The following is a 56981-nucleotide window of genomic DNA, read 5'->3' on the forward strand; positions in this document are numbered from 1 at the left end:
GCAGGCCGCGAGCGTTCTTCTCCTCGACCAGATAGCGGGCGGCAAGCGGCTTGACCACCGCCGCGAGGCGCTCGCTGTGAGCCGGGTCGAGATGCCAGTCGGGGGCGTCCAGCTCGTGCAGCAGCTGGCGCAGCTCGTCGGGCAAGATCTCGTCATCGCGGCGCTCATTGAGCCAGGCGGCAAAGCCCGGCACCGGCGAGAGCGTGACGAAGTGCTTGAGCTGGGGCAGCTCCAGTTTCAGCTCCTGGACCACCTGTTTGATCAGAAAGTTGCCGAAGGAGATGCCGCGCAGGCCGGTCTGGCAGTTGCTGATGCCGAAGAAGGCGGCAGCATCGGCGGCCTCGGGGTCGTCGATGTCGCGCTCACCGCTGGGTTCTCCCGAGAGGATGGGCTGGATGCGGTCGGGCAGGCCCCGGCATAGCGCCACTTCGACGAAGATCAGCGGCTCGTCGCCGATGGCGGGGTGGAAGAAGGCGAAGCAGCGGCGGTCGCGGGCGTCGAGGCGGCGGCGCAGGTCGTCCCAGTCGCGAATCTCGTGCACCGCCTCGTAGCGAATGATCTTCTCCAGAATAGAGGCCGGCGTGTTCCAGTCGATGCGCTTGAGCACCAGGAAACCGCGGTTGAACCAGGAGCCGAACAGGTGGGCGAAGTCGGCATCGATGGCGGCGAGCTCCTGCTTGTCGCCGCTCCACTCGTGCAGCAAAGCCAGCAAGCCCTCGCGCATGCGTACCAGCTCGTAGGTGCCGTTGGTGGCCAGGTTGAGGCGCCGGAACAGCTCCTGGCGGCGCGGTTCGCAGGCATCGAACAGGGCCTGCAGGCGGGAGTTGTCGCGCTGCTCGCGGTAGGCCTCGTAGGCTTGGTCGATGCGCGCCGGGTCGGCGGCGAACTCGCTGGAAAGCCCCTCGAAGAAGCGGGTGCGCTCCTCCCGCGTCAGGCGGTTGTACATGGAGAGCGCGCGACTGGCCAGGCTGATGCTCGAGGCCTCGCCGTCGCTCTCCAGCAGCGCCCGGCAGGCGGCGAGCACCTGGCCGTGGTCGGGAATACCGGCCTCGCCCTGGCGCCGCCACAGCCGCGCGTCGCGCTGGGTGATGCTGTTGAACAGCTCCTGCAGGAAGGTCATGTTCATGTCGGCTCTCCGTCAGCCCATGATCAGGTTGGGCAGCCACAGGGCGATGCCCGGGAAGAAGCACAGCAGGACGATGCCGAGCACCATGCACAGGGCGTACGGCAGACTGCCCAGCAGAATGTTGCGCAGCGAGATGTCTGGTGCGATGCCCTTGATGATGAACAGGTTCAGGCCCACCGGTGGGGTGATCAGGCCGATCTCCAGGTTGATGGTCAGGATCACCGCGAACCAGTAGGGATCGAAATCGGCGGCCAGGATGATCGGCAGCAGGATCGGCGCGGTCATCACGATCACCGCCACCGGCGGCAGGAAGAAACCGGCGACGAGCAGGAACAGGTTGATGATGCCCATCAGCACCCAGCGATTCACTTCCATGTTGGCGATGGCGGCGGCCACGGTCTGGGTGATGAACATCGAGGAGAGGGCATAAGCGAACACTTCGGCGGTAGCGATGACCAGCATGATCATCACGCTCTCGCGCAGAGAGTCGCGCATGATCAGCTTGACCGGCTTGACCTGCCACATGCGATAGATCACCACCGCTAGCGCCACGCACAGGAAGGCGCCGACACCGGCCGCCTCGGAGGGCGTGGCCACACCGCCGTAGAGGGCGAACAGGATGCCGGCAATCACCAGCATGAAGGGCACTACACGCACCAGCGCCTTGAGGTTGGTGTCGACGTTGGCCTTGATGTTCTGCTTCACCTGGGCTGCGGCCTTGGCCATGGGGTTGGCGTAACCGCCGGCCAGGCGGCAGGCGATCATGGTCCAGATCATGAACAGACCGGCCAGCATCAGCCCGGGCAGTACCCCCGCCATGAACAGGCGGCCAATGGAGGTCTCGGTGGAGATGCCGTAGATGATCATGGTCACCGAGGGCGGGATCAGTATGCCGAGCGTGCCACCGGCGGCGATGCAGCCCGCGGCCACACCGTCGGGATAGCCGCGGGTGCGCATCTCGGGAATGCCCATCTTGCCGATGGCGGCACAGGTGGCCGGCGACGAGCCGGAGAGCGCCGAGAAGATGGTGCAGGCGCCGATGTTGGAAACGGCGAGCCCACCCGGCAGACGGCCCATCCACAGGTCCAGCGAGCGGTAGAGGTCGCGGCCGGTAGGCGAGGAAGCCACGGCGGCGCCCATCAGGATGAACATGGGGATGGCGACGAAGCCGAATTCGGCGATGCGGTCGAAGAAGGTCTCGCCGAAGTAGATCAGCTCCGGCAGACCGCGGTCGTACATCAGCGCCAGCAGCGACACGCCGCCCAGGGCGAAGGCGATGGGTGTGCCGATGGCCATCAACACGATGAGCGCGATGGCGACGATGATGCCCATGGTGATCGGATCCATGTTCACACCTCCCCGCGCAGGATTTCGGCGACGTACTGCAGCGTGAGCAGGCTGGTGCCCACCGCCATCGGCATCAGTCCCGGCCACAGCCGCGGGTTCCACACGGTGCCGGTGCGCCAGTTGTACTGGTAGGCCTCGATCACGTAGACCCAGGAGGCATAGGCCAGCGCCGCGCAGAAGGCCAGACCGATCAGCGCGGCTACCAGGCGCATGATCTTGCGTGCCGTGCCACCCAGGGCGTCGGGCAGAATGGTGATGGCCACGTGGCCGCCGGTCATCAGCACGTAGGGGCTACCCATCAGCATGGCGCCGGTAACGGAGAACACCGTGAACTCGGTCTGCCAACTGGTGCTCATGCCGAGCACGTAACGAATGAAGACCATCTGACAGATCACCACCACGCCGGCGATGAACAGCACGGCCGCCAGGTAGGCGCTGGCGCGTGACAGGGTGTCCATCAGGCGGATATAGCCGCCGATGACACCGGATCGTTGAGCAAGGGATTGAGAGTGGGCCATGGCCGTGTAGTCCTCCCGGGGTTCGAAACGGGGGCCACCCGTGGCGGGTGGCCCGACTCACTGGGAAGAGCTGGGCCTCAATCGACGGCGAGGGCCGCGTCGATGATGGCCTGGCCATTGGGTACGTTTTCGGCAAAGTTCTTGTAGGAGGTCTCACGGGCGATCTCGATCCAGGCGTTGTAGTCCTCCTCGCTCATGCGCACCACCTCGATGCCGTTCTGCTCGTAGACCTCGACCATCTTGGCGTCGATGGCCGCGGCCTCGGCGGCGAAGAACTCCTCGGCGGCCTTGCCGGCTTCCATCAGCGCGGCTTGCTGCTCCTCGTTGAGGCGCTGCCACACCTGCTCCGAGATGAGAATCGGCTCGTACATGAACCACAGCGCGAAATCGCCCGGTTCGGTCAGGCACTCCACCTGTTCGTAGAGGCGGAAGGAGATGAACGACATCGACGAGGTGTTGGCGGCATCCAGCACGCCGGTCTGCATGGCGGTATAAACCTCGGAAGAGGGCATCGAGGCGATGGAGGCGCCTGCCGCCTGCAGCATCTGCTCGAAGGCCGGGCCGGCGGCGCGGATGTTCTGGCCGCGCACGGTGTCGGGGGCGGTGATGCACTGCTCGCTGGAGGCGAAGCCGCCGGCGAGCCAGCTGTCGGCCAGCACTCGGGCACCGTTGTCCATGATCACCTGTTTGATCATGTCCATGTACTCGGACTCGTTGAGGCGCGCGGCGTGTTCGTGGTTGCGCACCAGGCCCGGCATCAGGGTGGCGGAAAACTCCGGATGGCGGCCGCTGGCGTAATCCAGCGGCAGCAGGGTCAGATCCAGGCGGCCGCGTACCAGCGCGCCCCACTGCTCGTTGGCACGGAACAGCGACTGACCGGGGTAGACCTGAATCTCGAGCCCCACATCGGCTTCTGCCACTTGGCGGGCCATCAGCTGCACCATCTCGTCGCGGACATCACCTTGACCACCGGGGAACTGGTGCGAGGCGCGCAGTACGGTGTTGGCGGCAGCGGCACTGCTGAAGGCGAGGGCCAGGCCGAGCGTCGCGGCCAGGGTAGCTAGGGTGTGGCGTTGCATTGGGCGTCTCCTTGGGATTGTTGTTGTACTGAAGTGTCGTTTTTATATCCATCAGGCGTGCTGATGTATACTTCAATAGACGTTGTATATACTCGTGTCAAATCCGTTACAGTAAAAAGACCCGCTCTTGAATGCCGCGACCGAGGAGGTGGCCATGACCAGCACCAAGCGCTCCAATGCACAGCGCCTGCGCGACTCGCTGGAGAACGACATCATCAACGGTCGCCGGCTGCCCGGCGAAAGGCTGGACCCGGAGGCGTTGGGCCGGGAGTTCAATGTTTCCCGTACCCCGATACGTGAAGCGATCCAGCAACTCGTCGCCAGCGGGCTGGTGACGGTCTCGCCCAAGAAGGGCACCTTCGTGGCCAAGGTGGGCATCGATCAGCTGATCGAGATGTTCGAGGTGATGGCGGAGCTGGAGGCCATGTGCGGGCGCCTGGCGGCGCGGCGCATCAGCGATGCCGAGCTCGCCGAGCTGCGTGATGCACTTGAGCGCTGCGAGGCGGCCGCTCGGGCCGGAGACACCGACGAGTACTACTACGAGAACGAGGCCTTCCACGACTGCATCTACCGGGCCAGCCACAACACCTTTCTGCTCGGTGAGGCGCGCCAGCTAAAGCAGCGGCTCAAGCCTTATCGTCGCTTGCAGTTGAAGGTTCGCCAGCGCATGCACAGCTCGCTGCGCGAGCATCGGGACGTGGTGGCAGCCATCGAAGCGGGCGACCCGGCGGCAGCGGAACATGCCCTGCGCGATCACGTGCTGATCCAGGGCGAGCGCTTCAGCGACTTCGTGGCCAGCATTCGCGAGTTCGAGCGACCGGTTTCCGCTACCGGCTAGCCGCTCGTAACGAGTCGCTCGTGACCAGTCCCTTATAAGGGGGGGCAACGGCGCTCGATTTTCGCCGCCCCCGCGCCTACAGTGAGCGGCATGAAGACTGCTGGAGTTACCATGTTTCCCCCGTTCACTCTGCGTTATGCCCGCCTGCCGGAACGCTTCTACGCCCACTTCGAGCCGGTGCCCGTGCGTGAGCCGCACCTGGTGGCCTTCAATCGGCCGCTGGCCGAGGCGCTGGGCTTCGACCTCGCTGCCTTCGATGCCGAAGAGGCGGCGGTATGGTTCTCCGGCAACGTGGTGCCCCACGGCGCCGAGCCGCTGGCCCAGGCCTATGCTGGGCATCAGTTCGGCGGCTTCGTGCCGCAGCTGGGCGATGGCCGTGCGGTGCTGCTGGGCGAGGTGACCGACCGCGACGGTCGGCTGCGCGACATCCAGCTCAAGGGAGCGGGGCGCACCCCGTTCTCCCGCGGCGGCGATGGCCGGGCGCCTCTGGGGCCGGTGTTGCGCGAGTATCTGGTCAGCGAGGCGATGCACGCCATGGGCATCCCCACTACCCGGGCGCTGGCCGCGGTGACCACCGGCGAGCGGGTCATGCGCGGCATTCCGGAGCCCGGGGCCATTCTCACCCGGGTCGCCTCCAGTCATATCCGCGTCGGCACCTTCCAGTACTTCGCCGCCCGCGGCGATATCGACGGCGTACGCGAGCTGGCCGGGCACGTCATCGAGCGTCACTATCCGGCGCTTGAGTCACGCCAGGACGGCGAGCGCTATCTGGGCCTGCTGGAAGCGGTACAGGCGCGCCAGGCGGCGCTGATCGCCAAGTGGATGGGCGTGGGCTTCATTCATGGCGTGATGAACACCGACAACACCTCGATTTCCGGCGAGACCATCGACTTCGGCCCCTGCGCCTTCATGGAGCAGTACGACCCGAAGATGGTGTTCAGCTCCATCGACGAGGGCGGGCGCTACGCCTACTCCAACCAGCCGTGGATCGCCCAGTGGAACCTGGCGCGGCTGGCCGAGACCTTGCTGCCGCTGATCGATGACGACAGCGAGCGCGCGGTGGAGCGGGCCACCGAGCTGTTGCAGCGCTTCCCGGAGCAGTACGAACGGGAGTGGCTGGCGGTCATGCGTGCCAAGCTCGGCCTGACCAGCGAGAAGCCCGGCGACAAGGCGCTGATCGAGTCGCTGTTGGCGGCCATGCACCGTGGCCGTGCCGACTTCACCCTGACTTTCCGTCGGCTGGCGGACGTTGCCGAGAGCGCTGCGGCGGAAGCCTCGCTGGTCGAGCTGTTCGAACGCCCCGAGGAGATTGCCGGCTGGCTGGAGGAGTGGCGCGAGCGTCTTGCTCAGGAAGAGCCGGGCGAGAGCGAACGGGCGCAGCGCATGCGTTTGGCCAACCCGGCCTTCATCCCGCGCAACCACCGCGTGCAGCAGGCGTTGACCGCGGCCATGGACGAAAACGACTACGGCCCCTTCGAGACCCTGCTCGATATCATCACCCACCCGTTCGACGACCAGCCCGGGCGCGAGGAGTACATGCGGCCGGCCGAGCCCACCGAGCGGGTATTCCGTACCTTCTGCGGGACTTGAGTCGGCACCTTATTCGACCTCTCGGCGGTCTGTGATGACGGTATGTAGCGTATGCGCCAGGGCCCCTGCCGCCGAGCCCTCGGCTTCGCCCTGGCGCATGACTAGATACCAGTTCAGGTAGAGCCCCTGTTCGGTCAGTGGCTGTGGTTGTAACTTCGTAAACTGACGGAAAGACGACGAAGGAGGGCGACCATGGCCAAGCGGAAGGAAGGGCAGGCACGCAGCGCCAGCGTGGACCTCTCGCAGGAGGGGGTGCACTGGGACCAGCCGATGAGCTATGGCGATTACCTGCAGCTGGGGCCGCTGCTGTCGGCCCAGCGGCCGGGTACCGCGGAGCATGACGAGATGCTGTTCATCGTCATCCATCAGGTCTCGGAGCTGTGGCTCAAGCAGTGCCTGCACGAGGCCCACGCCGCCGCGGCACACATCGCATCCGACCGCTTGCGCCCGGCGTTCAAGATGCTCACCCGGGTGGCGCGAATCCAGGCGCAGATGATCAATGCCTGGGAGGTGCTGGTGACCATGACTCCCGCCGACTACGCGCGCTTTCGTGACAGCCTCGGCCAGAGTTCGGGCTTCCAGTCGTTCCAGTATCGCGAGCTGGAGTTCCTGCTCGGCAACAAGAATGCGGCGATGATCGAAGTGCACCGTCGCCATCCCGAGCGCTACCGGCGCCTCAGCAAGGTACTCCACGCTCCGAGCCTTTACGACATCAGCCTGCAGCTGCTGGCCCGGCGCGGCTTCGCACTTCCCGAGTCGGTCATCGCGCGGGACTGGTCGGAGCCCTATCGGCCCTGTGACGAGGTGGAGCAGGCCTGGGCGGATATCTACCGCGATACCGGCCGCTACTGGGAGCTCTACGAACTGGCCGAAAAGCTCGTCGATACCGAGTACCACTTCCACCAGTGGCGCTTCAGCCACCTCAAGACGGTGGAGCGCATCATCGGACAGAAGCCCGGCACCGGTGGCACCGGCGGGGCCTCCTATCTCGCCAAGGCGCTGGACCTGCAGTTCTTCCCCGAGCTGTGGTCGGTGCGCACCACGCTGGAGGAGGGCGCCTCATGAGCCGACTCTATGACATCTCCCAGCCGCTGCGTGCCGACATGCCGGTATGGCCCGGCGATACCCCTTTTGCCCATGAGCCGACCTGGGTGCTCGACGGACAGTGCCCGGTCAACGTCTCGCGCCTGACGCTCTCCACCCACACCGGCACCCATGCCGACGCGCCCAGCCACTACGCCGCCGATGGCAGGGCCATCGACGAGGTGGAACTCACCACCTACCTTGGCCTATGCGTGGTGCTGGACATGCGCCATGCCGCGCCGAGGGTCGAGCCCGAGCATCTGCTGCCCGTGCTGCCGCCGCGCGTCGAGCGGGTGTTGCTGCGCACCTGGGAGCATTTTCCCCATGAGCGCTGGCGCAGTGACTTCACCACCATCGCGCCGGAGAGCATCGACCTGCTGGCCGAGCGCGGCGCGCGGTTGATCGGCGTGGATAGTCCTTCGCTCGACCCCGAGGTGGACAGCAAGCTGCTGGCGCATTGGCGGGTGCACCAGCACGGTATGGCGATTCTCGAAGGGCTGGTGCTGGATGCGGTGCCGCCGGGCCATTATGAGCTGATCGCCCTGCCGCTGAAGCTGGCCGGGGCCGATGCCTCGCCGGTGCGGGCCCTTCTGCGCGAGCTGGCTTGATAGCGGCGCGAGCTGGCTTGATAGCTACGCGAGCTGACAAGCGCTTTCCCGATTCCGTTTTCTCCTTGTGCTGGAGCCGACCATGCCCCTGACTCTCGATGACGTTCGCGAGCTGGACCGCCAGGACCCGCTGGCCACCTTCAGAAGCCGCTTCACCCTGCCGCAAGGCACGATCTATCTCGACGGCAACTCCCTGGGCGCCCAGCCCAGCGCTGCCGTGGCCGCCGTCGACGGCCTGATGAGCCAATGGCGCGACTCGCTGATCCAGGGTTGGAACCAGGGCTGGTTCGATGCGCCGGAGCGGCTTGGCGACCGGCTGGCGCCGCTGCTGGGAGCCGGGCCGGGCGAGGTGCTGGTGACCGACACCATCACCCACAACATCTTCAAGCTGCTGGGCTATATCACCGAAGGGCAAAGAGGCACTGAAGGGCAAAGAGGCACTGAAGGACAGAGCCGGGCGCGGCCGGTGATCCTCAGCGAAGGCGGCAACTTCCCCACCGACGGCTACATCGCACAGGGCTTCTGTCGCTTCGGCGGCTTCGAGCATCGGGTGGTGCCGGAGGGCGAGGCGCTGGATGCCTATCTCGACGAGCGGGTGGCGGCGGTGGTGCTCAGCCATGTGCACTATCGCACCGGGCGTCTGCGCGACATGGCGGCGATCACCCGCCAGGTGCATGCCAGCGGCGGCGAGGTGGTCTGGGACCTGGCCCACTCGGCCGGCGCTCTGCAGGTGAATCTCGCCGCCTGTGGCGTGCGCTACGCGGTGGGCTGCACCTACAAGTACCTCAATGGCGGCCCCGGTGCGCCGGCCTTTCTCTATGTGCGGCGCGATTGCCAGGACCGGGCCTGGCAGCCGTTGTCGGGCTGGCTGGGCCACGCCTCGCCGTTCGCTTTCGAGGTCGACTATGCCCCTGCGCCGGGTATCTCGCGCTTTCGTACCGGCACCCACTCGCCGCTGGCCTTTGCTGCCTTGGAAGCGTCGCTGGCGCTGTGGCAGGAGGTGGACCTCGCTCAGCTGCGGCGCAAGAGCCAGCGCTTGATCGAGCTGTTTCGCGAGTCGCTGGGTGACTGCCTGGCGGAGCACAGCATTGCCGACATCACCCCGGACGAGGCGCAGCGCGGCAGCCAGGTAGGGTTGGTGGAAAGAGAACACGGCTATGCCATCGTCCAGGCGCTGATCGAGCGCGGCGTGATCGGCGACTACCGCGAGCCGGGGCTGATGCGCTTCGGCTTCGCGCCGCTCTACCTGAGCCATGAGGACGTCTGGCAGGCGGCGCAGCATCTGCGCGAAGTGCTGAGCGAAGGCGAGTATCTGGCCCCGTGCTTTCAGCAGCGCGGGGCGGTGACCTGAGTCGGATTGCCCAGGTCATCGACGGATTCCGTAGGCTTTCATGCACGGTATCGGCGCTTGGGGGTACACTGGTCGTAACTGACGTTTCGAGGTCGTGACATGCCTTCCACGCATCGTCGTGATGACACTGAGCTTCACCAGTCGATCCTACGGGCGCTTGCGCCGTTCGAAGAGATCGAGCAGGTCGTGCTGTTCGGCTCGCTTGCCAAGGGGCGCGCCAGGCCCGACAGCGACCTCGACCTTGCGGTGGAGGCTCGCCACCCGCTGACCAGCGACAAGAAGATCGCCCTCATCGAGGCGTTGGCCCTGGCGTGCTCCCGCCCTGTGGATCTGGTCGATCTCAAGACGGCCGGCCAGCCGCTGCTGACGCAGATCGTCACCTCGGGAGTACGCCTGCAAGGCAGCGATTCGGCATGGGCCCGCCTGGTCTACCGCAACATCATCGACAACGAGGATTTCGTGCCATTGCAGCAGAGAATCCTCAAGGCGAGGCAGGCGGCATGGATCAACTCCTGATCAACCAGAAGCTGGAGTCGCTGCGGCGTTGCGTCATGCGGCTCGAAAGCCGCTGCCCGAGCAGCGTCGAGGCCTTGGAAGCGGATCTCGATGCTCAGGATATCCTGGCGCTGAACCTGACCCGTGCCGTTCAGCTCTGCGTGGACATAGCGGCACACTGGATCGCGGAGCACCACGAGCTGACGTCTCCTATCACCATGGGGCAAAGCTTCGATGTACTTGCCGAGCGAGATGTGATCAGCCGTGCGCTGGCCGATGACATGAGAAAATCGGTCGGCTTCCGCAACATCGTGGTTCACAACTACGAAGCCGTTAACTGGCAGGTGGTTTTCGCCATCTGTCGCGATCATCTCGACCAGTTCAGGCAGTTTGCCCGGGTCTTCATGGATCCGTCGCTTCGCTGAGCCGCGTTTTGTCCTGATATGGCCGAACGGGCTCAGCAAGTGGCGGAATCTGCTTTCCGCTAGTTGATCATCCCAGGCAGCCAGGTGGCGATGCCGGGGAACACGATCAGCAGCGCGACCAGCAGCATCGAGCAAAGGATGTAGGGAATCGCTGCGGAATAGATTTCGCGCATGGTGGTGCCCTTGGGTGCCACGCCCTTCATCACGAACAGCAGCAGCCCCAGCGGCGGCGTGGAGAAGCTGATCTCCAGCGCCAGCAGCATGATGATGCCGAACCAGATCGGGTCGAAGCCGAGTACCTGGGCCAGCGGGAAGAAGAACGGCACCGTGAGCATCATGATCGAGATCTGCTCCATGAAGGTGCCGAGCACCAGCAGCACGGCAAACATCGCCAGCAGCATCAGGATCGGCGCCAGGTCGAAGCTGGTGGCCCACTGGATCAGCCCGCTGGAGGCGCCGGAGAAGGCCAGCAGTTGGCTGAAGGTGGCCGAGCCGAACACGATCAGGTAGGCCATCAGGGTGACCTTCAGAGCGCCGATCACCGAGAGCTTGAATGCCTCCCAGGTCATGCAGCGAAAGATCACCGCCAGCACGATGGCACCCAGGGCGCCGAAGGCCGCCGCCTCGGAGGGCGTGGCGAAGCCCAGCAGCATCAGCGCGACGATGAAGATCATCACGCTGATCATCGGCAGGATGTCGGTGAGCACCAGCTTGAGCTTCTGGCCCAGCGGCACCGGCTCCAGCTCGTAATTGGGGGCCGCGTCCGGATCGAGCCGGGTCTGGATCCAGATGGTGGCAATATAGAACCCGGCCAGCACCAGGCCGGGCATGATGCCGGCGATTAGCAGGGCACCGATGTCGACCTTGGCCAGGGTGGCCAGCAGTACGGCAAGCGCCGAGGGTGGAATGATGATCGCAAGCCCCCCGGTACCCAGGATCGGGCCGATGGCCATGCGCTTCTGGTAGCCGCGACGCTCCATCTCCGGCACCAGCAGCGAGCCCATCAGCGCGGTGGAGCCCATCGAAGAGCCGCTAAGGGTCGAGAAGCCGGTACCGCCCACCACGGTGACGTAGGAGAGCCGGCCGGGCACCTTGCCCATCAGTTGGTCGATGGCGTTGAACATGCGCATGCCCAGGCCGGTGCGGAAGAACAGCTCACCCATCAGCAGGAACAGCGGGATCGGCACCAGGTTGAAGCTGGAGAGGGCGCCGAAGCCGTTGTTGAGCAATTGGATGAGACCGTTCTGGCCGCCCATGAAGTGCCAGGCACCGATGACGTTGGCGGCAAGAAAGGCCAGGGCGATCGGCGTACCGATGGCCATGAAGCCGAGAATCAGGGCCAGCAGAAAGGCCAGGGCCAGATACCATTCCATTATTCCTTGATCCCCGCTTCGCCGCTGTGAAGGATGTCGCGCCCGACCACGAAGCGGGCGAATTCGATGGCCATCATGGAAAAGCACACCGGGTAAGCGATGGTGAGGATCCACTTGGGCACGAAGAAGGCGCGCACGTCGTAGTCGTTGCGCGCAATGTTCATCGACACCAGGTCATAGCCCTTCCAGGCCAGCACCACGCACACCGCCACGCACAGCAGGGCCACCAGGCGGCTAACCACCTGCAGGGCCATGGGCGTCAGGATCGAGGTGAGCAGTTCGATGTGCACGTGGCCCTTGTGTCGCACCAGCCAGGGGGCGCCCAGCAGGGTCAGATAGAACATGGCGTATTCGGTGGAGAGGAAGAGCCACGCCGAGGGCTGCAGCCCCAGGTTGCGGATCACTACCGAGAGCACGATGGCGACCATCAGCCATACCAGCATGATGGCGGCAGCGAGGGCCATGCCGTTGAGCAGCAGCAGGTAAGCACGACTGGCGTAACGCATAAGCCTCCCCGGGCGCGATGAAAAGGGCCGAACGAACCGACGACGAGCAGCAGTGGGCCGGCCGCTGGCGACCGGCCCCCGCGCTTACAGGTCGTTGAACTTCTCGATCAGCTCGTCGTAGTGCTCGAGCCCCATGGGATGACGCTCCATCTGGCGGCGCATACGCTCCCAGGTGGCTTCGCGGGCGGCCTCGGAGAAGCGCTCGCCAGCCTCGCCTTCCAGACGGAAGACCTGCATGCCGTCGGCCTCCAGCTCGGCCTGCTGCTCCTCGGCCAGCACCTCGAAGCGTTCGGTACTGGCACGCTCGTGCTCGATGGCCACCTCCTGCAGGATCTCGCGGGCTTCCTCGCTCAGGCCGTTCCAGCTGTCCAGGTTGACGATCACGCCCATGTCGGTGGAGAAGAAATCGGGATCGATGCGGTAGTTGAGGAAACGGTCCCAGTTGAGGTCCTTGAGGCCGATCTGGGTCCAGCCGGTGGCGTTGACCACGTTGCGCTCCAGCGCCGAGTAGACGTCGGTGGTAGGCAGGCTGATCGGCTGGGCACCGAGGTAGTCCTGGAAGAAGGCGTCGTAGACCGGGTTGCTGCGCAGGGTCATGCCGGAGACGCTGAGGTTGCCCTCACTGTCCAGGCGCGGCTCGTTGATGGTGTAGAGGTTGTAGCTCACGCCGCTGTCGAACCAGCCCAGGTAGTAGACCCCCATCTTGTCCTGGTGGATCTGGTTGAGCAGGTCGATGCCGCCGTTCTCACGGGCATAGATGGCGTTGGTGTTGGAGGCCACCATGGCGTCGCGTTCGGGCACGGTGCCGGCATAGAAGCTGGCAGCGGTGTAGGCCATGTCGACCACTCCGTTGCGAACCGCGTCGGGCTGTTCGGAGAGACCGATCACCTCGGGGCCGCCGCGTACATTGATCTGTACCACGCCTTCGCCACGCTCGTTCACCTTGTCGACGAACTCGAGGAAGCTCTGGGTATAAATCAGCGACGGCGGAAAGGCGTGGACGGCAGTGATGCGCTCCACGGCCAGGGTCTGGCCGGAAGCGACCAGGGCAGCGAGGCCCAGGGAAGCGATGAGAGGCTTGTTCATAGTTGTTCTCCTTTCAATCTTCAGCGTTGGTTGTCTTGCGGTCTTGTCTTTGGTCCTGGGGCCGGAGGCCAGTCAGCCCCGTGTGATCAGCGGTGGCGGTGCGGCATCGAGCCAGGGCCGTTGGCTGGCATAGCGGGTGGCGAAGCGTTCGATCTCCTCGGCGTGCTGACGAGTCATGTCGATGTCGTCCCAGCCGTTGAGCAGCTTGGTGCGCCAGGTCGGCGCGATGCTGAAGGCAACGCTCAGCTCGCCGATGGTGATGCGCTGCGCTTCCAAGTCGACGTGCAGCGCTCCAGGGGCTTCTCCCAGCGCGGCAAGCAGTGTCTCGGCGTCCGCCTCGCTGACCGTGGCCGGCAGCAGGCCGTTGTTGACCGCATTGGAGGCGAAGATGTCGCCGAAGCTCGGCGCGATCACGCAGCGAAAGCCGAAGTCCACCAGCGCATAGACGGCGGCCTCGCGTGACGAGCCGGCGCCGAAATTGCGCCTTGCCACCAGGGTTTTCGCCTCACCCGCCTGCGGGTGGTTGAGGATGAAATCCTCGACCGGTCGGCCGCTTTCGTCGTGGCGCAGGTCATGGAGCAGGAAGCGCCCGTAGCCGACGCTACGCGGCTCCTTCATGAAGCGCGCCGGAATCAGCTGGTCGGTATCCACATTGGCCAGCGGCAGCGGACAGGCCGGGGCGTCGATGATCTTGATCGGTTCCATCACTCGGCTCCTGTCACAGCTGGCGTAGGTCGGCAAGGCGGCCGGCCACGGCCGCCGCGGCCACCATGGCCGGCGACATCAGATGGGTTCTGGCGCCCGGCCCCTGGCGGCCCTTGAAGTTGCGGTTGGTGGTGGAGGCGCAGCGCTCGCCGGGCGGCACCAGATCGCCGTTCATGCCCACGCACATGGAGCAGCCGGACTCACGCCACTCCAGGCCCGCCTCGCGGAACACGGCATCCAGCCCCTCGGCTTCGGCCTGGCGCTTCACCTGGGTGGAGCCTGGCGAGACGATGCCCGGCACCCGGCTGCGACGGCCGCGCAATACCGCGGCCGCGGCGCGCAGGTCCTCCAGGCGCGCGTTGGTGCAGGAGCCGATGAAGACCCGATCGATGACGATGTCGGTCAGCTTCTGGCCGGGAGCGAGGCCCATGTAGTCGAGGCTGTCGCGCAGCTGGCGCGCCTTGCCGGCATCGTGCTGGTCGGCCGGATCGGGTATGCAGGCATCGATGGGCAGGGCCTCTTCCGGCGAGACACCCCAGGTCACGGTGGGGGCGATCTCGGCGGCGGCGAGCGTTTCTTCGCGGTCGAAATGGGCGCCATCGTCGCTCTTCAGCGTCTGCCAGTAGGCCAGCGCCTGCTCCCATTGCTCCCCCCGCGGGGCGAAGGGGCGACCGCGCAGATAATCGAAGGTGGTCGCGTCGGGGGCGATCATGCCGCAGCGGGCGCCGCCCTCGATGGAGAGGTTACACAGCGTCAGGCGCGCTTCCATCGACAGACTGCGAATGGCGCTGCCGGCGTATTCGATGGCGTAACCCCGGGCGCCGTCGGCCCCCAGGCGGGCGATCCAGGTGAGCGCGATGTCCTTGGCGGTGATGCCCGGTGCCAGCTCGCCCTCGACGGTCAGGCGCATCTTCTTGGGGCGGCTCTGCCACAGAGTCTGGGTCGCCAGCACGTGGGCCACTTCCGAAGCGCCGATACCGAAGGCGATGCTGCCGAAGGCGCCGTGTGTGGAGGTGTGGCTGTCGCCGCACACCATCAGCAGTCCGGGTTGGGTCAGGCCCTGCTCGGGGCCGAGCACGTGCACGATGCCCTGGCGCGGGTCGTCGAGGCCGAACAGAGTGATGCCGTGCTTGCGGGTGTTGTCGGCCAACTGCTCGATCATGCCGCGCACCTTGACGTCGCCGATGGCATCGAGCCGGCGGGTCAGGGTCGGCACGTAGTGGTCGGCAATGCCGAAGGTCAGGTCGGGGCGTGCCACCGACAGCTCGCGTTCGTGCAGCTTGTTGAAGGCGTGGAAGGAGCCCTCGTGCACGAAATGGCGGTCGATCCACAACAGGCTCTGGCCGCTTTCGCCGCGCAGAATCTCGTGGGCATCCCACACCTTGTCGAACAGTGTCGTTGGCATTGTCATGTCGGTCGCTTCAACGGGGTTGCGTCATTCTTGTCCAAATACATCTATCCCAGACCGATATCACAGGTCAAATGTATTTTTGATTGTGATTTAAATGTATTAAAAATAGCACATTTGGTTTGCGTTACGCTCATGCCTGCTGCTCCGCTTCCGCCTGCCGGGGTTCCGGTGCCATCGGTTCCCAGTAGCGTGCCGCTTCGTCACCGGTGCGGTTGAGATCGATCTGAATGCGGTAACGGTCGGGGCGGTAGAGCGCGTCGAGATGCTCCACGCCGCGGCCCTCTTCGTCGTACACCACTCGGGTCAGCGAGATCAGCGGCGAGCCCACCGAGACCTCCAGTGCGTCGGCCACCTCGTGGGTGGCCAGGGTGGCCGAGATGGTCTGAGCCGCGTGGTCGACCTTCACGCCGCTGCGCTCGAGCAGGGCGAACAGTGGCGTTTGCGACAGGTCGGCTTCGTTGTAGTGCAGCGCGATGTACTCCGGCACGTGGGTTACCAGGTAGGAGAACGGCTTGCCATCCGCCATGCGCACGCGAATTGAGCGCTGCACCTTGTCGCCCTCGTGCAGCCCCAGACTCTCGCGCACCGGCTCCGGCGGCTTGGCGTAGCAGAACTCCAGCAGCCGTACCCGTGAGGCCTTGCTCATCTTGACCATGTTGGGAAGCAGGTTGGCGACGCTGGCGGTCATCACCGTGGCATCCAGCGGTTGCTCCAGCACCACGGTGCCGAGTCCGGGCTTGCGTGCCACCAGTCCCGCTTCGTTGAGCGCCTGCATGGCGCGCCGGACCGTGACCCGCGACACACCGTACTGCTCGGCCAGTTTCAGCTCGCCGGGCAGCTTGCGCCCCGGCGCCAGCCGGCCGCTTAGAATGGCGTCCTTGAGCAGCAGATAGATGCGATGGGACTTGGTGCCCCCAACGGAATTCGCATGCGTATCGTTCATGGTTCGATCCTTGTGCATTGTTGTCGGTTGCGATGAAGCGCTTGACGGAAGGGTCGGGGTGGACATAGAAATGTATTATGCATAGGACAGCTTTGTGTGCCATGCAACTCGAAGAATAGCGCCAAACAACGACAAAGGCTTCTTCCCTGGAGACCCCTATGCCTGCCAACAAGCCTGCTGCTGCCCCCGAAGAGGTCGTGCGCGACTTCCTGGCGGCAATGGAGGCGCGCGAGCTCGAGCGTGCCGGTGCCCTGCTCGACGAGGAGTTCAGCATGGTCTTTCCGGGCAGTGGCGAGATGCATCGCCTCGAAGAGCTGGTGGCCTGGGCCGCCGACCGCTACCGCTTCGTGCGCAAGCGCATCGCCGCGGTGGAAACCTGTGATGGCAATGGCGTCACAGCGGTGTTCTGCCATGGCGAGCTCGACGGCGAGTGGCCCGACGGCACTCCCTTTGCCGGGGTGCGTTTCATCGACCGCTTCGAGCTGCGCCACGGCCGGATAGTGCGACAGCAGGTCTGGAACGACCTGGCGCTGGCACGTCCCTGAACAGGGGCGACGTACCACTTACCGACTTTCCGAACATGAGGAATTCACCCGTCATGACTGTTGATGCCAGCGACCTCAAGGCCAGACTGCACGCTCCCGAGATCGTCGTAGCACCTGGCGTTTATGACGCCCTGAGCGCTTCGCTCGCCGCCGAGGCGGGCTTCGATACCGTCTACCTCTCGGGGGCCAGCATCGCCTACACCCAGCTCGGCCGCCCCGACATCGGCCTGGTCAGCGTCAGCGAGGTCAATGACGTGATGGCGCACATCCGCGAGCGCACCGAGCTCTCCGTGGTGGTGGATTGCGACACCGGCTTCGGCAACGCCATGAACGTCATGCGCAGCGTGCGCATGCTGGAGCGCGCCGGGGCCAACGCCATCCAACTCGAGGATCAGACCTACCCCAAGCGCTGCGGCCACCTGCGCGGCAAGACCCTGGTGCCGCAAGGCGAGATGGTGGGCAAGCTCAAGGCCGCATTGGACGCTCGGGCGAGCGATGCGACCCTGATCATCGGGCGCACCGATGCAGTGGCGGTGGAGGGTACGGCCCGGGCCATCGAGCGTGCCCATGCCTACCGCGAGGCCGGTGTCGACGTGCTGTTCATCGAAGGCATTCGCAGCGACGACGACATCGCCAGCATCATGGCCGAGTTCCGCGGCAAGATCCCGATCATGGCCAACATGGTGGAGGGGGGCGACACGCCGCTGCAGAACGCCCAGGCGCTGCAAGCGCTGGGCTTCTCGTTGGTGATCTTCCCCGGTGCTCTGGTACGTGCCTTCACCCACATGGCGAGCCAGTTCTTCGGCACCCTGCGCCGCGACGGCACCACCGATGCCTTCCGTGAGCGCATGCTCGACTTCAGTCAGCTCAACGAGGTGCTCGGCACCCGCAAGATGCTCGAGCTGGGCGAGAAGTATGACGCCCGCTGATCACAAGGACAAAGACACAGGAGAGAGCGCATGATCACGACCGATAAAACCGCCAAGGAGATCTTCTTCGAGGTGATGGCCAACCCTCAGCGCGTGCCGTTCGGCTTCGGCAACAAGGCGGTGCTGGTCAACGTCGATCCGCAGAAGGCCTACACCCGCACCGATCTCTACAAGACTGCCTACGAGACCGACCCCAACCAGCTCGACTACGTGAACCAGCTGGCACGCGGCTTCCGTAAGCTCGGTTGGCCGGTGGTATGGACCCATGTCGCCTTTCTCGACTCCGCCGAGGATGCCGGCGTATGGGGCACGCGTACCGACACCCCGGATTCGTTGCAGAACATCAAGTACGGCTCCGACCGCGCCGCCTTCGACGAGCGGGTCGAGATCGAGCAGGGCGATGTGGTCTATACCAAGCGTATGCCCTCGGCCTTCTTCGAGACCCCGCTGCAGTCGCTGCTGGTGTGGCACCAGGTCGACACCGTGATCGTCACCGGCGGTTCCACCTCGGGCTGCATTCGCGCCACTGCGGTGGACAGTCTGTCGCGGGGCTACCGCACCATCGTGCCGATGGAGTGCGTGGCCGACAAGCACGAGAGCTACCACTACGCCAACCTCACCGACCTGCACTTGAAGTACGCCGACGTGATGAACGTGGCCGACGTGCTGGCCTGGCTCGAGGCACGCGCGAGCGACAAGGCCTGAGCGGCGGGGAGGCTGACATGCAGGCAGAGCTGAAAGAGAGACTGGGCGCCTACGACTACTGGCCCTACGAGAACCGGCCGAAGATCGCCTGGCCGAACGGGGCTCGGGTGGCCTTCTGGGTGGCACCCAACATCGAATACTATGAACTCGATCCGCCGGCCAATCCCCAGCGCAAGCCGTGGCCCACGCCGCACCCCTCGGTGCCGGGCTTCAGCATTCGCGACTATGGCAATCGGGTCGGCCACCAGCGCCAGATGGCGCTGCTCGACAAGTACGGCATTCGCGGCTCGGTGTCGCTCTCGGTGGCGCTGTGCGAGCACCACCCCGAGATCGTCGCGATGTGCCGCGAGCGCGACTGGGAATTCTTCAGCCACGGTATCTACAACACCCGCTACACCTACGGCATGAGCGAGGCCCAGGAGCGGGAGATGATTCGCGACGGCATCGAGACGATCCAGCGTCATACCGGGCAGAAGTGCGCCGGCTACCTGGCGCCGGCGCTGTCCCACTCCGAGCACACCCTCGACCTGTTCGCCGAGGTGGGTCAGGAGCTGTTCGGCGAGGAAGGCGGCATTTATACCTGCGACCTGTTCCACGACGACCAGCCCACGCCGATCCGCCTGCGCTCGGGGCGGCGCTTCATCTCCATGCCCTATTCGCTCGAGATGAACGACACCATCGTCTACGCGGTGAACAAGGTGGAGCCGCGCCACTACCTGACCATGCTCAAGCGCCACTTTGACCGGCTCTACGCCGAGGGCGCCGAGTCGGGCACGGTGATGTGCATTCCCACCCACAACTATCAGATCAGCTGCCCGCACCGCATCAAGGCCTTCGAGGAGGCGCTGGAGTACATCACCGGTCGCAGCGACGTGTGGGTTACCACTGGGCGCGAGATCGCCCAGCACTATCTCGCTCACCACTACGACGACGCCTTGCGCGACATCGATGCCAAGTCGGGGAGGAACTGAGTCATGGCTCTCGATTCGGACTACCTGCGCTACCCCTGGCGGCGCCACGGCTACGATCACGAGCGCTACGCCTGGTCGATGCTGGGTGAGCGCCAGCCGATCCAGTGGCCTGGCGGCAAGACGCTGGCGGTGTGGATCAACGTCTCGCTGCAGTTCTACCCGCTCAACCAGCGCGGTGTGCCGTTCAAGGTACCCAACGGCATGACCATGCCCTACCCGGACCTGCGCCACTACTCGCTGCGCGACTACGGCAACCGGGTGGGCATCTACCGCATGCTCGCGGCATTCGAGCAGCGCGGCATTCGTCCCACCTGGGCGATCAACGCCCAGCTCGCCGAGCAGCACCCCTACCTGCTGAATCGCCTGAAAGCATACGGCGGCGAGTTCCTGTGCCATGGCTGGAACATGGATCACCTGCACTACGGCGGTCAGGATCGCGACGAGGAGGCCGAGATCGTGCGCCGCTCGGTCGCCACGCTGCGTGAACTGACCGGACAACCCGTTCGCGGCTGGCTGAGCCCGGCCAAGCACCAGAGCTGGAACACCCCGGAGCTGCTCGTCGAGAACGGCATCGAGTACTGCTGCGACTGGGTCAACGACGACATGCCCTACGCCTTCGTCACCGACCAGGGCGAGCTGACCATGCTGCCGCTTTCCACCGAGATCGAAGACCAGTTCGTGATGTGCCAGAACCTGCACTCTGAAGACAGCTGGGTGGCTCAGGTGACGGACGCCTTCGACTTCCTGCTGCAGGAAGGGCGGGAACAGGGCGGACGGCTGCTGGCGCTCAACCTTCATCCCTGGCTGGTGGGTCAGCCCCATCGTATCGGCTGCCTGGAGGCGGTGCTCGATCACATCGCCGGCCATGCCGAGGTGTGGCAGGCGCCGGCGGGAGAGATTCTCGATGCCTACCGGGCTCAGGCCGGCGGCAACCACTGAGGAGAAACGTCATGCCTATCGTGGCCTTTGGCAGCGGAGAAGAGTTCGAAGCGCACGTGCCGCTGGTGATCGTCGGGGCGGGCGCCTGCGGCCTGGTGGCGGCCCTCGCCGCCAAGCAGTTCGGTATGGAGGCGGTGGTGCTGGAGCGCGATGCGCTGCCGCGGGGCAGCACCTCCATGTCTCAGGGGTTCATCCCGGCGGCGGGCACGCGCTTTCAGGAGCGGCGTGGAGTGACGGACAGCCCGGCGCTGATGGCCGAGGACATCCAGCGCAAGAACGGACACCAGGCCGACCCGGCCATCGTGCGTGCGCTGACCGAGGCCTCGGCCGGAGTGGTGGAGTGGTTGGCCGACGACCACGGGGTGCCTTTCGACCTGGTGGAGGGCTTCCTCTACCCGGGCCATAGCCGCATGCGCATGCATGCCACCCCACGGCGCACCGGGGAGGAATTGATGGGCAGCCTGCTCAACGCCGTAGAGGCGGCAGGCGTCGACCTGCTCACCGAGGCGCGAGTGGTCGACCTGCATGTGGACGATGGCGGCCGGGTACATGGCGTGACCCTCGAACGCCCCGACGGCAGCCGGGAGGCCATCGGTTGCGACGCCCTGATCCTTGCCTGCAACGGCTATGGCGGTAATCCCGAACTGGTGGCGCGCCACCTGCCGGCGCTGAAGGATGCACTCTATTTCGGCCACGAAGGCAACCAGGGCGACGCCCTGCTGTGGGGCGAGGCGATGGGCGCGAGCCTCAAGGACCTTGGCGCCTGCCAGGGCCACGGTTCGCTGGCGATGCCGCATCAGACCCTGATCACCTGGGCGGTGATGATGCGCGGCGGGGTGCAGCTCAATCGTGAGGGCCGGCGCTTTTCCAACGAGCACGGCGGCTACTCGGAGCAGGCGGCCAAGGTGCTGGCCCAGCCGGGCGGCATGGCCTGGAACCTGTTCGATCGGCGCATCCATCAGGCTGCGCTGGAGTTCGAGGACTACCGCAACGCCCACATTGCCGGGGCAGTGCGCACCTTCGACAGCCTGGAGGCCATGGCAGCGGGGCTGGAGCTGCCGCTGGAGGCGCTGCGTGAGACCTTCGCCGAGATGCAGGCCCTGGCCGAAAGCGGCGCAGCCGATGCCTTCGGCCGCACCTTCAGCAGCGAGGATCTGCTGACGGCGCCCTATCACGCGATCAAGGTCACCGGTGCGCTGTTCCACACCCAGGGCGGGCTCGAGGTGAATACCCAGGCTCGAGTGCTGCGCCAGGACGGTAGCTTATTCGCCAATCTGTTCGCCGCCGGCGGTGCGGCGCGCGGGGTTTCCGGCTCGGGCGACAGCGGCTATCTCTCCGGCAACGGTCTGCTCAGCGCCGTGGTACTGGGCGCCATTGCCGGGCGCGAGGCCGCCCGTCAGCTCAGCTGCGACTCGGCCGCGTAAACGTTCGCTTTCGTTAACAGCGAGGCGTCAGGCAGCGTCAGCTCCCGCGCCTCGCCATGATATCCTGCGCAACTTCACTGAGCGCTCCTCTCACTCAGCATTTCTCTGACTAGGTACTTCTCTGCCTAAGCACTCTTCATCCCGGGCGGAACTTGGCGCCCACTCGGCGCGTCGATGTGCGATCTTTAAGCGGCGCAACAACTTTTTGTTACCGAATGGCTTGTAAAGTTAACGGTAATGGTTCGTTAACCTGTCACTCTGACGTTACATGAACCACTTGGCCTTCGAGGAGAGGCGGCTTGCCACAAAGTACTCCTGGCGCAGTATGGCGCCGCCTCAATACATTGCAGAGGCGTCTGCTGGGTGGGCTGGTAATGACCTGGCTCGTCATCATCGGGTTGCTGCTGGTCGTTGCGTGGGGCAGCGGTCAGAGACTGATGCATGAGGCCACTCTTTCCCACTTGGGGTATCAGGCAGAAATATTGAGCCGAGAACTGCGGGACCGCCTGAACTTGCGCTTTACCGCGCTGGAAATGCTCTCTGCGCAGCTCACCGATGTGTCGCACGAGGACGCTCGGCTTCTGCTGCAGCAGAATCCCAGCCTGCTGGCTTACTTCGAAGGCATCATCGTCAGCGACGCCGACGGCGAGATCATTGCCGATCTGCCTCAGGTGCCGGGACGCGTTGGTTTTGGCGTTGACGACACCGAGTACTTCGCCATGGTGAGCAACTCCCGCTGGCCGTACGTCAGCCGTCCCTTCTTTGGGCGGACCAGTCACCAGCCTCTGGTAATGATGCTGGTGCCTCGTTATACCCCCCAGGGGGAGTTCGACGGGGTGGTTGGTGGGCTCCTGAACTTCGCTCATGGCCAGTTTTTCAGCAGCATTTCCGCGCTCACCTTCGAGCATAGCGGCCACATCGCCATCTTTACCGCCGCCGGTGTGCCTTTGTTCGTGCCAGGGCCAATCAGCCACCATGTCGGGTCGCTCCAGCACCTCGATCCACTGGATTTCCAGTTGGCCCTCGACGGGTGGCAGGGCGAAACGCTCCACGAGCTGGATGGCGAGGACGTGCTGGTGAGTTACCGCCAGGTGTGGGAGGCCAATTGGGTAGTGGCCATGCTGATGCCACGTCATTCGGTATTGGCGCCGTTTCAGAATTTTCTGGAACGGTTGTGGTGGACCTGGCTGGTGATTGCCTTGGTGCTGTTGGTCCTCATTCGCTGGCTGGTCGGGCATCAGCTCAAGCCGTTGCATCGGCTCGAAAGGCAAATCCTGGAAATCGGCTCCGGAGTGCGCCAGCGCCTGGCGCTGGCGACCGGCCTGAGGGAGTTGACGCAAATCTCCGACGCCTTCAACAGGCTCGAGCAAGAGCGCAAGGATGCCTTGCAGCACCTGAGGCATCGCGAGGCGTTTCTCGATGCCGTACTCGGCTCGACCCCAGCCGGCATGTTCGTGGCCGATCAAGAGGGTGACCTCATTTATCTTAACCCGGCTCTGTCGACCATGCTGGGCCACCTGGCCGGTGCGTCGACCCATGACCTCTGGCAGCTCATCCATGAGGATGATCGCGAAGATGCCCATGACATGTGGCTGCATGCCATGAGCCGGAACAGCGAGTTCCTGCGACAGCTGCGCATGCGGGATGACAAGGGCAACATGCTGTGGGTCGAAATCCATGCCAGCCGGGTCGAGGGCAGCGAGGGGCCGCTTGGGATAGTAGGCACGATCAAGGACATCACCGAGCGGCAGCACCAGGAGGCGTTGCAACGTTGGGAAGCGGAGCATGACCCCTTGACCGGCCTGCTCAATCGTCGCGGTTACCTGCGGCGCCTGGAAGATGCAATGGCCGACTTTGCCAAGCTCGGTACGCCATCGGCCGTGATTCTCTTCGACCTGGATCGCTTCAAGCCGGTAAACGATGAGGGTGGGCATGCGTTAGGTGACGAGCTGCTGCGCCGAGTAGCCCAGGTGCTGGTGTGGGAGGTGAGACGCAGCGACCATGTTGCCAGGCAGGGCGGAGATGAGTTCGGCCTGCTGCTGCCGAGTTGTACACTCAGCCAGGCCGCGACAATCGCCGAGTCGCTGCGCGTCGCCATCGGCCAGGTCAGTGTCGCCCATGAGGGCAAGGAATACGCCGTGACGGCGAGCATTGGCCTGACCGCTTTCCATGAAGGTGACGAGAGTCTCGAGGAGATTCTGGTGCGGGCCGACGCCGCGAGCTACGAAGCCAAGAGGCAAGGGCGAAACAGCGTGGTCGTGCATGGCAGCGCGGTCACTTCAAGCCGCTCCTCGGACACCGGCGGTAGTCATGCCTGAGCTCAACCGGAAGGGACGCGGAGCGTTGAGCCATCCGCCTCGCCCATCAGTAGCGCCCGGTTGGCCTCCAGCGCCTCGCGCAGGAAGTCCCACAGTAGCCTGACCCGCGCCAGGCGCCGCTGCTCCTGGCGCGCGGTGATCCAGAACTGACGCACGATCTCCACCTCATCGTTCAGTACGCTCTCGAGCCGGCTGCCGGTTTCGGCCATGAAGCAGGGCAGCACGGCGAGTCCCGCCCCCTGCAGGGCCGCTGCGTGCTGGGTGGTGACGCTGGTACTGCGGATCGGGAAGTGCGGTGCCACGCCCACCACCGCGGGATCGAGCAACGGGTCGAGATAGTTGAGCTGTTCGCTGAAGATCAGGTCGTCGACGTAGCCGATCAGTCGGTGCTGGCCCAGCTCGTCGAGCCGCGTGGGGCGGCCGTGGCGATGGAAGTAGCTCTCGCTGCCGTAAAGCCGCAGGCGATAGTCGCACAGCCGCGAGATCACCAGTCCCTGGCTTGCCGGGCGCTCCACGGTGATGGCCAGATCCGCCTCGTGGCGACTCAGGTTGACCACCCGCGGTAGCGCCAGCAGATCCAGGGTGATTCCCGGGTGGCGTTCGCAGAAGGCCGAGAGCAGCGGGGCGACGACCCAGGTACCGAAGCCTTCGGTCACGCCCAGGCGAATCTGACCGCCGAGCTGGCGGTTCTTGTCGGCCAGGCTCTCGCCCGCCTCGAAGGCGTGGCGGGCCATCTCCTCGGCGTGGGCCAGCAGCTGCTGTCCGGCCTCGGTCAGGTGGTAGCCATGAGTGCTACGCTCGAAGAGTTGGGTATTGAGTTTCTGCTCGAAGCGACGGGTGCGCCGCGACAGCGTGGAGTGGTCCAGGCCCAGGCGCCGGGCGGCATCGGTGAGCCGCTGGCTGCGCGCCACTTCGAGAAAGATCTGGATGTCCTGCCAGTCGAGCACGGCTCGCACCTCATGAAATTCGTTTGTGCATTATTGCACAAGGCATGTGAAGAAGTGCCCGTTGTCACGCCGCTACGCGGCTATATAGACTCGAATTCATCACGCTTCGTGTGTTTCTACACACAAGGTCTACATCTCAGCTTCAGCCGTACAACGACTACAAGCACAACAGGAGTTCGCCATGTCCATTCGTGAAATTCCCATGTACATCGACGGTCAGGCCGTCCCGTCCCAGAGCCAGGAGTGGCGCGACGTGATCAACCCCGCCACCCAGGAAGTGGTGGCGCGGGTACCGTTCTGCACCGCCGAGGAGGTCGACCGCGCCGTGGCCAGCGCCAAGGAGGCGTTCAAGACCTGGCGCAAGACACCGCTGGCCAAGCGCATGCGCATCATGCTCACGCTGCAGGCGCTGATTCGCGAGCACACCGACGAGCTCGCCGCGCTGATCACCGAGGAGCACGGCAAGACCCTGCCCGACGCCGCCGGCGAGGTGGGTCGCGGCCTGGAGGTGGTCGAGCACGCCTGTTCGATCACCTCGCTGCAGCTGGGCGAGCTGGCCGAGAACGCGGCCAGCGAGGTCGACGTCTACACCCTCAATCAGCCGCTGGGGGTTGGCGCGGGCATCACCGCCTTCAACTTCCCGATCATGCTGCCCTGCTTCATGTTCCCGCTGGCCATCGCCACCGGCAACACCTTCGTGCTCAAGCCCTCCGAGCAGGACCCGAGCTCCACCATGCGCCTGGTCGAGCTGGCCCATGAGGCGGGCGTGCCGGCCGGCGTGCTCAACGTGGTGCACGGCGGCCCCGACGTGGCCAACCAGATCTGCGACCATCCGGACATCAAGGCGCTGTCGTTCATCGGCTCCACCAACGTGGGCACTCATATCTACCGCCGCGCTTCCGAGGCGGGCAAGCGGGTGCAGTCGATGATGGGCGCCAAGAACCATTGTGTCGTGATGCCCGACGCCAACCGCAGTCAGGCGATCAACAACCTGCTGGGCTCGGCCTTCGGCGCCGCCGGCCAGCGCTGCATGGCCAACTCGGTGGTGGTGCTGGTGGGCGAGGCCAACCAGTGGCTCGACGACATCGTCGAGGGCGCGCGCAACATGAAGGTGGGGCCGGGCACCCAGCGCGATGCCGACCTCGGCCCGCTGGTCTCCAAGGCGGCTCGCGACCGCGTGGTGCGCCTGATCGATGCCGGCGAGAAGGAGGGCGCCCGACTGCTGGTCGACGGACGCGGCTATCAGGTAGAGGGCTATCCCGACGGCAACTTCGTCGGTGCCACCGTGTTCGCCGACGTCAAGCCGGAGATGACCATCTACCGCGAGGAGATCTTCGGCCCGGTGCTGTGCGTGGTCAGCGTGGATACGCTGGACGAGGCGATCGCCTTCATCAATGCCAACCCCAACGGTAACGGTACCTCGATCTTCACCAACTCCGGCTGGGTGGCGCGCCGCTTCGAGACCGACATCGACGTCGGTCAGGTGGGCATCAACGTGCCGATCCCGGTGCCGGTGGCCTACTTCAGCTTCACCGGCTCGCGGGCCTCGAAGCTCGGCGACCTGGGCCCCAACGGCAAGCAGGCGATCCAGTTCTGGACCCAGACCAAGACCGTCACCGCACGCTGGTTCGAGCCCGAGAACGTCTCCAGCGGCATCAACAGCACCATTTCGCTGAGCTGACACCGCCGACTGGCAATGTGCCGCCCCACCCGATCGGGTGGGGCGCTTTGCGTAAGTTAAGAGTTTCCCAGGCCAGACCTGCTAGAGTGGAGGGATCGTAAGGACACGATAGGAGGCAGTGTACCGATGCGCTGCGCGCTCGCCGGTGCCCAAACCGGCATGGCCAAATGGACGGCCGCCCTGATCTGGTCACTCTCGTGGCTGCTTGCGTGGCAGGCCCAGGCCGCTGTCGACATCGCCACGCCTTCCACCGTCATCAATCCTGCCCCCCAGGTGGCGGTGCTCGAGGATGAAACCGCTCAGCTCGGCATCGAGCAGATCCTGGAGCAGGCCGAGGCACTGCCCTGGCAGATGCTGGAGCAGGAGGTGCCCAACTTCGGTTTCACCCATTCGGCCTGGTGGCTGAAGCTGGAACTCGCCAACGCCTCCCATGCCCCCCTGCGACGCTTGCTCGAGCTGGCCTCGCCGCTGCCCGATTTCATCGATGCCTATGCCGTCGACGCCGAGGGCAGGGTGCTGCAACAGTGGAGCACCGGCAGCCGACGCCCATTCGCTTCCCGCCCCGTGCGGCATCACTCCTTCGTGCTGCCGGTGCACATCGGTGCGAACGAGACGCGTCATGTCTATCTGCGTCTGGCCAGTCACGACGGCCTGGTGCCTGCTCTGCCCATGCTGCTGATGGACGATGCCAGCTTCCTTCAGCGGACCCAGAGCGAGCTGATGGCCTACAGCGTGCTGTATGGCGGGCTGCTGGCGCTGCTGCTCTACAACCTGCTGACCTTTGTCGCCACCCGCGAGAAGGCCTTCCTTCATTCCGTGTTCTATCTGGGGGCGTTCCTGCTGTTCAACCTTTCGCTACGAGGGTTCGGCTACCAGTTCCTGTGGCCGGAGTGGCCGCGCTTCAACCAGCAGGTGTTATTGCTCAGCGCGGGGCTGCTGTACGTCGCTCTCACCCTGTTCAGCCTCGATTATCTGAGCCTCAAGCGGCAGGCGCCGCGTCTGGCCAAGGGCCTCGTGGCGCTCACGGGGCTGTTGGTGCTGAGCGTACTGCCGAGCCTGGCCGACCGCTTTGCCTGGGCGCTGCGTGCGCTGGTGCCGCTGAGCATCGGCTATGCGCTGCTGCTGCTCGGCGCCAGCGCCTGGCTCAGCTTCAAGGGCGATCGGCTGGCGCGGATCTTCCTGCTGGGCTGGAGCGGCCTGCTGGCGGGTAGCGTGCTCTATGCACTGCGTCTGGGCGGCTTCGTGCCCTATGGGCTGGCCACCGAGTACGCCCTGGAGTTGGGTGCAGGGTTCGGTTTCCTGCTGCTGGCCTTCGGGCTGGCCTGCAAGATCAACTACCTGAAGCGTGCCAAGCTGGAAGCGGAGCGCGAGACCTACGAGCTGCAGCGTACCCTCAACCATCAGCTCGAGACCAAGGTGCATCAGCGCACCCAGGAACTGGAGCAGGCCAATCACAAGCTGGCGGCCATGGTGCGCACCGACCCGCTGACGGGGCTGCTCAACCGGCGTCAGTTCGAAACCCTGATCAACGAAGAGATTCAGCGCCGTCAGCGTGATGGCAAGCCGCTGCTGTTCGCCATGATGGATATCGACGACTTCAAGCTCTTCAACGACACCTATGGGCACCAGGCCGGCGACCAAGTGCTGATCGAGGTGGCCGATCTGCTCAAGGCTCACTTCCGCCGTGCCGGCGACAGGTTGTTCCGGCTGGGCGGCGAGGAGTTCGGCATCCTGCTCGAGGCCGACTCGCTGGAGGCGGGGCGTTACGCCCTGGAGCGCTTTCGCCATGCCCTGCAGCAGCTCCAGATTCCCCATGAAGCCTCGCGCCATGGCGTGGTGACAGGTTCCTTCGGGCTGGTGTGCTGCAGCGACTACGACCAGGTGCCGGCGGCCATGGCCATCTACCGCCAGGCTGATCAGGCCATGTACGAGGCCAAGCAGATCAGCCGCAACCGGGTGGTGACACGCTCGCTGATGGAAGAGGTGTGAGCGGATGTCGCATGGACAACATGTTTACGTTGACGTTAACTGGTGATGACCGGTAACCACAACGACACAAGAGGTCCTTGCCATGCCAGCCCCGCTCAGCCGCTTTCCCGTGCCCGAATCGATCCAGGACCTGCCTGAAGACATTCGCGGCAGCATCCTCGCAGTGCAGGAGAAGGCCGGTTTCGTGCCCAACGTGTTCCTGATGCTGGCACACCGGCCCGATGAGTTTCGTGCCTTCTTCGCTTACCACGACGCCTTGATGGAGCGCGAGTCCGACACGCTGACCAAGGCGGAGAAGGAGATGATCGTGGTGGCCACCAGCGCCCGCAACCGCTGCCTGTACTGCGTGGTGGCCCATGGCGCGCTGGTGCGCATCTACAGCAAGGACCCGCTGCTGGCCGACCAGGTCGCCATCAACCACCGTACCGCGCCGATCAGCGAGCGGCATCGGGTGATGCTCGACTTTGCCCTGCACTGCGGCCTGGACGTGGGGGAGCTCACCGATGAGTGGCAGGCGCGTCTGATCGAGGCGGGCTTCACCCACGACGACATCTGGGACATCGGCGCCATCGCCGCCTTCTTCGGTCTCTCCAACCGCCTGGTCACGCTCACCGGCACGCCGCCCAACCCGGAGTTCTACCTGATGGGCCGGGTGCCGCGGGAGAAACCCGCCGCCGGTTGAGGCAGCGGGGGCCGGCTCAGGTGCGGCACGCCTCCAGCAGCATCAACACCGGTTCGAGCTGGCTGTCGTGCAGCACCAGGACGCTGTTGCCGGTTGCATCCTCGACGGGGCGAATCACGGCGAACTCGCCCTCTTCGAGGTGGAATTCGTGAATCTCGTGGGGGCCCTGCGGTGTCTGGCAGCGGATCGAGCGGTAGCTGTCGTCCTCGCCGTAGGTAAGACGGTGATAGACCTTGAAGAAGGTGTAGAGGGACAGGCCCTGGTCGAAGGTGGGCCAGCGCGCGGGGATGGTGCGGGTCTCCTCGTCGAGTGCCTGCCCCTTGGCCTCGGCGGCGGCGATGGCGGCGGCCAACGGTGCGGCCAGCAGGGAGGCGTCGTCGCGCGGCAGCGGGGCGGCGCTCTCCATGGCCTGCTGATAGCTGGTGCGTATCTGCTCCAGGGCGTCGAGCGTGGCGATGGGATGGTCGCTGTGGGCGAGGTCGCCGGGTTCGAAGCCGCCGTTTTCCCAGCCGTGAATGACCCGCAGCGTCAGCGTTCCGCTGGCCATCGGCTCGCACACCAGCGCCTGCAGGGCGACCCGCAGATGCAGTTGGCGCTCGACGCTCAGGTTGTCGAAGGCGGAGTAGGGGTCGGCAAAGATATGGTGCAGATGCCCGGGGGCGTGTTCCTTGGCTTCACTGAAAGGCATGGCGGTTCCCTGCGGGGGAGAAGTCGTACTGGCTTTTTCGCTGTTATACCATTCCAGCGGGTTGAGGTCACACTGGCTCGTGGCTGGATTCTGTTGCCTTACCAGAGAGGTACGGTATTTTACCCATCAGGGGCTAGCCTGCGGTACAGCTGCTGCCATCCCACGGCGCTGAATTTGGTCTACATGGGGCGCGGTATGACGAAACGTAAACCCCCTCCTTCCCAGGAGTGGATGCTGGATGAGCTTGAGTTGTTAGAACGGCACTATAGGGTCCTTACAGCCCAAGAGCTCCAAGAGCGCTATCTGCCCAACCGCTCACTCAAAGCCATCTACAAAATGGCTGGCCGGTTAAAATTAAAGAAACTCCTCACTTCGGATCCAAGTCCGGGGCTCTACCGGTCTTGGCCGAAGGAAGAGCTTGAAATATTGCGGCAGCATTACTTGTCTCTCAGTGCTCCTGAGATCAAGCGCCGCTACTTGCCTCACCGCACGGTAATTGCCATTCGTAGAATGGCTAAGCAGGCTGGGCTTTCCAAGTGGAAGCCTCACGTCTGGACCAAGGGTGAGTTGAGGATGCTTCGTGAGTTATTTCCTAAAGGAGGTGCTGCAGCAGTGCATGCGGCCTTACCTCAACGAGCGCTCGGTACTATCCGTGCCAAAGCACGTTCCCTCGATCTCCTTTACCAGGATCGGCGCAATCCCACGCGTTGGTCGGCGGATGAAGTACAGCGCCTGAAGCAACTTGACCACCTATCGCTTGAGCAGCTGCAGAAACACTTTCCAAAACGCACGCGAAGTTCCCTTAACAAAATGCGTTTTCGGTTGCGCCACAAGCAATTAAACGCCACGTAACCGAGCATGTAAGCATCCCGACAATGCTAGGGGAGTGGGAGAGGGCATTGCCGGGACAGGCTTTGGTAGTGCTGGTGTGAGATATGGCTTACAAATAATCGGGGAGTCGGCTTACACGCGTTGCGTTGAGTTGCCGATTGGGCTTCGCTATCGTTGGGATCTCTTTTTATAAGAACGACGCTCTGCTGCAGGGAGGCTGACGTATGGCGGATGCCACGGGGTTGCAGTTCACCCTTCATTTGTTGGGGGGCGACGAGCTGGACTTGGCCGTCACTTCCTTCAAGCACCACGAACACCTCTCAAGGCCCTTTTGCCTGGAGGTCAAGTTCGCCAGCCGGCAGGGCAACCTGTCGCCCCTCGACTGGCTGGATCGCGAAGCCAGCCTGCGCATTTATCAGGACGGTCAGGAACTGCGCCGTATCAACGGTATCGTGGCGGCTTTCCACCGCGGTGACCGAGGCCATCGGCGAACCTACTATGAAGTCATGATCCGCCCTGCGCTATGGCGGCTGTCCCTGCAACAGAACTGTCGCATCTTCCAGCATGTCACGCCCCACCAAATCATCGAGACGCTGTGTGAGGAGAGCGGCATTCAAGAGGTCGCCTTTGCTTTGACTCGCGACTGGCAGGAGCGAGAGTTCTGCGTGCAATATCGCGAGGACTCGCTGAGCTTCATCGAGCGTCTGGCCGCCGAGGAAGGTGCCGTTTACTTCCACGAGATGGAGGGCGACAGCCATCGACTGGTTTTCAGCGACGATCCCCAACTGCTGGCCCACTTGGGGGAGCGTACCTACCATGCGCGTGTGGCGGGGAGTGCTCCTCAGCGACATCTGCACAAACTGATTCAGGCGTCTCAAATCAAACCTTCGAGTGCGACCCTGGAAGACCTGACCTTCAAGCAGCCCGGCTATGAGCAGATTCATCGTTACGACGAGCCGAAGCTGTCTGCCCACGGCCAACGGGATGGCTACGACTATTACGACTATCCCGGGCGCTTCAAGCGAGATGCCTCGGGAGTGCCCTATACCCGAATTCGTCTGGAGCACTTGCGCAACGAAGCCTACCTGGCCAGGGCAGAGAGCGACCTGCCAGAGCTTTGCCCAGGAACGCGCTTCAAGCTCGATGCCCATGACATCGATGAGTTCAACAACGATTGGCAAGTGGTGGGTGTGGTGCACACGGGTACCCAGCCTCAGGCCGTGGCGGAAGAGGCGGTAGGCATCACCCCTGCTGATCGCTCCGGCATGGCCGACGCTACCCATTACGAGAACGACCTGGTCCTGATCCCCGGCGACCGGGCTTGGCGGCCCACCCCAAATCCCAAACCGCGCGTCGAAGGGCCACAGATTGCCACGGTGGTGGGACCCGCGTCGGAAGAAATCTACACGGACGAATATGGTCGGGTGAAACTGCGCTTCCACTGGGATCGTGACGGTACGCCGGATGAGCGAGCCAGTGCCTGGGTGCGCGTTTCTCAGGGCTGGGCGGGCGGTAGCTACGGCATGCTGGCCTTGCCACGTATCGGACATACGGTGGTCGTCGACTGGCTGGAGGCCGATCCCGACCAGCCCTTGATCACTGGGCGCGTCTACGACGCTCGCAACCTCACTCCCTATCCGTTACCTCAGCACAAGACCCGTACCACGATCCGCACCCAGACTCATAAAGGTGTTGGATTCAATGAACTTAGGTTTGAAGACGAAAAAGACCACGAAGAAATCTACCTGCATGCTCAGCGTGACCACAATACCGTCATCCAGCACGACGAAACACACAGCATCGGCAATAACCGTAGCAAGTCGGTGGCGGTGGACCAGTCCGAGAGCATTGGCCAAGACAAGAGTTCACGCGTAGGCCGCGACCATACCGAGAGTATCGCCCAAGACGTCAAGAAAGACGTTGGGCGAGATGTCTATTACAGCGTTGGTCAGAGCCAGAAAGAGCGCTATGGCAAGGATGTGCTGCAACAGATTGGCAACACCCTGAAGCAGGACATTCATGCCGATCACTTGGTGAACGTCGGCCGTAACGTCAACGAACGGGTGCAGGGTCAATACGTGTTGGAAGTCACCGACTCCATCACCAACAACACGCGCCATCACAAGCTCATGGCCTTCGAACGCTTCGAGATCCGGGGACCAGGGGGCAAGATCACTCTGGATGCCTCGGGTATTACCCTCGAAGCGCCTAATGTCCGCATCAAAGGCAATCTCACCACCGGTGGCTCCGGCTCCTCCAGTGTGCCGACTCTCTCGGGGGCGGCCAACGAAGCGCTACCGCTCTGTGAAGAGTGCGAGAAGCTCAAGACATAGGCGGATCAGGAGAGCCAGGATGGCACAGCCCATTGCTCGTCTCGGTGACAAGGTGGTCTGCCCTCAACATGGGCAGGGGGAGATCGTACAAGGTGGGCAAAGCCGTATCGACGGCCGCCCGGTCGCTCGGCTGGGCGATCAATGCTCCTGCGGTGGGAGCATCGTGCAAGGCTCTTCTCAGGCCACTGACAACGGTCGTCCGATTGCCTATCTCGGCTGCAAGATCAGCTGTGGTGGTAGCATCGTCAGCGGCTCGCCCACGGCCAAGGTGATGCCATGAGCGAGTACGGCCCCTGGATAGGGCGCTGCTACTTCCGCAAGTGGCTGGAGCGGCCAAAGAACGACCCTTTCATCGAATCTCGCTTTAAGGATTACGCCTGCTTTGCCGCCGTGTGGACGGACTCCCAGGCCGATTTTCTCGATACCGTCACACGCCAGCTCGAAGCCCAAGGCTACGCCTTTACCTGGGCCGAGGACGTACTGCCAATCCTCTCGTGGATGACGCGATACGGCTACCATGCGGAGGTCGAGTCGCTATCGCCGCGTGTGAATGGAGAGCATCGCATCGAGCTAGGGGCCATGATCCGTACGGGCGAAGACGGCCGGCCGCTGCCCGAGGTCGATCCAGTGCTCATTACCCGTCTCCAGGTACCCGAGCTGCCTGACCAGGCGGAACTGCCATTCTGGGAGCGGACGTGGATCGCGCCGGAACTCGAGTCGCTGCTGTTCGGCCAGCCCCAAGGTCAGGAAACGGTGCTCAACACCTACTTCCTGGTCGACGCGGCGCTGCGCAAGAACATCGTCGGCACCTTCGACCTGGAAGCCGTCGACGTGCCGGTCAAGTGTCTGTTCGAAGGTGAAGGCAGCGAGGCGCAGAAGGCCTCCGCCCCCTACCTGGTCGATCTGGCTCTACCGCAGGGCGCCGATCAGGATGCTGACCTCGTGCCCCGTTTCCACAAGGACCTGTTTGCCCGCCATTGGGCGCAGGAGACAGGTATCGTGATCCGCACCGCGGCCACCTTCGACGCGACCTGGCGGCACTGCCAAGCGCACCTGAAGGTGCCGGTGGAAGGGGAGTCGCGCCAGCTGTTCCTGCGCTACTGGCACCCCGAAACCCTGGATACCCTGCTGCCGGTTCTGGAGCGGGGCGATGCCTATCAGCTACTCCGAGACACGCAACTGATCTACCCCAGGGAAGGGGAGGTCGTGCATGCCCAGCTCAATCCCGAGCTGGGGCTCGGTGCTTCCATTGAGGAACAGCCTTTTACCTTGAAGGAGGCTTACTATAACGCTTTTGGTCAATGCCACCGTGAGCGTTTTCGTCAAGCTCTTTGTCGGGAAGTGAAGAGTCTAGAGGCAGAGATGAATTGCGGACAGGCTCAGCAGCATGTCGATTATTGCCTGGAATATTGCGAGTCTGTCGGCCTAAGCCAGCCGGATAGTATCAAGGGTTTTGTTTATCTGACTGCTCTTTACGGACGCGATGTGTTGAAACGTGATGCCCAGGCGGTAATGATCGCAGATGCTTCGATCCCCGAAGGGCGGCGTAAAGTGCTTATTCATCATCTAATAACCAGATTTAAAGGATGATATGATGGATCAGAGTTCAAGAGCTTACCGTGCTTCGCAGATGATGCAGCAAACCTTGGCGCCAGGCTTTGGGGTGGTGCAGCCCTGTCAGCAAGGAAATCGATTCTGGCTGGAAAATCTGTCGGAACACGACGTCTCGGTGGCATTCTCTGTGAATAACAAGGCCAGTCCTATCGTTCCGCCAGGGCGAGATGAAGCAACACTGTTGCTCAATACCGTAGAGGAGACGCGCGGCGTTTTAGAGATGTCTGTCAACGGTGAGGCAGCAACGCTTTTGGGAAATATTGACAATGCCTTAATCGAAAAACCAGAAGATCTGATATGTGGCCTTGTTGTTGGGCCAAGAGCAGAACGCCGTCCTGCTCCTCCGGCGACCGCAGAGATGAGGATTCCATTTTTACCTGGAGAAAGCAACGACGCCGAGCTGTCTCGATTTCTACCCGAGGGAATTGATAGGAATTCCACTGAAATCGATATGGTTATGGTATGGCTCGCCCCTCAAGGGAGGCCGCCTCTCCGTCAAGGATATCATCAAGTTGATAATCTTAGCGATTATCAGCTTGATTGGTTGTGGGAGTGTTTACACTTAAACACTACTTCAAGTAGTGAAGATGATATGGCTTTAGGGCAGTCTTTTAGTCTTCGTGATTCTCTTTATGGTAATACTACGTCGACTACAGGTGGTGAAGTTGCTGCTGCTGGTCGCTATCTTACCGAAATGGGGCGTCAGCATAATCGCGGAATGATCGTCCAGGCCCTACGTGAACTAATAGCTGGTGGACGATTTTATGTTCGACAAATTCCCAGTTGGGGAGGTCGATACGCTGTCATTTTTCGAGGGTCGACAGGAAGTCGATCATTCTTAACGGCAGCCATGTATGGCATTGACAATGCTAGAATGACTTATATAAGTAGCTATGCCCAGGTAGCAAGTGATGTTCTTGATGGACGTCCTGGTGGAGCTGCCAGCTCTGCTCTGAGAGGATCTGCTCCTGCCCTCACTAGGGCGGCTCCCTTTGTAAGCGGAAACTTTATAGGTTTTGTTATCAGTGCTGCATTTGATGTTAATGAATTTGTAAGAAGTGAAAACCCAGAAGAGAATTGGGGTGAGCTGTTGGGCGCTCTAGGTGTTAGCTTCGTAAAAGTTTGGGCTGCTGGATTCGTTGGTGTTCTTGCTGCGGGCATTTTGGCTGCGACTGTGCTTGCAGGCGCTCCCGTATACGTGATCGTTGGGGTTGGTGCTTTGGTGGCTATTGGAGTTGGAATAGGTCTGGATTATCTCGATAACGAAATTGGTGCAAAAGATTGGGTAAAAGAAAAAGTAAGAAAGATTGGGAATGAGATGAGTTCAATGGTAGGGGCTGCATTTGCTGCAAGTGTTGAATTTCTAGATGCTGTGCAGAGTAGTGTGCGCCAGAGTGTTGCGGGATGGATTGATGACGCCCGCTTTAGGCTGCGTCAAGCAGGAGATGCCGTTTGGGGCTTGATCTTTTGTAGCAGCGATCCTGACGGGATCAATGACGATTACGAGTGGTGCCTTATTGGCAGGTAGCTACTTGCATATCACTTTTTATACGTAACTGTTTCTGAGAAAGGCTATGCAATCTAGAAATCTATCGTTGCTAGGAATGTTTACTCTCTTTCTCATTGCATATCTTTTTTATGCCTTGGGAATGATTAATGATTCGCCTTTTTCAGGAGCAATTGCCTTGATGGGTTTGGTTCCTGTGGTGCTTCATGTGGTCATCTGGGTATTTTTTTCATATGTCCCGGAGGCTCATCGCCCCTATTATGCTTGGGGGGAGTGTTTGTTTATATTTGGCTACTTGATAGTTGGGGTTTTTCTGTTTAGCTTGACGTTGGGGGGGGCGGAAAAATTTGTTTTCCTTCTGCTTCCTCAGGTGTTGAGCTTTTCTTTTTTTTATATGTTGGGGGTGGCTAAGTTTGATGCCTGCGAGGAGGCTTCAAAAATAAAAAAAGGCATAAGAGAGTCGAGTTCAGTTGTATATATTTTGGGTAATGGGCTTGTTGCAAACTATTCGTATTCCAAGAGAATGAAACAAGGCTGGCTTGAGCGGGTGTATAGCATGGGAAGAAGCTTTTTCATTTTTTTTGTTGTGCTTGTGTCAATGGTTGGGGGTGCTGCGGGGTTGATAGTGTCTGGTATAATTAGTGAGCTTGGGGTTGGGGGGGGGCATTTTTCTGCTCATGGCTTGTCGATTTATATGTTATCCTATTTTTGTATTGCATTGATTGCCTTTGGTATGCCTATGATATGGTTTAATTTTAAATGGTGGAAAGATTTCGATAGCCGGATAAGAAGAAGTTGTGGAGGTGTTGTCTATATATGGCCATTGGAGAGTCAGCGTCCACGTTGAGAAGAATTGTACAGTGATGGTATTCGCCTGACGCATGCCACCTTTCTGAAGACGACACAGGGTGTCTTTGGGGCCTTTGACCAGCGCAAGGAGGCTGGGCTGGCGACGTGCTACTTTTCACGATTCATTCACTGTCGCTAGGGGGAGTCTCGCCGTGGCGAGGCTGAGAGAGCATATACGCTGACCCTGGGACCTGATCCGGTCCGGCGACCGCCAGGCTGGAATTTGCCAGGAAGCCTTTGGCCAACCACCCTTCGTAGATCGGCAAGCGAAACGAAGGAGCCACTTCCATGAGCGATTCCCCGGACCCGCGTCGTCGCCACTCCTCCCCGGTGGTGGACGGTGTCGGCAAATCGGCCAGCCGTGCCATGCTGCGTGCGGTGGGTTTTACCGACGAGGATTTCACCAAGCCCCAGGTGGGCATTGCCTCCACCTGGAGCATGGTCACCCCATGCAACAGCCATATCCACGAGCTGGCCGAGCGCGCCCGCGACGGAGCCGATTCGGCTGGCGGCAAGGGCGTGATCTTCAACACCGTGACCATCTCCGACGGCATCGCCAACGGTACCGAGGGCATGAAGTATTCGCTGGTCTCGCGGGAGGTGATCGCCGACTCCATCGAGACCGTGGCCGGCTGCGAGGGCTTCGATGGCCTGGTGACCATCGGTGGCTGCGACAAGAACATGCCGGGCTGCGTGATGGGCATGGCGCGCCTGAACCGGCCCAGCGTGTTCGTCTATGGCGGCACCATCCAGCCCGGCAAGAACCACACCGATATCGTCTCGGTATTCGAGGCCATGGGCGCCCACAGTCGCGGTGACCTGGAGCTGATCGAACTCAAGCAGATCGAGGAGACCGCCATTCCCGGCCCGGGCTCCTGCGGTGGCATGTATACCGCCAACACCATGGCCTCGGCCATCGAGGCGCTGGGCATGAGCCTGCCGGGTAGCTCGGCGCAAAACGCCGTGTCCCAGGCCAAGCGCGCCGACTGCGAGGCGGCCGGCGCGGCGGTGCTGACGTTGCTCGAGCGCGACATCAAGCCTTCCGATATCATGACCCGCCAGGCCTTCGAGAACGCCATCACCGTGGTGATCGCCCTGGGCGGCTCCACCAACGCGGTGCTGCATCTTATCGCCATGGCCAACACCGTGGGCGTGCCGATGTCGCTGGTCGACTTTACCGAGATCGGCCGGCGTGTGCCGGTGCTGGCCGACCTACGCCCCAGCGGGCGCTACATGATGAGCGAGCTGGTCGAGATCGGCGGCATCCAGCCGCTGATGAAGACCCTGCTCGACGCCGGCATGCTTCACGGCGACTGTCTGACGGTGACGGGGCGGACCCTGGCCGAGAACCTGGCAGGGGTAGCTCCCTACCCGGCAGAGCAGGCCATCATCACGCCGCTGGACGCCCCGCTGAAGAAGGAGAGCCACTTGCGCATCCTCTACGGCAATCTGGCGCCCGAAGGTGCGGTGGCCAAGATCACCGGCAAGGAGGGCACGCGTTTCTCCGGCAGCGCGCGGGTGTTCGGCTCCGAGGAGGAGGCCCAGGCGCGCATCAACGACGGCACGGTGACGGCCGGCGACGTGGTGGTGATCCGCTACGAAGGCCCCAAGGGCGGCCCCGGCATGCGTGAGATGCTGACGCCCACCTCGGCGATCATGGGACGTGGCCTGGGCGACTCCGTGGCCTTGATCACCGACGGCCGCTTCTCCGGCGGCAGTCATGGTTTCGTGGTGGGGCATGTTTCGCCCGAGGCCTTCGATGGCGGCCCGCTGGCGCTGGTCGAGGATGGCGACACCATCACCATCGATGCCGAGGCCGACACCATCGAGCTGCATGTCGATGACGCCGAGCTGACCCGGCGTCGTGCTGCCTGGCGCCAGCCCCCTCCGCGCTATACCCGTGGCGTGCTGGCCAAGTACGCGCGCACGGTCAGCTCGGCTTCCAGCGGGGCGCTGACCGATCTGCCGCCGGAGGCATGAGGGCTTGGCATGAGGGGCTTGGCATAAGGGATTGGCGAGCCGGTTGGCTGCGTTTGGCTTGCCGCCACGGGCTTGGCTAGCTTGATGAGGCATCAGGCTCAACCACTCATGGCAACAGCAAGGAGGCAGCATGCCCAAGAGCGGACCCAAGCAGGCGCGTGTCGAGCCGATTCGCGATGCCGAGGACATCAATCTGCCGGTCACGGGCTGGCACGTCATCGACGAGACGGATCCCAGCAATGAGGTCGTCATCTCCGAGCATGAGACCGAAGCCGAAGCCATTCGCGTAGCCGAGGAGTTCGAGCAGCAAGAGGAGTGACGGCCGGCAATTTGCACGCACGCCAAACCGACGCCTCGTCCTGGGACGAGGCGTCGCTGTATCCGGGGCGATCCCTATCAGGTCGATCGAAACGCGGAACTTCTGGCGCTACGCGGAGCTTCTGGCGCTAATAGTTCAAGGCGCCTTCCGGATCGATGCTGTGATAAACGAGGCGCAGCTCATCGAGCGAGAGGTGTTCGAGGCGGCCGGCCAGCAGATCGCTGATCTTCTGTGCCGGAAGTCCGGCGCGGCGAGCGATCTCGCGGCAACCGAGGTCGGATACGGCGATGAGCCGTGTAACGATGCGCATCAGACGTGTGCGCTTTTCCAAGTCCCTGACGTCGAGGTCAGGGCAGCTTCGCGGGGGGTCGAGGAGTTCCGCGTTGGAAGAATGTCGTGCCGTACTCATGATGCTCCAGTGGGCGATTGCGACAACCACATCATGGGGGCATTTCGCCAAATTTGCCAGTGCCGTTTGACGACTTTTTCGTGACGCCATGATGACTGCTGCCCGGCGGGGCGGGCAGCGGTGTCGAACGGTCAGAAACGTCCGCGCAGTGTCGCCACCGCGCCGCGTCCTGGCGCCAGCAGTTCTCCCCCCTCGGGCTGGTCGATGAGGTGCTCGCGATAGCCGCGGTCGAACAGGTTATTGACCTCGAGCCCCACCTCCAGGCTGGAAAGCCCTGCGGCCGGCCCGAAGCGCCAGCCCAGGCCTAGGTCGGCAGTGGCATAGCCCGGCGTGGTCCGTTCGGTGCCGTTGGAGAAAATGTCGGCGGTGCGGTCCTGGCTGGCTACGCCGCGTACCTGGGCGTGCCAGTGGAAGCCGGCTGGGGGCTGCTGGCCGATGCCCAGGGTCGCTTCATGCGCCGGCACTTGATAGAGCGGCTCGTCGTCCTGCTTGTTGGTGCCGCGCAACCAGGTGAGGCTGCCGTCGAGCTGCCAGTGACCCCCTGCCAGCCGGCCGTCGAGGGGCAGTACGAAGCCTGCCTCCACGCCTTGTATCTCGACCCGGTCGAGATTCTCGGTGCGCTTGATCGGCTGGTTCTGGGCGTTGGTGGCGCCGGTGATGCGGCCGGCGATGTAGTCGTCGATGCGGGTGTGGAAGGCGGCCAGGCGGTATTCGCCACGCTCGCTGCGCCCCTTCACACCGAGTTCCAGGCTGGTGGAGCGCTCCGGGTCGAGCTGAGGGTTGCCGATGTGAAAATAGCCATCCCCGCGGGCGGCATCCTCGAAACGCTCGCGCATGTCCGGGGCGCGGTAGGCGCTGCCCAGACTGACGTAGGGGTTGAGCATCGGTGAGGCGTTGTAGATGGCGCCCACGGACCAGGAAAGCGTGTCGCTCTCGTTGCGCAGTCCTTCGCTGGTGGCATTGGGCCCGCTGCCCTTGACGTCGGCGTCGCCGGTCACGCTGTCGTAGCGGGCGCCGAGCATCAGTGTCCAGCCGTCGAACATGATCTCGTCTTGCAGGAATACGCCACGACTCTCGATCACGCCGTTGCGGAACGGTGAGGTGGCTACGGCGTTGTCGGAGAGCGGTGGGGTGTATTGGAAGCGTTCGGGGTCGCCGGTCATCTCCCAAGCTTCCACCCCGAGGGTGAGCAGATGGCGCTCACCCAGCGGCAGGCGGTACTGGATGCGCCCACCGTCGGTGATGAAGGTGACGTCATTCCACACTTGGTTGCGCTCCAGTCCGCTCGACCAGGCGCGTATCTGGCGGAATACTTCCTGGCGATAGAGGCTGGTTTCCAGCGTACCTGGGCCCACCTCGCCCTCGTAGGCCACCTCGTAGAGCTCGCGCTCCTGGCGCGGAGAGTGAATGGTCAGTGTGCCAAGGGCCGGGTTGGGCCCCGGCTTGGCCGAGCCGGGGTACCAGACGTTGCGGTCCTCCTGGCCCTGCACGTTGAGCTTCAGGCGGTGGCCGTCGGCCAGTCGGAAAGCGTACTTGAGCAGGAAGGCTCCCGATTCGAAGCCGCTATTATCCACCCGGCCTTCAGGCGTGTCGTAGTCGCCTACGTCGCGTCCGGTGGCGCCCAGCACCAGGGCGTGATCGGCATTGGCAAGCTGCAGGATGGCGCCGCCGCCAACGCTGTCGTCGACGCTGCCGGCGCTGGTCGAGAAGCGTCCGCCGATGCTGGGCCGGTCGCTGAATTCGGCTTCCGGCGTGCGCAGGTTCACCGCGCCGCCCAATGCCCCGGAGCCGTGCAGTACCGAGCCGGGTCCCTTCACCACTTCGATGCTGTCGAGCAGGCCGAGGCTGGCGAACGAGGCCAGCGCCCCTTGGGGCTGTGCCGAGTTGAGCCGTACGCCGTCCACCTGCAGCACGATGCTTTCCTTCTTCAGGCCGCGTAGCACGGGATTCTGGCCCCAACTGCCGTCGCCGTGCACGGCGGTACCGGGCTGGCCGCGGAACAGGCTGCCCACGCTCGGGGTAGCCGGGGCTTGAGTGGCGTCGAGGCGCAGGGTGGCGCTGGGGGTGTCGAGCTCGTCGGCTTCGTAGCCCTTGGCGGTGACCGTAACGCTCGGCAGGTCGAAGGCGGCACCGCCGTCGGCCTGGGCCGGCAGGCTCAGCGCCGCGCCGACAGCCAGGGCAAGAGGGGCCAGGGCAAGAGGGGACAGGGCGAAGAGGGACTTGGTGGGCAGAGCGGGGCGTAGCAGGTGCATGGGGGACTCCTCTGGTTAATGTGGTAAATGTAATGCATCTTATAATCGTTCTTGTTTGATCTGGATCATCAAGCGGTGTCGTCGACTCGGGCAGGCTTATGTCATGGGGTAGGAATGGATGAGGAGCCATGAAGCGATCACTGCCGACGCACTGCATCGAAACGCTGTTGGGCTGGGGCGGAAGCCTGACCGGGGTGCTGCTGTTCGTGGCGCTATGGGAGTGGGGCAGCCAGCTCTACGGCAGTTTCCTGCTACCCGGGCCGCGGGATGCACTGGCCGCGCTTGCCCGGCTGTGGCAGGCGGACGCCCTGGCGGCGGTCTGGGCCACCACTTGGCGCGCCATGCTGGGTTTCGCCCTGGCGGCGGTGATCGGCACCGCACTGGGCATTCTGGCCGGGTTGTCGCGCACTTTGGGACGGGCGCTGGAGCCGGTCTCCACGGTGCTGCTGGGGATACCACCGATCGCCTGGATCGTGCTGGCCATTCTCTGGTTCGGCAGCGGCTCGCTGGCCACGGTCTATACGGTGATGGCCACGTCACTGCCGGTCAGCTTCGCCGGCGCTCAAATGGGGGCGCTGACCCGCGACCGGCGTCTGCAGGAGATGGCCGACGTCTTCGCCGTTCCGCCGCTGATGCGGCTGGTCGACTTCCATCTGCCGCACATCGCCTCATATGTGTTTCCAGCGCTGATAACGGCACTGGGGGTGGCCTGGAAGGTGGCGGTGATGGCCGAGCTGTTCGCCACCGAGGATGGCATCGGCGCCGGGCTCGCCATGGCCCGGGTCAACCTTGACACTGCTGCGGCCATGGCCTGGATCGTGCTCGTGGTGGCGCTACTGTTGGCGGCCGAGCACGGCCTGCTGCGTCCGCTGCAGCGGCGCATGGAGCCCTGGCGTCAGACCGGGCGAGGAGCGAGGTAATGCTCAAACTCGAAGCGGTGGGTCACGACTTCGGTCGCGAGCGTACGCTGGCGGGCATCGACCTGGCCATCGTGCCAGGGGAGTCGGTGTGCCTGGTGGGTCCTTCGGGCTGCGGCAAGACCACGCTGCTGCGTATTGCCGCCGGCCTGGTCACGCCCAGCGAGGGACGCGTCAGCGACGCCTTCCATCGCAGCACTGTAGTGTTTCAAGAGCCGCGCCTGCTGCCCTGGCGGCGCCTGCTCGACAATATCGCTCTGGGGCTCAAGGCGCAGGGCGTGCCGCGCCGGGAGCGCCTGGCTCGTGCGCGAGCCCTGGCCGACGAGCTGGGACTGGCCGAGCGTCATCACCACTTTCCCCATGAACTCTCCGGCGGCATGCAGCAGCGGGTGGCGCTGGCTCGAGCCTTGGCCGTGGATGCCGACCTGCTATTGCTCGATGAGCCCTTCAGCGCCCTCGACGTGGGCCTTCGCAGCGAGGCCCAGACGCTGCTGCTCGAACTGCTGGCCCGGCGCGGCATCGCTTCGTTGTTGGTCACCCATGACCTGACCGAGGCCCTGCGTCTGGGGCACCGGGTGCTGGTGATGTCGCCGTCGCCGGGGCGCATCGTGCACGAGGAGCGCATCGCGCGGCCCTTCGTCGAGCGCGACACCGCTTTTCTCTACGAGGCCGCCGGTGCTCTGCTGCGGCAGGCCTCGGTGGCCGAGAGCTTCCTGTTTCGTCAAACCGAGGTAAGTCCATGATCGATTCTCAACGTCGCCGTTTGCTGCAGCTCGCCCTGGCTTCGGCCACCCTGGCTGCCTTTCCCGGCTTGGGCCTGGCGGCGGCCGGTGGGTTGCGGATGGCCGCGCCGCTTGGCCTGCCTCAGGTGATTCTGGCGCGGGCGTTGCAGGATGCGCGGCTGCTCAAATTGATCGGTGAGAGCGAGCTGCGTACCTGGCGCGACCCGGACCAGTTGCGGGCCTGGATCGCCGGCGGCGAGGTTCAGCTCACCGCGACGCCGACCAACGTGGCGGCCAACCTCTACAACCGCGGGGTGCCGGTGGTGCTCCTGAACGTCAACGTGTGGGGTACGCTGGGCATCCTGGCCCACGGCGTGCCGCTGGCAAGCCTGGCGGAGCTTGCCGGGCGCCATGTCGGCGTGCCCTGGCGTGGCGACATGCCCGACCTGGTGCTGCGCTACCTGCTGGCTCGGGAGGGGCTGGAAGTCGGCCGCGACCTGCGTATCACCTATCAGGCCAGCCCCTTCGAGACCGTGCAGACCTTCCTGGCCCAGCGCATCGACGCCGCCGTTTTGCCCGAGCCGGTACGCACCTCGGCACGGCTGCAAACGGCCTCGCTCGGCCTGACCGTCGCCGAGCTCGACCTACAGCAGGAGTGGGCGCGGCTGACGGGGGCAGCCCCGGCGTTGCCTCAGGCGGGCACCATCTGCCGACGTGAGTTGCTCGAGGCGCACCCCGAGTGGGTGGCCGCTATCCAGGTGGCGGTGGCCGAGGCCGTAGCCTGGGTAGCGTCGAACCCGGCCGAGGCCGGTCAGCTCGGTGCCCAGCATTCGCCGCTGCCCGCCCAGGTGATCGAAGGTGCCATCTTACGCACGCGGCTGGAGATGCGCAGCGCCGCTCAAGCGCGCACCGAGCTGGAGGGATTCCTAGGCGCCCTAGCCGAACTCTCCCCGGGCTTCATTGGCGGCGGCCTGCCCGACGAGGGGTTCTACCTCGTCGATGGGCCGGCGGCAGCCGGTTAGGGAGCGTGGCATGACGACCACCGCAGCCCTACGCGCCGGCCAGCCGTGGCCGATCCTGGCCTACGCCTTTCGCCCTTTCTTCCTGCTGGCCGCGCTCTATGCCCCGCTGACGTTACTGCCGTGGGTGGGGCTATTGCTGCATCAGGTATCGCTGCCGCTCGGCATGTCACCGCTGCTCTGGCATGGGCACGAGATGCTGTTCGGCTTCGTCGCGGCGGCCTTGGCCGGCTTTCTGCTCACGGCGGTGCCTTCCTGGGCCAAGGTCGAGCCGCTGATCGGTGCCAGGTTGGCCGGCCTGGTGGCACTGTGGCTGGCCGGACGTCTGGCGTTCTGGTTCGCCGGCTCGCTGCCGGGCTGGCTGGTGGCGACCATCAACCTGGCGTTTTCTCTCTGCGTGCTGGCCTGGGCACTGCCGGCGCTGCTCTCGCCCGAAGGGCGCCGGCACCTCAGCTTGGGCACTCTGGCGCTGCTCTTCGTGCTGGCCCAGGGGGGCTTCTATCTAGCCTGGCTGGGCCTGCTGCCGGGGCGCCTGGGTGCGCTGGACATGCTGCATCTGGCGGCCAACCTGCTATTGGTGATGATCGCTGTGACTGCCACTCGTATCGTGCGGGTGGTTTCGCAGGTGGCGGTAGGGGAGAGCGGGAGTCGGCGGTCGCTGCGCTTCACTCCTGCCCGTGAGCACTTGGCGGTGGCCACACTGTGCCTGTTCGTCTGCGCCGATCTGGTGGCTCGGGGGCATCCCGTCAGCGGCTGGGTCGCACTGGCCGCCGCCGCCGCTCAAGCTGACCGGCTCAGTGAGTGGCCCTGGGGGCGCGCCATGACCAAGCTCTATCTGCTGCTGCTCACGCTGGCCTACGTGTGGCTGATGCTGGGACTGGCCGTGGTGGGCGTAGCGGCGCTGGGGGAAAGCTTACCAGCCTACGCTGGGCGGCATCTGCTGTTCGTGGGAGCGGTAGCCGGCGCCGTGCTGGCGGTGTTTTGCATTGCCGGGCTGCGCCATACCGGTCGGCCCTTGGTGCTGCCACGCACCATCTGGCTCGTTCTCGCCTGTCTATTCCTGGGCACCGTAGCGCGCAGTGCAGTACCGGCGCTCTGGCCGCAGCACTACCTGCTCGGTAGCGTGGTGCTCCCTGCGTTGTGCTGGGGGTTCGCTTTTTGGCTCTATGCGCTGAGCTTCGCCCGCATGCTGCTCAGTGCTCGCCCCGATGGCTTGCCGGGCTAAGCCGACCTTGGTGGAATTGCCGAAAATTCTCAATAACGTAGAAACTGTCGATTAGCCTCTTTACGCAGGGGCGTGCTAGCTTTTGTCAGGTAAGCGGTCGGGCTCGCCCGGTACGCTCCGAAACAACCATAAACGATCCGGTTTCAGGACGGAGGAGATTCATGCGCGCTCTCAAATATGTCGCTGCCGCTTCGCTGATGGCCACGGCTCCGTTGGCTGCCGCTCAGCAGCTTTCCATCGCTACCGGCGGTACCGGCGGCGTGTACTATCCAATCGGCGGCGGCTTCGCCGAGATGATCAACAACCATATCGAAGGGGCCAGCGCCACGGCGGAAGTGACCGGCGCCTCGGTAGAGAACATGGGCCTGATCATGCGCGGCGATGCCGACCTGGCCCTGGCCCTGGCCGATACCGTCTACCAGGCCTACAACGGCACCGGTGACTTCGAAGGCCGTCAGATCGAGAACACCCGTGCGCTGGCGTCCGTCTACCCCAACGCCGTGCAGCTGGTCACCCTGGCCGATTCCGACATCCAGTCGCTGGAAGACCTGCGTGGCAAGCGCGTCTCAGTCGGCGCACCGGGCAGCGGTACCGAGCTCAACGCTCGCGCCCTGCTGGAAGCCAACGGCATCACCTATGACGATTTCCGCCCGCAGCGTCTGAACTTCAACGAGACCGCCGACGCCATCCGCGACGGCGACATCGACGCCGGCTTCTGGAGCGTGGGGCCGCCCACCAGCTCGATCCTCAACCTGGCGGCGACCCGTAGCATCCGCCTGGTCGGCTTCAGTGAGGAGGAGATCGAGAACGCCCGCGAAGTCGAGCCTACCTTCGCCGCTTATGAGCTGCGTGCCGGCATGTACGACGGCATGGACGAGGCGGTGCAGACCATCAGCATTCCCAACGTGCTGGTCGTCAACGCCGACATGGACGAAGAGCTGGCCTACCAGCTGACCAAACTGCTGTTCGAGAACACCGACGAGCTGATCGCCGTGCACCCGGCGGCCAACGATACCACCGTCGAGTTCAGCATCGACTCCACTCCGGTCCCGTTCCACGATGGCGCGCTGCGTTATTATGAGGAAGTGGGCGCCGAAGTGGCCGACCACCAGCGTCCGTAAGGCTCGTTCAGTCAGGCATCCACGATGCTTGCTGCGAACCTGCGCAGGAGTCGCCGAGCCCTCGGGCCGGCGACTTTCTGCGTGCTGACACTATGTGCCGCGAGCACGGCGGTCTGGGCCGATGCCTCGCATCTGGAAGTGCTCGACGATCACGGCCAGGCGCTGGTCTCGCTGCCGATGCCGGAAGGCGAGCGCTGGTGCATGGAGTGGAATCACTCCGTGACCGGTATTCGCGTGCAGGATTGCTATCGCCATCACCAAGGGAACATGGTACTGGAGCGTAGCCACCAGCCGGACTTCGCCGCTGGACTTGGCCACGTGCCGGGCCGGGGGCGCCAGGTCTCGGACGGCCAGGGCGGCTATTGGATCGAGGACATCGACGAGCCGGTGCCCGGCAACCGCTATCGATTGAGGGTCGGCTCTGCCAGAGTCGACCATAGACTGCTGCATGAGGGACGTCGGATCAGCCTGAGCGAACTGGCGGCCGGCGAGCGGGTGACGATCCACCTGCGCACCCCTGACTCCACCCCCTGAGAGGCGCGCATGAGCGAATCTGCCAACCCGCCCGTCACCGTACCCGGTGGCAATGCCATTCAGCCCCGACCGATCCTGTGGTTGATCACCCTGGTCGCCGTGGGGCTGTCGTTGTTCCAGCTCTACTCCGCCGGCATCCAGCCGCTGGGGCTGTTCTATCAGCGCAGCGTTCACCTGATGCTGATCATGATGCTGGCGTTCCTGATCTTTCCGGTGTTCGGCCCCAACCGCAAACGCGGTGTGCTGGGCTGGCTGATCGATGCGGCCTTCTTCGCCGGGGCCCTGATCACCGGTGGCTACATGGTGCTCTACCTGGACGAGATCATCCGCCGCGCCGGGTTCTGGAGCCAGACCGACATCATCGTCGGCTGCATTGCCGTGGTCACCGTGCTCGAGGCCAGCCGCCGTGCGGTAGGCCTGGGCATGACCATCATCGGTGCGATCGCCATTCTCTACGCCTTTGCCGGCCCGCGCGGCGAGCTGCCGTGGTTGGGTCAGTTCATGCCCGGCATTCTCGAGCACCGCGGCTACAACCTCGACCGGGTGGTGGGGCAGCTCTACCTGGGCCAGGAGGGCATCTTCGGCCTGCCGCTGGGGGTGGCGGCGACCTTCATCTTCGTCTTCGTGCTGTTCGGCGCCTTTCTCGAGAGTACCGGCGCCGGCAAGTTCTTCATCGATATGGCCTACGCCGCCACCGGCCGCCAGCGCGGCGGCCCGGCCAAGGCCGCGGTCATCGCCTCCGCCGGCATGGGCTCGATCTCCGGCAGCGCCATCGCCAACGTGGTGACCACCGGCGCCTTCACCATCCCCTTGATGAAGCGTCTGGGCTACAAGCCGCACCAGGCCGGCGGCATCGAGGCCGCGGCTTCCACCGGCGGTCAGATCATGCCGCCCTTGATGGGGGCCGGTGCCTTCCTGATCGCCGAGTACACCAATACGCCCTATCTGGACGTGGTCAAGGTGAGCATCCTGCCGGCGATCATGTATTTCGCCACCGTCTATCTGTTCGTGCACATCATCGCTCTCAAGCAGGGCATGCAGGGTCTGCCCCGCAGCGAGCTGCCGCAGATGCGCGACGTGCTGCGCGAGGGCTGGCACTTCCTGCTGCCACTGGCGGTACTGGTGTGGCTGTTGGCGATGCACATGTCGCCGATGCGGGTGGGCTTCTACGCGGTGGTGACCATGGTTGCCGTGGCCGCGCTGCGCTATACGATATGGTTCTTCTTCGTTGCACCGCGCCAGGGGCAGCCCGTCACCCTGGCCAGCACCGGACGCGTGATCTGGGCCGGCTTCGTCAAGCTGATCGAGGGGCTGGAGCTGGGCGCGCGCAATGCCGTGTCGGTTTCCCTGGCCTGTGCCGTGGCCGGCATCATCGTCGGCGTGGTGGGGCTCACCGGCCTGGGGCTCAAGTTCTCCGCCATGATGATGGCCTTCTCCGGCGGCAACATCGTGCTGGCGCTGCTGATGGTGCTGCTGGCCAGCCTGATCCTGGGCATGGGGCTGCCGGTCACCGCCAGTTACATCGTGCTGATCGTGCTGGTGGGGCCGGCCCTGACCGCCGAGTTCGGCATTCCGCTGCTGATCGCTCACCTGGTGGTGTTCTGGTATTCACAGGACTCCAACGTCACGCCACCGATAGCCTTGGCCGGCTTCGCCGGGGCGGCGATCGCCGGCTCCAAACCGATGGCGACCGGCGTGCAGGCGTGGAAGTTCGCCAAGGGGCTCTATCTGATCCCGATGTTCATGGTCTTCAATCCGGAGATCATCATGGGCGGCCCGCTGCACATCCTGGCTTGGAACGGGCTGATCGCGATATTGGCGCTTGGTGCCTTTGCTGCGGCGCTGGAGGGCTATCTCTTCACACGTATGTCGTGGCTACCGCGTATCGCCATCTCGGGGGCCATCGTGGCGGTGTTCTATCCCAACTTCATGGTGGAGGCCGTGGGGGTGGCGGTGATGATACTCGCCATTGGCGCCAACTGGCTGGCCAGCCGGCGTGAAATTCACTCGGCCGGAGCCGGGACGACGTGACTGAGGAGGCCGCCCGCGCGAGCGGGCGGCCGCTTGCCCGACTGGTCAAGATGACGGCGCCTGCGGGCGCCGTTAGAATACCTGCCCTTCGCCAACCAGCCTCATCACGGGAACCGCAAAATGTCATCCAGCGAGCAGCCACGCGTAGGCGTGATCATGGGGTCGAAATCCGACTGGCCGGTCATGGAGCACGCCGTGGCGATGCTCGAACGCCTGGGCGTGGCCTATGAGACCCGCGTGGTCTCGGCGCATCGCACCCCGGATCTGCTGTTCGACTATGCCAAGAGTGCCGCCGAACGCGGCCTGCAAGTGATCGTTGCCGGTGCCGGTGGGGCCGCCCACCTGCCGGGCATGGTGGCCTCGCAGACGGCGCTGCCGGTGCTGGGCGTGCCGGTGGAGTCCAAGGCGCTGAAGGGGCTCGATTCGCTGCTTTCCATCGTGCAGATGCCGGGCGGCATCGCCGTGGGCACACTGGCCATCGGCAAGGCCGGGGCGACCAATGCCGGCCTGCTGGCGGCGCAGATCGTCGGCTTGCAGGATGCCAAGGTGCGTGCCGCCGTGGAGGCGTTTCGCGCCGAGCAGACCCAGACGGTGCTCGACAACCCCGACCCCCGGCCCGCAGACGAATGAGTCGGCGAACCCGCATGAGCCAGCGAGAGGAGACTGCGACATGAATATTGGCGTACTCGGTGCCGGCCAGCTCGGCCGCATGCTGGCCCTGGCCGGCTACCCGCTGGCCAACCGCTTCACCTTCCTCGACACTACCGGTCACCCCAGCGCCGGGATCGGTGATGTGATGATCTATACCGATCAGCATCACCTGCTCGACGACTTCCTGGCCAAGGTCGACCTGGTCACCTACGAGTTCGAGCACCTGCCCGTGGCGCTGGTGCAGGCCATCGAGGAGGTCAAACCGGTCTACCCCTCGAGCGAGGCAATCCGCATCTGCCAGAACCGCGCCGAGGAGAAGACGCTGTTCGACCGCCTGGGCATTCCCACCCCCGCCTACCGCATCGTGGAGAGCGCCGAGGCGCTGGAAGCGGCGGCCCGCGAGCTGGGCACGCCGGTGGTGGCCAAGTCGGTCACCGAAGGCTACGACGGCAAGGGCCAGGCGGTGCTGCGCGACCCGGCCGAGGCGGCCGAGGCCTGGCGTTCGATCAATCATCCCAAGCTGATCGTCGAGGCCTTCGTCGACTTCGTGCGCGAGGTCTCGATCATCGCCGTGCGCGGCCGCGAGGGCGAGATGGCCTTCTACCCCATGGCCGAGAACCTGCACGTGGACGGCATCCTGCGTTACTCGCTGGCGCCGATGCCGGACCTCGACGAGGCAGTACAGCAGACCGCCGACGGCTACATTCGTGCGCTGCTCGACGAGCTCGACTATGTCGGCGTGCTGACCCTGGAGCTGTTCCAGACCCGTGACGGCAAGCTGCTGGCCAACGAGATGGCGCCCCGCGTACACAACTCCGGCCACTGGACCATGGACGGCGCGGTGACCAGCCAGTTCGAGAACCACCTGCGCGCGATACAGGGCCTGCCGCTGGGCGACACCTCGGCCCGCATGCCGACCTGCATGATCAACGTGATCGGCCAGGAGGGCGATCCGGCGGCGATACTCGCCATCTCCGACGCCCATCTGCACCGCTACGACAAGAGCGAGCGCCCCGGGCGCAAGCTCGCCCACGTCAACCTGCTGGCACCGACCCACGGCGAACTGCTGGAGAAAGTGCACGCCTGCGCCTGGCTGCTGCCCGAGGCGCCGGAGGCGCGCTTCAGCTTCGAGGACGCGTTCCGCCAGGGCAACCTGTAACACGGCAAGACGCAACGCAGCGGGCCCCGCCATTGGCGGGGCCCGCTGTTTTTTTGCCTCTCTCTTATGCGCCGATGATACCGCCGTCCTCTCGGGTAATCACCAGCGTCGCAGAACGCGGAATGGCGCTGCCGCCGTCCGGCCAGTGGCTGACCGACTCGCCGGCGGCGAACGCCTCGGCGCTGGTGGTGGCGCCGGGGTGCTGCACGTTGACGAACATGGTGCGCTGGTCCGGGGTGGTGATCACGCCGGTGATCTCCTGGCCGATGGGGCCGGTGAGGAAGCGTCGGATCTCGCCGGTCTCGGGGTTGGCGACGAGCATCTGGTTGTTGCCGAACACCTCGTGGATACCGGTGTTCATCACCGACTCGCTGATGTCGGTCTGGATCCATACGCGGCGATCCGGATCGATCCACAGCCCGTCGGGGCTGGCGAAGATTGTCTCCTGTTCCAGCGGCTCACCGGCCAGGTCGCGACCGCTCTCCTGATCCCCGGCCAGCACGAAAATATCCCACGCGAAGCGCTCGGCGGCGTGGGTGCCGTCCTCCTGCCAGCGAATGATGTGACCGAAGTGGTTCTCGGCACGGGGGTTGGCGGCGTCGACCTGCTCTTCGCTGCGGCGGGTGTTGTTGGTCAGAGTAAAGTAGACCTGGCCGGTGGCGGGGTCGACGGCACCCCACTCGGGGCGGTCCATCTTGGTCGCGCCGACATGGTCGGCCGCGCTGCGGGTGTTGACCAGGATGTCGGCCAGGTCGGCGAAGCCGTTCTCCGGCGTCAGGCCGTTCTGGCCCGGGGCCAAGGCCAGCCACTCGCCGCTGCCGTCGTCGTTGAACCTGGCGACGTAGAGCGTGCCTTCGTCGAGCAGCGAGCCGTCGGCGCTGGCGGCCTGATAGGGGCGCGCGGAGACGAACTTGTAGATGTACTCGAAGCGGGCGTCGTCGCCGGAGTAGGCCACCACCGGCTGGCCTTCCACTGCCGGGGCGAAGATCACCCCTTCATGGGCGAAACGGCCCAGGTGGGTGCGCTTGACCGGCGTGCTCTGCGGATCGAAGGGATCGACCTCCACCATGTAGCCGAAGGCGTGGGGTTCGTTGCGGTAGTCCTCGCTGGGCGAGGCGCCACGGGAAGTGGCATCGAAGCGCACGAACTCGTCGGCGCCGCCCTGGGCACGGTGCCATTGGTAACGGCCCTCGGCGCGGGTGGCAATGCCGTAGCGGCTCTGGCGACGGTCGATCTCGGCATCTTCGTTGGCGAAATAGCCGGCCCAGTTCTCTTCGGCGGCCAGGTAGGTGTTCCACGGGGTGACGCCGTGGGCGCAGTTGTTCAGGGTGCCGCGGGTCATGCTGCCGTCGGGGCTGTACTTCGTCACCACGTGCTCGGTGCCTGCCACCGGCCCGGCCAGCTGCATCGGTGTGAGGCCGGTGACCCGGCGGTTGAGGCGATCCTCCACCACCTGCCACTGGCCGTCGTCGCCCTGGCGCACCCGCACCACCGAGACGCCGTGGGCGTTGAGCTCCTTGCGCACCTGGTCGGCATCGCGGGAACCGTCCTCGTGCTGCGGGAAGCCGTCGGCGTCCAGCGCCAGCCCGGCCGCCGCAGCGTGCAGGAAGCGCGGCTCGACGTATTCGTGGTTGAGTACCAGCAGGCCGTCGCGGGAACTGCCGTCGATGGCGAAGAAGTGCATGCCGTCATGGTGACTGCCGATCTGGTGAGCCTGGTCTTCGCCGCTGGCGTCCAGCGAGAAGGCCGGCATGCTGCCGCTGATCGGCGTGCCCCAGGGAATGAAGGACTGTACCCGGTAGCCTTCCGGTACCACCACGCTGTCGCCGGTGCCGATCGGAATCGCCTTGAAGCCGATGCTCGGCGACGAGCTCCCGGCGGCCAGGGCGCGACCGAAGGGCAGGCTGGTGGCCATGGCGCCGGCGATGGCGGCTGCCAGGCTGCCACGCAGCAGCGTGCGACGGCTCATGCGTGCCGCCAGGATGTCACCGAAATAGGCATTGCCGGAGGCGTTGCTCGTCGGCTCGTCGCCGGCGGCCAGAATGGGGTCGACGTGACCGGGGAGATGAGGCTTAGTCATGAATTTGTCTCTCCTGGGGGCATGCTGCATGGCGCTTGCCAAAGGCTAGTGGGTCTTCGCCCGAAGCTAGTGGGTCTTCGCCCGAAGAGAGTGGCGACTGGGCGTTACAGCGGTATGACGGGTTGGTGGCGCTTCGATGACGCTAAAACACACCACCTGATATGGATCAATCATGCGTGAACAAATTACGTCTGGGCTTGAAGAGTGATGCCATTAGGCGACACTGATATCAGCATTCTAGCGGGGGGGACGATGCTACGACTGCCGAGACTGGGCGATAGCGCCTTGATCGTGGTGTTGTTGCTGCCATTGGCAGTGGCGCTGCCGCGTCTGGGTGGGCTGAGTGGGCCGCCCGAGCTGTGGTTGACCTGGGTCGGTCGTGTCACGGGCATCCTGGGGCTGGCCATGATGCTGCTGGCCGGGCTGGTGAGCTGCCGGGTGCCGGGCTTCGACAGACCTTTCGGCGGGCTGGCACGGCTCTGGCGCCTGCACCATTGGCTGGGTTTCGCGGCGTTCATCCTGATCATGGTCCACGTACTGGCGCTGGGTCTGGCGGCAGTGCCGGCCTCCTTGGATGCTGCGGTGGCCACGCTGTTTCCGCCACCTTCCCAGGGCGCCATATGGCTCGGCTGGCTGGCCTGGGTGGCGATGGTGGTGTTCCTGGCGCCGACCTTCGATTTCTTCGGCAAGCCTCACTACCAGCGCTGGAAGCGCCTGCATCTGGTTTCGGCGGTGGCGCTGCTGTTCGGGCTGTGGCATGCCTTGCTGCTGGCCGGAGAGGCCTGGCCGTGGTGGCTGCTCGGCATTGCCGGGCTGGGTGCCATTGCCTGGCGCAAGGGCGTAGCGCCGCAGCGGCGCCATCCCTACCGCATCGAGCAGGTGGTGTCACTGGCCCGCGGTGTGGTCGAGCTGGTGCTGCGCCCCGAGGGGAGCGGCATTCGCCATGCGGTGGGGCAGTTCGTCTATCTCACCCCGCTGGACGAGCGGCTTGCTGCCGGACGCGGTGAGGAGCACCCCTACACCATCGCCTCGGCGCCCTCGGATTCGCGGCTGCGCATCGGTATCAAGGATCTGGGCGATGCCAGCCACGCCCTGCAGACTGTGATGCCGGAAACACGGGTATTGATCGAAGGCCCCTACGGGGAGTTCTTCGAGCGGCGCTTCCCGCAGCGCGACATGCTCTGGCTCGGCGGCGGCATCGGTATCACACCGTTCGTTGCCGGTGCCCGTAACCTGGGTGCCGGATCCGTTCCCGACGTGCACGTACATCTGTTCTATCTGGCCAATAACCCGGATCGTGCCTATTACCGGCAAGAGTTCTGCGAGATTGCCGCGCGAGTCGAGGGGTTCGCCTATACCCAACACTACCATCGCGATCATGGACCTCTCACCGAGGCATTCCTGCGTGAGCACCGTCCCGACTTCGCCGAACGGGAGATATATCTCTGCGGCCCGCCCGGCATGAACGCTTATCTGCAGCGGCTATTGATCGAGCAGGGCATTCCCGCTGCACGCATTCACAGCGAGGTCTTCGATTTCCTATGAACAAGATCGCTTACAGCGCCTTCATTGCTTTCGTGGCCAGCCTCTTCACCCTTGTCTCCGTCAATGCGCTTTCCGGCAGCGACCGGGAGACGGTCGAGGACTTCGACCTGGAGTCGATCACCATGGAGGAGCTGGCCGAACATGGCAGCGCCGAGAGCTGCTGGAAGGCCATTCATGGTCGGGTCTACGACATCACCGACTACGTGCCCGATCATCCCACCGAGGAAGAGGTCCTGCTCGAGTGGTGCGGACGGGAGTCCACCGAGGGCTGGGACAACAAGCGCCCCGGTGTACCCCACAGCCCCAGGGCCGAGGCGATGCTCGAGCGCTACCTGATCGGCCGACTGGTGGATGACACGGCCGAGCCTCTCGAGCCCGGAGCGGGCGAGCCCGCTGGCGCCGTGGTGGAGAGGCAGGCCGGAGAAGCGACGTCGCCGGCCCAGGACGAGCGTCTGGCGCGCGCCTTGCTGGGGCTGCCGCTCGACGGACACTATCGCGGTGCCTTCACCGACCGGGGCAGCATTCAGGTCAACGTCACGTTCGATCTGCGCGATGGCCACATCGAATCGCTGGCCTATCGCCACCTGGCTTACCGTGGGGTGGATTATCTGGCCTTGGAAGAGGGCGATGAGCTGTATCCGGTCATGCTGCAGCATCGTCAGATAGCCGAGCGTCTGGAGGGCGCACCGGTCACCCGGATTTTCGCTCTCTACGAGCCCGAGTCGCTGGTGGATGACATCGATGGCTACAGCGGAGCGACCCTGCGTGGTGCCAAGGTGATCTCGGCCATTCGTGATGCCTTGAACCGCGGTGTCTATGCCTGGCCCTAGCAGGTGCGGCGGAGGTGGGGCCGCCGCCTGTGCTGGCGGCGGCTTGCGTTGAGGGGGATGGCTCGCTAATGGCGGCGGTATCAAGTAAATATAGCTCGGTCTAACAATTACACTCTCGGACCCTTGCATGCCTCTCCCGCTTCAGGATGAGCACCGCGAACTCGATGGCGCGCCGCTAACGGACATCTCCCATCGGCGCCGGTTGGCCCACGAGCAGGTGCACCTGCTGTATGAGCGTTTGTGGCAGCCGGTCCTGGCGAGCGTGCTGGCGGCCTCGCTGCTGGTGGCCGCCATGTGGTCGATCATGTCGCCCGGCATCCTCCTGGGCTGGTTCGCCGCGCTGGCGGTGGTGTCGGGAGCGCGCCTGTGGCTGGCCTGGTTCTACCACCGCCAGCCGGCTTGGCATCGGCAGCGCCGCCGCTGGCTGTTTCGTTTTGCCTGGGGGGCCGGTATCGCCGGCCTGCTCTGGGGAGCGGCTGGGCTTACGATGTTTACCACCGAGCATCAGGGACAGCTGGCGGCGCTGGCCATCGTGCTGACCGGTATCGCGGCGGGAGGCGTGACCACGCTCTCCTCGGTTGCCTGGATGGCGCCGCTGTTCGTGCTACCCACCATGCTCCCTCTGCTGGGGCAACTGCTGCTCCAAGGGACCTCGCTCTCTTGGCTGCTGGCCGCCATGGTGGTGCTGTTTCTGGGGCTGGTGCTGGTGACCAGCCGCCGCTTGAATCGCACCATCACCGACAACATCGCC

At 64.2% G+C, this 56981-nt stretch carries 52 protein-coding genes (2 of these 52 cut by a window edge); 37 read left to right on the plus strand and 15 right to left on the minus strand.

Annotation, left to right across the window (positions count from 1 at the left end):
* The 4 genes from HOP59_RS14270 to dctP (HOP59_RS14285) all read right to left on the minus strand — a co-directional run.
* On the minus strand, nt 1–1126 hold the 5' portion of the coding sequence (locus tag HOP59_RS14270; protein ID WP_234254397.1) for a malonyl-CoA decarboxylase. It extends 251 nt beyond the left edge of the window; the window shows 1126 of its 1377 coding nt (coding positions 1–1126); the start codon lies at nt 1124–1126; its stop codon lies off the left edge, out of view.
* 12 nt (nt 1127–1138) lie between these two features.
* Nucleotides 1139–2473, minus strand: a complete 1335-nt coding sequence (locus HOP59_RS14275; protein WP_234254398.1) for a TRAP transporter large permease — start codon at nt 2471–2473, stop codon at nt 1139–1141.
* A 2-nt stretch (nt 2474–2475) separates the two neighbouring features.
* Nucleotides 2476–2991 carry a TRAP transporter small permease subunit gene (locus tag HOP59_RS14280; protein WP_010626831.1) on the minus strand — a complete coding sequence of 172 codons (516 nt, stop codon included), beginning with the start codon at nt 2989–2991 and terminating at the stop codon, nt 2476–2478.
* Nucleotides 2992–3068: 77 nt separating this feature from the next.
* Nucleotides 3069–4070 carry a TRAP transporter substrate-binding protein DctP gene (dctP, locus tag HOP59_RS14285; protein WP_010626832.1) on the minus strand — a complete coding sequence of 334 codons (1002 nt, stop codon included), beginning with the start codon at nt 4068–4070 and terminating at the stop codon, nt 3069–3071.
* A 154-nt stretch (nt 4071–4224) separates the two neighbouring features.
* Between dctP (HOP59_RS14285) and HOP59_RS14290 the strand changes: the two genes are divergently transcribed.
* From HOP59_RS14290 to hepT, 7 genes are all read left to right on the plus strand, one after another.
* Nucleotides 4225–4908, plus strand: coding sequence for a GntR family transcriptional regulator (locus tag HOP59_RS14290; RefSeq protein WP_026037922.1), 684 nt, complete (start codon nt 4225–4227; stop codon nt 4906–4908).
* 111 nt (nt 4909–5019) lie between these two features.
* On the plus strand, nt 5020–6498 hold the full coding sequence (locus HOP59_RS14295; protein WP_234254399.1) for a protein adenylyltransferase SelO: 1479 nt from the start codon (nt 5020–5022) through the stop codon (nt 6496–6498).
* A gap of 192 nt (nt 6499–6690) precedes the next feature.
* Nucleotides 6691–7563 carry a tryptophan 2,3-dioxygenase gene (gene kynA, locus HOP59_RS14300; protein WP_234254400.1) on the plus strand — a complete coding sequence of 291 codons (873 nt, stop codon included), beginning with the start codon at nt 6691–6693 and terminating at the stop codon, nt 7561–7563.
* On the plus strand, nt 7560–8189 hold the full coding sequence (gene kynB, locus HOP59_RS14305; RefSeq protein ID WP_234254401.1) for an arylformamidase: 630 nt from the start codon (nt 7560–7562) through the stop codon (nt 8187–8189). The genes kynA and kynB overlap by 4 nt, the downstream gene beginning before the upstream one ends.
* Nucleotides 8190–8271: 82 nt before the next feature.
* On the plus strand, nt 8272–9540 hold the full coding sequence (gene kynU / locus HOP59_RS14310) for a kynureninase (RefSeq protein WP_234254402.1): 1269 nt from the start codon (nt 8272–8274) through the stop codon (nt 9538–9540).
* Between the two features lie 99 nt (nt 9541–9639).
* Entirely contained in the window at nt 9640–10056 is a 417-nt protein-coding gene (mntA, locus tag HOP59_RS14315) for a type VII toxin-antitoxin system MntA family adenylyltransferase antitoxin (protein WP_010626839.1), read from the plus strand.
* Complete coding sequence (gene hepT, locus HOP59_RS14320) at nt 10041–10460, plus strand: type VII toxin-antitoxin system HepT family RNase toxin (protein WP_010626840.1); 420 nt, start codon at nt 10041–10043, stop codon at nt 10458–10460. Before mntA ends, hepT begins: the two co-directional genes overlap by 16 nt.
* 59 nt (nt 10461–10519) lie before the next feature.
* Here the strand turns inward: hepT and HOP59_RS14325 are convergent, their stop codons facing one another.
* The 6 genes from HOP59_RS14325 to HOP59_RS14350 form a co-directional block, all read right to left on the minus strand.
* Nucleotides 10520–11833: a TRAP transporter large permease gene (locus tag HOP59_RS14325; protein ID WP_234254403.1), complete on the minus strand. Its 1314-nt coding sequence runs from the start codon at nt 11831–11833 to the stop codon at nt 10520–10522.
* On the minus strand, nt 11833–12339 hold the full coding sequence (locus HOP59_RS14330) for a TRAP transporter small permease (protein WP_234254404.1): 507 nt from the start codon (nt 12337–12339) through the stop codon (nt 11833–11835). The genes HOP59_RS14325 and HOP59_RS14330 overlap by 1 nt, the downstream gene beginning before the upstream one ends.
* A gap of 84 nt (nt 12340–12423) precedes the next feature.
* Complete coding sequence (gene dctP, locus HOP59_RS14335) at nt 12424–13425, minus strand: TRAP transporter substrate-binding protein DctP (RefSeq protein WP_234254405.1); 1002 nt, start codon at nt 13423–13425, stop codon at nt 12424–12426.
* 72 nt (nt 13426–13497) lie between these two features.
* Nucleotides 13498–14130, minus strand: coding sequence for a 3-isopropylmalate dehydratase small subunit (gene leuD / locus HOP59_RS14340; RefSeq protein WP_234254406.1), 633 nt, complete (start codon nt 14128–14130; stop codon nt 13498–13500).
* A gap of 13 nt (nt 14131–14143) precedes the next feature.
* Nucleotides 14144–15541 (minus strand): 3-isopropylmalate dehydratase large subunit, encoded by a 1398-nt coding sequence (leuC, locus tag HOP59_RS14345; RefSeq protein WP_234254407.1) that lies wholly within the window; start codon nt 15539–15541, stop codon nt 14144–14146.
* A gap of 130 nt (nt 15542–15671) precedes the next feature.
* Nucleotides 15672–16484 (minus strand): GntR family transcriptional regulator, encoded by an 813-nt coding sequence (locus HOP59_RS14350; protein ID WP_234254408.1) that lies wholly within the window; start codon nt 16482–16484, stop codon nt 15672–15674.
* A 158-nt stretch (nt 16485–16642) separates the two neighbouring features.
* Between HOP59_RS14350 and HOP59_RS14355 the strand changes: the two genes are divergently transcribed.
* The 7 genes from HOP59_RS14355 (at nt 16643) to HOP59_RS14385 (ending at nt 24315) form a co-directional block, all read left to right on the plus strand.
* The gene (locus tag HOP59_RS14355; protein ID WP_010626847.1) at nt 16643–17029 is read left to right on the plus strand and encodes a nuclear transport factor 2 family protein; all 387 of its coding nucleotides are present in this window, start codon (nt 16643–16645) and stop codon (nt 17027–17029) included.
* Nucleotides 17030–17082: 53 nt separating this feature from the next.
* Nucleotides 17083–17958 carry an isocitrate lyase/PEP mutase family protein gene (locus tag HOP59_RS14360; RefSeq protein ID WP_010626848.1) on the plus strand — a complete coding sequence of 292 codons (876 nt, stop codon included), beginning with the start codon at nt 17083–17085 and terminating at the stop codon, nt 17956–17958.
* Nucleotides 17959–17988: 30 nt separating this feature from the next.
* Nucleotides 17989–18663 (plus strand): isochorismatase family protein, encoded by a 675-nt coding sequence (locus HOP59_RS14365; RefSeq protein ID WP_010626849.1) that lies wholly within the window; start codon nt 17989–17991, stop codon nt 18661–18663.
* Nucleotides 18664–18680: 17 nt separating this feature from the next.
* Nucleotides 18681–19634 (plus strand): polysaccharide deacetylase family protein, encoded by a 954-nt coding sequence (locus tag HOP59_RS14370; protein ID WP_010626850.1) that lies wholly within the window; start codon nt 18681–18683, stop codon nt 19632–19634.
* 3 nt (nt 19635–19637) lie between these two features.
* Nucleotides 19638–20573: a polysaccharide deacetylase family protein gene (locus tag HOP59_RS14375; protein WP_010626851.1), complete on the plus strand. Its 936-nt coding sequence runs from the start codon at nt 19638–19640 to the stop codon at nt 20571–20573.
* A gap of 11 nt (nt 20574–20584) precedes the next feature.
* The gene (locus HOP59_RS14380) at nt 20585–21997 is read left to right on the plus strand and encodes an FAD-dependent oxidoreductase (RefSeq protein WP_010626852.1); all 1413 of its coding nucleotides are present in this window, start codon (nt 20585–20587) and stop codon (nt 21995–21997) included.
* Between the two features lie 299 nt (nt 21998–22296).
* Nucleotides 22297–24315, plus strand: coding sequence for a sensor domain-containing diguanylate cyclase (locus tag HOP59_RS14385; RefSeq protein ID WP_234254409.1), 2019 nt, complete (start codon nt 22297–22299; stop codon nt 24313–24315).
* A gap of 2 nt (nt 24316–24317) precedes the next feature.
* Here HOP59_RS14385 and HOP59_RS14390 read toward each other — a convergent pair whose 3' ends face one another.
* Nucleotides 24318–25262 (minus strand): LysR family transcriptional regulator, encoded by a 945-nt coding sequence (locus tag HOP59_RS14390; RefSeq protein ID WP_234254410.1) that lies wholly within the window; start codon nt 25260–25262, stop codon nt 24318–24320.
* A gap of 181 nt (nt 25263–25443) precedes the next feature.
* Here HOP59_RS14390 and HOP59_RS14395 point away from each other — a divergent pair, with 181 nt between their 5' ends.
* The 3 genes from HOP59_RS14395 to HOP59_RS14405 all read left to right on the plus strand — a co-directional run bounded on the left by HOP59_RS14395 (nt 25444) and on the right by HOP59_RS14405 (nt 29614).
* Nucleotides 25444–26943, plus strand: a complete 1500-nt coding sequence (locus tag HOP59_RS14395) for a CoA-acylating methylmalonate-semialdehyde dehydrogenase (protein ID WP_234254411.1) — start codon at nt 25444–25446, stop codon at nt 26941–26943.
* 126 nt (nt 26944–27069) lie between these two features.
* Entirely contained in the window at nt 27070–28932 is a 1863-nt protein-coding gene (locus tag HOP59_RS14400; protein WP_234254412.1) for a diguanylate cyclase, read from the plus strand.
* A gap of 82 nt (nt 28933–29014) precedes the next feature.
* Entirely contained in the window at nt 29015–29614 is a 600-nt protein-coding gene (locus HOP59_RS14405) for a peroxidase-related enzyme (protein ID WP_103968571.1), read from the plus strand.
* Between the two features lie 16 nt (nt 29615–29630).
* On the opposite strand, the gene HOP59_RS14410 is transcribed toward HOP59_RS14405, so the two are convergent.
* Nucleotides 29631–30302 (minus strand): hypothetical protein, encoded by a 672-nt coding sequence (locus tag HOP59_RS14410; protein ID WP_234254413.1) that lies wholly within the window; start codon nt 30300–30302, stop codon nt 29631–29633.
* Nucleotides 30303–30497: 195 nt separating this feature from the next.
* On the opposite strand from HOP59_RS14410, the gene HOP59_RS14415 reads away from it, so the two are divergent.
* From HOP59_RS14415 to HOP59_RS14450, 8 genes are all read left to right on the plus strand, one after another.
* Entirely contained in the window at nt 30498–31154 is a 657-nt protein-coding gene (locus HOP59_RS14415) for a hypothetical protein (protein WP_234254414.1), read from the plus strand.
* Nucleotides 31155–31357: 203 nt separating this feature from the next.
* Complete coding sequence (locus HOP59_RS14420) at nt 31358–33466, plus strand: type VI secretion system Vgr family protein (protein WP_234254415.1); 2109 nt, start codon at nt 31358–31360, stop codon at nt 33464–33466.
* 19 nt (nt 33467–33485) lie between these two features.
* Nucleotides 33486–33746 (plus strand): PAAR domain-containing protein, encoded by a 261-nt coding sequence (locus HOP59_RS14425; protein WP_234254416.1) that lies wholly within the window; start codon nt 33486–33488, stop codon nt 33744–33746.
* The gene (locus HOP59_RS14430; RefSeq protein WP_234254417.1) at nt 33743–35056 is read left to right on the plus strand and encodes a DUF4123 domain-containing protein; all 1314 of its coding nucleotides are present in this window, start codon (nt 33743–33745) and stop codon (nt 35054–35056) included. The genes HOP59_RS14425 and HOP59_RS14430 overlap by 4 nt, the downstream gene beginning before the upstream one ends.
* A 4-nt stretch (nt 35057–35060) precedes the next feature.
* Entirely contained in the window at nt 35061–36608 is a 1548-nt protein-coding gene (locus tag HOP59_RS14435; RefSeq protein ID WP_234254418.1) for a hypothetical protein, read from the plus strand.
* Between the two features lie 46 nt (nt 36609–36654).
* Complete coding sequence (locus tag HOP59_RS14440) at nt 36655–37434, plus strand: hypothetical protein (protein ID WP_234254419.1); 780 nt, start codon at nt 36655–36657, stop codon at nt 37432–37434.
* A 290-nt stretch (nt 37435–37724) separates the two neighbouring features.
* Nucleotides 37725–39416 carry a dihydroxy-acid dehydratase gene (gene ilvD / locus HOP59_RS14445; protein ID WP_234254420.1) on the plus strand — a complete coding sequence of 564 codons (1692 nt, stop codon included), beginning with the start codon at nt 37725–37727 and terminating at the stop codon, nt 39414–39416.
* A 130-nt stretch (nt 39417–39546) separates the two neighbouring features.
* On the plus strand, nt 39547–39735 hold the full coding sequence (locus tag HOP59_RS14450) for a hypothetical protein (RefSeq protein WP_234254421.1): 189 nt from the start codon (nt 39547–39549) through the stop codon (nt 39733–39735).
* Between the two features lie 127 nt (nt 39736–39862).
* Here the strand turns inward: HOP59_RS14450 and HOP59_RS14455 are convergent, their stop codons facing one another.
* On the minus strand, nt 39863–40066 hold the full coding sequence (locus tag HOP59_RS14455) for an XRE family transcriptional regulator (RefSeq protein ID WP_234254422.1): 204 nt from the start codon (nt 40064–40066) through the stop codon (nt 39863–39865).
* 209 nt (nt 40067–40275) lie between these two features.
* On the minus strand, nt 40276–42396 hold the full coding sequence (locus HOP59_RS14460; RefSeq protein ID WP_234254423.1) for a TonB-dependent receptor: 2121 nt from the start codon (nt 42394–42396) through the stop codon (nt 40276–40278).
* A gap of 128 nt (nt 42397–42524) precedes the next feature.
* On the opposite strand from HOP59_RS14460, the gene HOP59_RS14465 reads away from it, so the two are divergent.
* From HOP59_RS14465 to HOP59_RS14505, 9 genes are all read left to right on the plus strand, one after another.
* Entirely contained in the window at nt 42525–43316 is a 792-nt protein-coding gene (locus HOP59_RS14465) for an ABC transporter permease (RefSeq protein ID WP_234254424.1), read from the plus strand.
* Nucleotides 43316–44056, plus strand: coding sequence for an ABC transporter ATP-binding protein (locus HOP59_RS14470; RefSeq protein ID WP_234254425.1), 741 nt, complete (start codon nt 43316–43318; stop codon nt 44054–44056). Before HOP59_RS14465 ends, HOP59_RS14470 begins: the two co-directional genes overlap by 1 nt.
* Nucleotides 44053–45057, plus strand: coding sequence for an ABC transporter substrate-binding protein (locus HOP59_RS14475; protein WP_010626865.1), 1005 nt, complete (start codon nt 44053–44055; stop codon nt 45055–45057). The genes HOP59_RS14470 and HOP59_RS14475 overlap by 4 nt, the downstream gene beginning before the upstream one ends.
* A gap of 10 nt (nt 45058–45067) precedes the next feature.
* A complete protein-coding gene (locus HOP59_RS14480; protein WP_234254426.1) occupies nt 45068–46279 on the plus strand; it encodes an NnrS family protein in 1212 nt (403 codons plus the stop codon).
* A 161-nt stretch (nt 46280–46440) separates the two neighbouring features.
* Nucleotides 46441–47400, plus strand: a complete 960-nt coding sequence (locus HOP59_RS14485; protein ID WP_086508323.1) for a TAXI family TRAP transporter solute-binding subunit — start codon at nt 46441–46443, stop codon at nt 47398–47400.
* An 81-nt stretch (nt 47401–47481) separates the two neighbouring features.
* Nucleotides 47482–47934, plus strand: a complete 453-nt coding sequence (locus HOP59_RS14490) for a DUF1850 domain-containing protein (protein ID WP_103968576.1) — start codon at nt 47482–47484, stop codon at nt 47932–47934.
* 9 nt (nt 47935–47943) lie between these two features.
* Nucleotides 47944–49965: a TRAP transporter permease gene (locus HOP59_RS14495; RefSeq protein WP_234254427.1), complete on the plus strand. Its 2022-nt coding sequence runs from the start codon at nt 47944–47946 to the stop codon at nt 49963–49965.
* Nucleotides 49966–50085: 120 nt separating this feature from the next.
* Nucleotides 50086–50595, plus strand: coding sequence for a 5-(carboxyamino)imidazole ribonucleotide mutase (gene purE, locus HOP59_RS14500; RefSeq protein WP_234254428.1), 510 nt, complete (start codon nt 50086–50088; stop codon nt 50593–50595).
* Nucleotides 50596–50635: 40 nt separating this feature from the next.
* Nucleotides 50636–51775 (plus strand): 5-(carboxyamino)imidazole ribonucleotide synthase, encoded by a 1140-nt coding sequence (locus HOP59_RS14505; protein WP_234254429.1) that lies wholly within the window; start codon nt 50636–50638, stop codon nt 51773–51775.
* A 64-nt stretch (nt 51776–51839) separates the two neighbouring features.
* Here HOP59_RS14505 and HOP59_RS14510 read toward each other — a convergent pair whose 3' ends face one another.
* Entirely contained in the window at nt 51840–53855 is a 2016-nt protein-coding gene (locus HOP59_RS14510) for a PhoX family protein (RefSeq protein ID WP_234254430.1), read from the minus strand.
* Nucleotides 53856–54107: 252 nt separating this feature from the next.
* Between HOP59_RS14510 and HOP59_RS14515 the strand changes: the two genes are divergently transcribed.
* From HOP59_RS14515 to HOP59_RS14525, 3 genes are all read left to right on the plus strand, one after another.
* Nucleotides 54108–55400 carry a ferredoxin reductase family protein gene (locus HOP59_RS14515; RefSeq protein WP_234254431.1) on the plus strand — a complete coding sequence of 431 codons (1293 nt, stop codon included), beginning with the start codon at nt 54108–54110 and terminating at the stop codon, nt 55398–55400.
* Complete coding sequence (locus HOP59_RS14520) at nt 55397–56230, plus strand: cytochrome b5 domain-containing protein (protein WP_234254432.1); 834 nt, start codon at nt 55397–55399, stop codon at nt 56228–56230. Before HOP59_RS14515 ends, HOP59_RS14520 begins: the two co-directional genes overlap by 4 nt.
* Before the next feature lie 127 nt (nt 56231–56357).
* Nucleotides 56358–56981, plus strand: partial view of a putative bifunctional diguanylate cyclase/phosphodiesterase gene (locus HOP59_RS14525; protein WP_234254433.1) — the start only. Its footprint extends 1728 nt past the window's final position; only the first 624 of its 2352 coding nucleotides appear in the window; its start codon is at nt 56358–56360; its stop codon lies beyond the right edge, outside the window.

This window comes from Billgrantia aerodenitrificans (genome assembly GCF_021404405.1).
In the GTDB taxonomy this organism is placed as follows: domain Bacteria; phylum Pseudomonadota; class Gammaproteobacteria; order Pseudomonadales; family Halomonadaceae; genus Halomonas; species Halomonas aerodenitrificans.

Bases quoted from the DNA above. Each gene is read 5' to 3' on its own strand.
- HOP59_RS14275 (WP_234254398.1), bottom strand. From the start codon at position 2,473: ATGGATCCGATCACCATGGGCATCATCGTCGCCATCGCGCTCATCGTG.
- HOP59_RS14280 (WP_010626831.1), bottom strand. From the start codon at position 2,991: ATGGCCCACTCTCAATCCCTTGCTCAACGATCCGGTGTCATCGGCGGC.
- dctP (WP_010626832.1), bottom strand. From the start codon at position 4,070: ATGCAACGCCACACCCTAGCTACCCTGGCCGCGACGCTCGGCCTGGCC.
- HOP59_RS14290 (WP_026037922.1), top strand. From the start codon at position 4,225: ATGACCAGCACCAAGCGCTCCAATGCACAGCGCCTGCGCGACTCGCTG.
- HOP59_RS14295 (WP_234254399.1), top strand. From the start codon at position 5,020: ATGTTTCCCCCGTTCACTCTGCGTTATGCCCGCCTGCCGGAACGCTTC.
- kynA (WP_234254400.1), top strand. From the start codon at position 6,691: ATGGCCAAGCGGAAGGAAGGGCAGGCACGCAGCGCCAGCGTGGACCTC.
- kynB (WP_234254401.1), top strand. From the start codon at position 7,560: ATGAGCCGACTCTATGACATCTCCCAGCCGCTGCGTGCCGACATGCCG.
- kynU (WP_234254402.1), top strand. From the start codon at position 8,272: ATGCCCCTGACTCTCGATGACGTTCGCGAGCTGGACCGCCAGGACCCG.
- mntA (WP_010626839.1), top strand. From the start codon at position 9,640: ATGCCTTCCACGCATCGTCGTGATGACACTGAGCTTCACCAGTCGATC.
- hepT (WP_010626840.1), top strand. From the start codon at position 10,041: ATGGATCAACTCCTGATCAACCAGAAGCTGGAGTCGCTGCGGCGTTGC.
- HOP59_RS14325 (WP_234254403.1), bottom strand. From the start codon at position 11,833: ATGGAATGGTATCTGGCCCTGGCCTTTCTGCTGGCCCTGATTCTCGGC.
- HOP59_RS14330 (WP_234254404.1), bottom strand. From the start codon at position 12,339: ATGCGTTACGCCAGTCGTGCTTACCTGCTGCTGCTCAACGGCATGGCC.
- dctP (WP_234254405.1), bottom strand. From the start codon at position 13,425: ATGAACAAGCCTCTCATCGCTTCCCTGGGCCTCGCTGCCCTGGTCGCT.
- leuD (WP_234254406.1), bottom strand. From the start codon at position 14,130: ATGGAACCGATCAAGATCATCGACGCCCCGGCCTGTCCGCTGCCGCTG.
- leuC (WP_234254407.1), bottom strand. From the start codon at position 15,541: ATGACAATGCCAACGACACTGTTCGACAAGGTGTGGGATGCCCACGAG.
- HOP59_RS14350 (WP_234254408.1), bottom strand. From the start codon at position 16,484: ATGAACGATACGCATGCGAATTCCGTTGGGGGCACCAAGTCCCATCGC.
- HOP59_RS14355 (WP_010626847.1), top strand. From the start codon at position 16,643: ATGCCTGCCAACAAGCCTGCTGCTGCCCCCGAAGAGGTCGTGCGCGAC.
- HOP59_RS14360 (WP_010626848.1), top strand. From the start codon at position 17,083: ATGACTGTTGATGCCAGCGACCTCAAGGCCAGACTGCACGCTCCCGAG.
- HOP59_RS14365 (WP_010626849.1), top strand. From the start codon at position 17,989: ATGATCACGACCGATAAAACCGCCAAGGAGATCTTCTTCGAGGTGATG.
- HOP59_RS14370 (WP_010626850.1), top strand. From the start codon at position 18,681: ATGCAGGCAGAGCTGAAAGAGAGACTGGGCGCCTACGACTACTGGCCC.
- HOP59_RS14375 (WP_010626851.1), top strand. From the start codon at position 19,638: ATGGCTCTCGATTCGGACTACCTGCGCTACCCCTGGCGGCGCCACGGC.
- HOP59_RS14380 (WP_010626852.1), top strand. From the start codon at position 20,585: ATGCCTATCGTGGCCTTTGGCAGCGGAGAAGAGTTCGAAGCGCACGTG.
- HOP59_RS14395 (WP_234254411.1), top strand. From the start codon at position 25,444: ATGTCCATTCGTGAAATTCCCATGTACATCGACGGTCAGGCCGTCCCG.
- HOP59_RS14400 (WP_234254412.1), top strand. From the start codon at position 27,070: ATGCGCTGCGCGCTCGCCGGTGCCCAAACCGGCATGGCCAAATGGACG.
- HOP59_RS14405 (WP_103968571.1), top strand. From the start codon at position 29,015: ATGCCAGCCCCGCTCAGCCGCTTTCCCGTGCCCGAATCGATCCAGGAC.
- HOP59_RS14410 (WP_234254413.1), bottom strand. From the start codon at position 30,302: ATGCCTTTCAGTGAAGCCAAGGAACACGCCCCCGGGCATCTGCACCAT.
- HOP59_RS14415 (WP_234254414.1), top strand. From the start codon at position 30,498: ATGACGAAACGTAAACCCCCTCCTTCCCAGGAGTGGATGCTGGATGAG.
- HOP59_RS14420 (WP_234254415.1), top strand. From the start codon at position 31,358: ATGGCGGATGCCACGGGGTTGCAGTTCACCCTTCATTTGTTGGGGGGC.
- HOP59_RS14425 (WP_234254416.1), top strand. From the start codon at position 33,486: ATGGCACAGCCCATTGCTCGTCTCGGTGACAAGGTGGTCTGCCCTCAA.
- HOP59_RS14430 (WP_234254417.1), top strand. From the start codon at position 33,743: ATGAGCGAGTACGGCCCCTGGATAGGGCGCTGCTACTTCCGCAAGTGG.
- HOP59_RS14435 (WP_234254418.1), top strand. From the start codon at position 35,061: ATGGATCAGAGTTCAAGAGCTTACCGTGCTTCGCAGATGATGCAGCAA.
- HOP59_RS14440 (WP_234254419.1), top strand. From the start codon at position 36,655: ATGCAATCTAGAAATCTATCGTTGCTAGGAATGTTTACTCTCTTTCTC.
- ilvD (WP_234254420.1), top strand. From the start codon at position 37,725: ATGAGCGATTCCCCGGACCCGCGTCGTCGCCACTCCTCCCCGGTGGTG.
- HOP59_RS14450 (WP_234254421.1), top strand. From the start codon at position 39,547: ATGCCCAAGAGCGGACCCAAGCAGGCGCGTGTCGAGCCGATTCGCGAT.
- HOP59_RS14460 (WP_234254423.1), bottom strand. From the start codon at position 42,396: ATGCACCTGCTACGCCCCGCTCTGCCCACCAAGTCCCTCTTCGCCCTG.
- HOP59_RS14465 (WP_234254424.1), top strand. From the start codon at position 42,525: ATGAAGCGATCACTGCCGACGCACTGCATCGAAACGCTGTTGGGCTGG.
- HOP59_RS14470 (WP_234254425.1), top strand. From the start codon at position 43,316: ATGCTCAAACTCGAAGCGGTGGGTCACGACTTCGGTCGCGAGCGTACG.
- HOP59_RS14475 (WP_010626865.1), top strand. From the start codon at position 44,053: ATGATCGATTCTCAACGTCGCCGTTTGCTGCAGCTCGCCCTGGCTTCG.
- HOP59_RS14480 (WP_234254426.1), top strand. From the start codon at position 45,068: ATGACGACCACCGCAGCCCTACGCGCCGGCCAGCCGTGGCCGATCCTG.
- HOP59_RS14485 (WP_086508323.1), top strand. From the start codon at position 46,441: ATGCGCGCTCTCAAATATGTCGCTGCCGCTTCGCTGATGGCCACGGCT.
- HOP59_RS14495 (WP_234254427.1), top strand. From the start codon at position 47,944: ATGAGCGAATCTGCCAACCCGCCCGTCACCGTACCCGGTGGCAATGCC.
- purE (WP_234254428.1), top strand. From the start codon at position 50,086: ATGTCATCCAGCGAGCAGCCACGCGTAGGCGTGATCATGGGGTCGAAA.
- HOP59_RS14505 (WP_234254429.1), top strand. From the start codon at position 50,636: ATGAATATTGGCGTACTCGGTGCCGGCCAGCTCGGCCGCATGCTGGCC.
- HOP59_RS14510 (WP_234254430.1), bottom strand. From the start codon at position 53,855: ATGACTAAGCCTCATCTCCCCGGTCACGTCGACCCCATTCTGGCCGCC.
- HOP59_RS14515 (WP_234254431.1), top strand. From the start codon at position 54,108: ATGCTACGACTGCCGAGACTGGGCGATAGCGCCTTGATCGTGGTGTTG.
- HOP59_RS14520 (WP_234254432.1), top strand. From the start codon at position 55,397: ATGAACAAGATCGCTTACAGCGCCTTCATTGCTTTCGTGGCCAGCCTC.